50 protein-coding genes and 2 tRNA genes (1 of these 52 cut by a window edge) are annotated in these 57,671 nt (G+C 44.6%); 32 read left to right on the top strand and 20 right to left on the bottom strand.

What is annotated here, in order from left to right; all coding sequences use genetic code 11:
- The 9 genes from RTL34_RS05780 to tpiA form a co-directional block, all read right to left on the bottom strand.
- A protein-coding gene (locus RTL34_RS05780; protein ID WP_312115378.1) for an Lnb N-terminal periplasmic domain-containing protein crosses the window boundary here: on the bottom strand, positions 1–575 show its 5' portion. It extends 442 nt beyond the left edge of the window; only the first 575 of its 1,017 coding nucleotides appear in the window; its start codon is at positions 573–575; the stop codon falls past the left edge of the window.
- A 58-nt stretch (positions 576–633) separates the two neighbouring features.
- Positions 634–1,023, bottom strand: a complete 390-nt coding sequence (locus RTL34_RS05785; protein WP_007115084.1) for a ribosome-binding factor A — start codon at positions 1,021–1,023, stop codon at positions 634–636.
- 105 nt (positions 1,024–1,128) lie between these two features.
- Positions 1,129–3,858 (bottom strand): translation initiation factor IF-2, encoded by a 2,730-nt coding sequence (infB, locus tag RTL34_RS05790; protein WP_312115382.1) that lies wholly within the window; start codon positions 3,856–3,858, stop codon positions 1,129–1,131.
- A gap of 13 nt (positions 3,859–3,871) precedes the next feature.
- Positions 3,872–5,353: a transcription termination factor NusA gene (gene nusA, locus RTL34_RS05795; protein WP_007115082.1), complete on the bottom strand. Its 1,482-nt coding sequence runs from the start codon at positions 5,351–5,353 to the stop codon at positions 3,872–3,874.
- Positions 5,354–5,470: 117 nt separating this feature from the next.
- Entirely contained in the window at positions 5,471–5,980 is a 510-nt protein-coding gene (rimP, locus tag RTL34_RS05800) for a ribosome maturation factor RimP (RefSeq protein ID WP_282841714.1), read from the bottom strand.
- 225 nt (positions 5,981–6,205) lie between these two features.
- A tRNA-Met gene (locus tag RTL34_RS05805) sits at positions 6,206–6,282 on the bottom strand.
- 68 nt (positions 6,283–6,350) lie between these two features.
- Positions 6,351–6,435 (bottom strand) — tRNA-Leu (locus RTL34_RS05810).
- Between the two features lie 108 nt (positions 6,436–6,543).
- Positions 6,544–6,864, bottom strand: a complete 321-nt coding sequence (secG, locus tag RTL34_RS05815) for a preprotein translocase subunit SecG (protein WP_065253803.1) — start codon at positions 6,862–6,864, stop codon at positions 6,544–6,546.
- Positions 6,865–6,961: 97 nt separating this feature from the next.
- Positions 6,962–7,795: a triose-phosphate isomerase gene (tpiA, locus tag RTL34_RS05820; protein ID WP_312115386.1), complete on the bottom strand. Its 834-nt coding sequence runs from the start codon at positions 7,793–7,795 to the stop codon at positions 6,962–6,964.
- 422 nt (positions 7,796–8,217) lie between these two features.
- Between tpiA and pilB the strand changes: the two genes are divergently transcribed.
- The 4 genes from pilB to coaE are packed head-to-tail and all read left to right on the top strand — an operon-like array spanning position 8,218 to position 12,736.
- A complete protein-coding gene (gene pilB, locus RTL34_RS05825) occupies positions 8,218–9,924 on the top strand; it encodes a type IV-A pilus assembly ATPase PilB (protein ID WP_312115387.1) in 1,707 nt (568 codons plus the stop codon).
- Positions 9,925–9,978: 54 nt separating this feature from the next.
- Positions 9,979–11,202: a type II secretion system F family protein gene (locus tag RTL34_RS05830; RefSeq protein WP_312115389.1), complete on the top strand. Its 1,224-nt coding sequence runs from the start codon at positions 9,979–9,981 to the stop codon at positions 11,200–11,202.
- A 5-nt stretch (positions 11,203–11,207) separates the two neighbouring features.
- Positions 11,208–12,083, top strand: coding sequence for a prepilin peptidase (locus RTL34_RS05835; protein WP_312115391.1), 876 nt, complete (start codon positions 11,208–11,210; stop codon positions 12,081–12,083).
- A complete protein-coding gene (gene coaE / locus RTL34_RS05840) occupies positions 12,080–12,736 on the top strand; it encodes a dephospho-CoA kinase (protein ID WP_312115393.1) in 657 nt (218 codons plus the stop codon). Before RTL34_RS05835 ends, coaE begins: the two co-directional genes overlap by 4 nt.
- A gap of 57 nt (positions 12,737–12,793) precedes the next feature.
- Here the strand turns inward: coaE and RTL34_RS05845 are convergent, their stop codons facing one another.
- Positions 12,794–14,200, bottom strand: a complete 1,407-nt coding sequence (locus RTL34_RS05845; protein WP_095356555.1) for a nicotinate phosphoribosyltransferase — start codon at positions 14,198–14,200, stop codon at positions 12,794–12,796.
- A gap of 69 nt (positions 14,201–14,269) precedes the next feature.
- Positions 14,270–15,373 (bottom strand): bifunctional nicotinamide-nucleotide adenylyltransferase/Nudix hydroxylase, encoded by a 1,104-nt coding sequence (locus RTL34_RS05850; protein ID WP_007115072.1) that lies wholly within the window; start codon positions 15,371–15,373, stop codon positions 14,270–14,272.
- Positions 15,374–15,657: 284 nt separating this feature from the next.
- On the opposite strand from RTL34_RS05850, the gene nfuA reads away from it, so the two are divergent.
- Entirely contained in the window at positions 15,658–16,275 is a 618-nt protein-coding gene (gene nfuA / locus RTL34_RS05855; protein WP_036594945.1) for a Fe-S biogenesis protein NfuA, read from the top strand.
- A 131-nt stretch (positions 16,276–16,406) separates the two neighbouring features.
- Here nfuA and gltA read toward each other — a convergent pair whose 3' ends face one another.
- Entirely contained in the window at positions 16,407–17,693 is a 1,287-nt protein-coding gene (gene gltA / locus RTL34_RS05860) for a citrate synthase (RefSeq protein ID WP_312115397.1), read from the bottom strand.
- Positions 17,694–18,473: 780 nt separating this feature from the next.
- On the opposite strand from gltA, the gene sdhC reads away from it, so the two are divergent.
- From sdhC to RTL34_RS05970, 22 genes are all read left to right on the top strand, one after another.
- Positions 18,474–18,863 carry a succinate dehydrogenase, cytochrome b556 subunit gene (sdhC, locus tag RTL34_RS05865; RefSeq protein ID WP_071586266.1) on the top strand — a complete coding sequence of 130 codons (390 nt, stop codon included), beginning with the start codon at positions 18,474–18,476 and terminating at the stop codon, positions 18,861–18,863.
- A complete protein-coding gene (sdhD, locus tag RTL34_RS05870; protein ID WP_036594948.1) occupies positions 18,863–19,198 on the top strand; it encodes a succinate dehydrogenase, hydrophobic membrane anchor protein in 336 nt (111 codons plus the stop codon). Before sdhC ends, sdhD begins: the two co-directional genes overlap by 1 nt.
- 97 nt (positions 19,199–19,295) lie before the next feature.
- The gene (gene sdhA, locus RTL34_RS05875) at positions 19,296–21,158 is read left to right on the top strand and encodes a succinate dehydrogenase flavoprotein subunit (protein WP_219331998.1); all 1,863 of its coding nucleotides are present in this window, start codon (positions 19,296–19,298) and stop codon (positions 21,156–21,158) included.
- Between the two features lie 77 nt (positions 21,159–21,235).
- A complete protein-coding gene (locus tag RTL34_RS05880; RefSeq protein ID WP_007115066.1) occupies positions 21,236–21,946 on the top strand; it encodes a succinate dehydrogenase iron-sulfur subunit in 711 nt (236 codons plus the stop codon).
- Positions 21,947–22,373: 427 nt separating this feature from the next.
- Positions 22,374–25,316 carry a 2-oxoglutarate dehydrogenase E1 component gene (locus RTL34_RS05885; protein WP_007115065.1) on the top strand — a complete coding sequence of 981 codons (2,943 nt, stop codon included), beginning with the start codon at positions 22,374–22,376 and terminating at the stop codon, positions 25,314–25,316.
- 140 nt (positions 25,317–25,456) lie between these two features.
- On the top strand, positions 25,457–26,692 hold the full coding sequence (gene odhB / locus RTL34_RS05890; protein ID WP_065253794.1) for a 2-oxoglutarate dehydrogenase complex dihydrolipoyllysine-residue succinyltransferase: 1,236 nt from the start codon (positions 25,457–25,459) through the stop codon (positions 26,690–26,692).
- Positions 26,693–26,779: 87 nt separating this feature from the next.
- Entirely contained in the window at positions 26,780–28,228 is a 1,449-nt protein-coding gene (lpdA, locus tag RTL34_RS05895) for a dihydrolipoyl dehydrogenase (RefSeq protein ID WP_312115401.1), read from the top strand.
- A 189-nt stretch (positions 28,229–28,417) separates the two neighbouring features.
- Positions 28,418–29,593 carry an ADP-forming succinate--CoA ligase subunit beta gene (sucC, locus tag RTL34_RS05900; RefSeq protein WP_007115062.1) on the top strand — a complete coding sequence of 392 codons (1,176 nt, stop codon included), beginning with the start codon at positions 28,418–28,420 and terminating at the stop codon, positions 29,591–29,593.
- Positions 29,594–29,680: 87 nt separating this feature from the next.
- Positions 29,681–30,583, top strand: coding sequence for a succinate--CoA ligase subunit alpha (gene sucD / locus RTL34_RS05905; RefSeq protein WP_312115404.1), 903 nt, complete (start codon positions 29,681–29,683; stop codon positions 30,581–30,583).
- A gap of 213 nt (positions 30,584–30,796) precedes the next feature.
- Complete coding sequence (locus RTL34_RS05910; RefSeq protein WP_312115405.1) at positions 30,797–31,684, top strand: UTP--glucose-1-phosphate uridylyltransferase; 888 nt, start codon at positions 30,797–30,799, stop codon at positions 31,682–31,684.
- A gap of 17 nt (positions 31,685–31,701) precedes the next feature.
- On the top strand, positions 31,702–33,348 hold the full coding sequence (pgi, locus tag RTL34_RS05915) for a glucose-6-phosphate isomerase (protein WP_312115407.1): 1,647 nt from the start codon (positions 31,702–31,704) through the stop codon (positions 33,346–33,348).
- 28 nt (positions 33,349–33,376) lie between these two features.
- Positions 33,377–34,639 carry a UDP-glucose 6-dehydrogenase gene (locus RTL34_RS05920; protein ID WP_095356562.1) on the top strand — a complete coding sequence of 421 codons (1,263 nt, stop codon included), beginning with the start codon at positions 33,377–33,379 and terminating at the stop codon, positions 34,637–34,639.
- Between the two features lie 8 nt (positions 34,640–34,647).
- On the top strand, positions 34,648–35,682 hold the full coding sequence (galE, locus tag RTL34_RS05925) for a UDP-glucose 4-epimerase GalE (protein ID WP_312115409.1): 1,035 nt from the start codon (positions 34,648–34,650) through the stop codon (positions 35,680–35,682).
- Between the two features lie 242 nt (positions 35,683–35,924).
- The gene (gene rsmH, locus RTL34_RS05930) at positions 35,925–36,884 is read left to right on the top strand and encodes a 16S rRNA (cytosine(1402)-N(4))-methyltransferase RsmH (protein ID WP_312115411.1); all 960 of its coding nucleotides are present in this window, start codon (positions 35,925–35,927) and stop codon (positions 36,882–36,884) included.
- Between the two features lie 141 nt (positions 36,885–37,025).
- Entirely contained in the window at positions 37,026–37,574 is a 549-nt protein-coding gene (gene ftsL / locus RTL34_RS05935; RefSeq protein ID WP_312115413.1) for a cell division protein FtsL, read from the top strand.
- 12 nt (positions 37,575–37,586) lie between these two features.
- A complete protein-coding gene (locus RTL34_RS05940) occupies positions 37,587–39,656 on the top strand; it encodes a peptidoglycan D,D-transpeptidase FtsI family protein (protein ID WP_312115415.1) in 2,070 nt (689 codons plus the stop codon).
- A 19-nt stretch (positions 39,657–39,675) separates the two neighbouring features.
- A complete protein-coding gene (locus RTL34_RS05945; protein WP_312115416.1) occupies positions 39,676–41,238 on the top strand; it encodes a UDP-N-acetylmuramoyl-L-alanyl-D-glutamate--2,6-diaminopimelate ligase in 1,563 nt (520 codons plus the stop codon).
- Positions 41,239–41,252: 14 nt separating this feature from the next.
- A complete protein-coding gene (locus RTL34_RS05950; protein WP_007115051.1) occupies positions 41,253–41,897 on the top strand; it encodes a histidine phosphatase family protein in 645 nt (214 codons plus the stop codon).
- Between the two features lie 51 nt (positions 41,898–41,948).
- Positions 41,949–43,430, top strand: a complete 1,482-nt coding sequence (locus RTL34_RS05955) for a UDP-N-acetylmuramoyl-tripeptide--D-alanyl-D-alanine ligase (protein WP_312115417.1) — start codon at positions 41,949–41,951, stop codon at positions 43,428–43,430.
- A gap of 221 nt (positions 43,431–43,651) precedes the next feature.
- On the top strand, positions 43,652–44,770 hold the full coding sequence (gene mraY, locus RTL34_RS05960) for a phospho-N-acetylmuramoyl-pentapeptide-transferase (RefSeq protein WP_007115049.1): 1,119 nt from the start codon (positions 43,652–43,654) through the stop codon (positions 44,768–44,770).
- A 202-nt stretch (positions 44,771–44,972) separates the two neighbouring features.
- The gene (locus tag RTL34_RS05965) at positions 44,973–45,545 is read left to right on the top strand and encodes a hypothetical protein (protein WP_065253782.1); all 573 of its coding nucleotides are present in this window, start codon (positions 44,973–44,975) and stop codon (positions 45,543–45,545) included.
- 62 nt (positions 45,546–45,607) lie between these two features.
- Positions 45,608–46,504 carry a putative RNA methyltransferase gene (locus RTL34_RS05970; RefSeq protein WP_312115419.1) on the top strand — a complete coding sequence of 299 codons (897 nt, stop codon included), beginning with the start codon at positions 45,608–45,610 and terminating at the stop codon, positions 46,502–46,504.
- Positions 46,505–46,549: 45 nt separating this feature from the next.
- Here RTL34_RS05970 and xerD read toward each other — a convergent pair whose 3' ends face one another.
- The 6 genes from xerD to recN all read right to left on the bottom strand — a co-directional run bounded on the left by xerD (position 46,550) and on the right by recN (position 51,094).
- A complete protein-coding gene (gene xerD / locus RTL34_RS05975; RefSeq protein ID WP_312115422.1) occupies positions 46,550–47,494 on the bottom strand; it encodes a site-specific tyrosine recombinase XerD in 945 nt (314 codons plus the stop codon).
- A gap of 36 nt (positions 47,495–47,530) precedes the next feature.
- The gene (tusA, locus tag RTL34_RS05980; RefSeq protein WP_050324895.1) at positions 47,531–47,803 is read right to left on the bottom strand and encodes a sulfurtransferase TusA; all 273 of its coding nucleotides are present in this window, start codon (positions 47,801–47,803) and stop codon (positions 47,531–47,533) included.
- Positions 47,796–48,263: a hypothetical protein gene (locus tag RTL34_RS05985; protein WP_050324896.1), complete on the bottom strand. Its 468-nt coding sequence runs from the start codon at positions 48,261–48,263 to the stop codon at positions 47,796–47,798. The genes tusA and RTL34_RS05985 overlap by 8 nt, the downstream gene beginning before the upstream one ends.
- Positions 48,260–48,745: a Holliday junction resolvase RuvX gene (gene ruvX, locus RTL34_RS05990; RefSeq protein WP_063619555.1), complete on the bottom strand. Its 486-nt coding sequence runs from the start codon at positions 48,743–48,745 to the stop codon at positions 48,260–48,262. Before ruvX ends, RTL34_RS05985 begins: the two co-directional genes overlap by 4 nt.
- Positions 48,738–49,304 (bottom strand): YqgE/AlgH family protein, encoded by a 567-nt coding sequence (locus RTL34_RS05995; RefSeq protein WP_312115431.1) that lies wholly within the window; start codon positions 49,302–49,304, stop codon positions 48,738–48,740. Before RTL34_RS05995 ends, ruvX begins: the two co-directional genes overlap by 8 nt.
- 83 nt (positions 49,305–49,387) lie before the next feature.
- Positions 49,388–51,094: a DNA repair protein RecN gene (recN, locus tag RTL34_RS06000; RefSeq protein ID WP_312115433.1), complete on the bottom strand. Its 1,707-nt coding sequence runs from the start codon at positions 51,092–51,094 to the stop codon at positions 49,388–49,390.
- A gap of 574 nt (positions 51,095–51,668) precedes the next feature.
- On the opposite strand from recN, the gene ppnP reads away from it, so the two are divergent.
- The 5 genes from ppnP (at position 51,669) to RTL34_RS06025 (ending at position 55,904) form a co-directional block, all read left to right on the top strand.
- Entirely contained in the window at positions 51,669–52,007 is a 339-nt protein-coding gene (gene ppnP / locus RTL34_RS06005) for a pyrimidine/purine nucleoside phosphorylase (RefSeq protein ID WP_007115041.1), read from the top strand.
- A gap of 61 nt (positions 52,008–52,068) precedes the next feature.
- Entirely contained in the window at positions 52,069–52,845 is a 777-nt protein-coding gene (rlmB, locus tag RTL34_RS06010; RefSeq protein WP_312115435.1) for a 23S rRNA (guanosine(2251)-2'-O)-methyltransferase RlmB, read from the top strand.
- A gap of 75 nt (positions 52,846–52,920) precedes the next feature.
- Positions 52,921–53,580: a potassium channel family protein gene (locus RTL34_RS06015; RefSeq protein ID WP_312115436.1), complete on the top strand. Its 660-nt coding sequence runs from the start codon at positions 52,921–52,923 to the stop codon at positions 53,578–53,580.
- A 37-nt stretch (positions 53,581–53,617) separates the two neighbouring features.
- Entirely contained in the window at positions 53,618–55,015 is a 1,398-nt protein-coding gene (locus RTL34_RS06020; protein ID WP_312115438.1) for a TrkH family potassium uptake protein, read from the top strand.
- Positions 55,016–55,193: 178 nt separating this feature from the next.
- On the top strand, positions 55,194–55,904 hold the full coding sequence (locus RTL34_RS06025; RefSeq protein WP_312115440.1) for an exonuclease domain-containing protein: 711 nt from the start codon (positions 55,194–55,196) through the stop codon (positions 55,902–55,904).
- A gap of 44 nt (positions 55,905–55,948) precedes the next feature.
- Here the strand turns inward: RTL34_RS06025 and hemJ are convergent, their stop codons facing one another.
- Together hemJ and RTL34_RS06035 are read right to left on the bottom strand one after the other, a co-directional pair.
- Complete coding sequence (hemJ, locus tag RTL34_RS06030) at positions 55,949–56,392, bottom strand: protoporphyrinogen oxidase HemJ (protein ID WP_007115035.1); 444 nt, start codon at positions 56,390–56,392, stop codon at positions 55,949–55,951.
- A gap of 106 nt (positions 56,393–56,498) precedes the next feature.
- Positions 56,499–57,650, bottom strand: coding sequence for an aminotransferase class I/II-fold pyridoxal phosphate-dependent enzyme (locus RTL34_RS06035; RefSeq protein ID WP_312115442.1), 1,152 nt, complete (start codon positions 57,648–57,650; stop codon positions 56,499–56,501).
- Positions 57,651–57,671 lie beyond the last annotated feature (21 nt).

Genomic DNA, 57,671 nt, shown 5'->3' on the forward strand with positions numbered 1-57,671 from the left:
CCACCCAGCGTACTAAATTGTTCATTGACTTCTTTGCGAATCTCGATAGATAACGCAAGCTGCTTTCCATCACTAAACCCAAAACTCACTAGCGTATGGGCAATGGCATCGCCCATCCAATAAGAGGCAATAAAATCGACAGTTTGTAGTTTTGCCAAGTCGTATTGCCTAGTTTCCCATCGCGGCTGAAAATGGGTTTTATCTTGCCAATCAAAATTTCTAACATTGCTAATGGTGAGTGTGTTGCCATCACTGTCAAGCCGATAGTCTAACATTTGGGCAACTTCAGGGTTCCAATCCCGCTCATTGCTAGCTGACATCGAAAAAAAGCATGCAATGGCAATCGCCAGCACCGCAAAAAAAATCAATAATAAAGACTGATGAGAAAGTAGGGATGAAAATAGGGTCGGTTTGATGATACTGACCAAAACAGCAAGGGTGAAAAATACCCATACACTAATTAGTGCCAGACTGACATATCTGCCTAAGGGCTGATGCGTCCACACAAACACCCCGACCCACAGGCTTGAGAGAATAATGACGATAAACTTAATGATACCCCAAAGTAACTGCATTCAACATCCCTGTTAATGACTCAAAGTGACAAATAAGCTTATTATAGCCTACAACGCATCAGTCGTCTGATGGCTGACCTTCGCTACTTTGTACCGCTTTAGAAATCAGATTCATCATATAGTTAGCGTTAGCGGTCACTTCATCATAGTGAAAGCGTAGACGTGGCGTAGTGCGGGTTTTTAGCAAATGACTGAGCTCAGTACGCAAAAAACCTGATGCTTTGTTCAGCACTTCTAAGCTTTCGGTATGATAATCTTTTGCCATGGCATCATCCATCGACTTTTCCATGATGGTGACATAGATATCAGCATAACCCAAATCTGGGCTGATTTTGACACTAGAAATGGTCACAAACCCGGTCAAGCGGGGGTCGTTAATCTCGTCACGAATCAAAACCGCTAGGTCGCGCTGAATTTGATCGGCAAGACGTTGTAAACGTTGATTCATTGGTAATCCTTTTTATAGTAAAAAAAGGTCTAATTAACCTAGATTAATTAGACCCCTTGGAAGGTTGCTAATAGCAAGCTGGCAGTATTAGGTTGTCAGCTTAGCTTATAAGGTACGTTTGACTTCATGAATTTCGAAGACTTCAATCTTATCGCCTTCTTTTACTTCATAACCTTTCACCGCTAGACCACACTCCATACCAGCGCGCACCTCATTAACATCCTCTTTGAAGCGACGTAATGATTGTAATTGACCGGTGAAAATAACTTGGTCATCACGCAATACCCGAATTGGCTTGTTACGGATGATATTACCTTCTGTCACCATACAACCGGCTGCATAACCAAAGCGACTAGAGTGGAAGACTTCACGTACTTCAGCGATACCCAAGATTTGCTCACGATGTTCTGGCGCAAGTAAACCGCTCATCGCCGCTTTCACATCATCAATCAACCCATAGATAACACTATAGTAGCGAATATCTAAGCCTGCTTCATCCGCTTTGCGTTTGGCAGCGGTATCAGCACGAACGTTGAAGCCTAATAATACCGCTTCACTTGATTCGGCGAGTACCACATCCGATTCGGTAATGGGACCGACACCCGATGAGATGACTTTGACTTTAACTTCATCGGTAGATAATTCATCAAGCGCGGTTAACAAGGCTTCTAGTGAACCTCGAACGTCAGTTTTAAGAATCAAATTAACGGAAGGCAGTTTGGCATCGCTCATTTGGTCAAACAAGTTTTCTAAGCGTGATTTGGCTTGACGTTCAAGCACTTTTTCACGCTCACGATCTGCGCGATATTCTGCAACTTCGCGCGCACGTTTCTCATCTGAAACCACCATAAACTCGCTACCAGCCGCTGGTGTATCAGGCAGACCTAAGATTTCAACAGGAATCGAAGGACCCGCTGAGGTGATTTTTTGACCGTTTTCATCGGTCATAGCACGGACGCGTCCATAATATTCGCCAGCAAGTACCAAGTCACCTTGATTTAAAGTACCTTGTTTAACCAGCAAACTGACCACTGCTCCGCGACCTTTTTCAAGACGTGATTCAATTACCACACCTTGTGCTGCACCGTCAGTAGCGACTTCAAGTTCCATCACTTCTGCTTGTAGGTTAATCACTTCGAGCAATTCATCGATGCCTTGACCTGTTAACGCAGAGACTTTGACTACCGGTGTGTCACCGCCCCATTCTTCAGGAACGACTTCTTTGGTGGTTAGTTCGTTGAGGACGCGGTCTGGATCGGCGCTGTCTTTATCCATCTTGTTGATAGCCACGATAATCGGGGTACCTGCGGCACGCGCATGGTCAATCGCCTCAGCGGTCTGCGGCATCATACCATCATCGGCTGCGACCACTAACACCACGATATCCGTCGCTTTGGCACCACGAGAACGCATCGCGGTAAATGCGGCGTGACCTGGGGTGTCTAAGAAAGTAATAACGCCTTGGTCAGTCTGCACATGATAAGCACCGATATGCTGAGTAATACCACCTGCTTCGCCCGATGCCACTTTACTTGAACGGATTTTATCCAGCAGGGACGTTTTACCATGGTCAACGTGACCCATGATGGTAACCACAGGCGGACGCGCTTGGACGTTGCTACTTTTCTCGCCAACCGCTTCACGTAGTGAATCTTCAACTTGCGTTGAGCTGACAAGCACTGGGTTATGACCCATTTCTTCAACAAGTAGGGCAGCGGTTTCTTGGTCGATGGATTCGTTTTCACGGACCAACTCGCCCATTTTCATTAACATTTTGACGACTTCGCGTACTTTGATTGCCATTTTTTGGGCAAGTTCAGACACCACGATGGTCTCACCGATTTCAACGTTATGCACGATTTTCTCAACCGGTTTTTCAAATTTGTGTCTATTGGCTTGCGATGATTTTAAGCCGCGACTACGGTTCTTAATCTCTTGCTCACCTTCATCGTCACGGCGACGACGACGGTTTTTGTTGGCAGTGCTTGCGGTGCCGCGTTTAATTTCACGGCGTTCTTGTTCAAATGAGTCTTCAAGCGCTGCGCCCACCAAACCTTCTGCCAATGGTTCATCTTTTTTGACAACCATCGTAGTTTCAGTATCGGTTTCGCTATATTTACTCGCCATTTGGCGCATTTGCTCAAGGGTACGCTGCTGAGCTTCTTCAGCGGCTTTACGGCGATTTTCTGATTCGATTTGACGTAAGCGTTCTTCTTCTGCTTCACGCGCTTTGCGTTCACTATCCGATTCTTTTTTCGGCGCAGGTTTTTTGTCAGCTTTTTTGACTTCGATTGCAGCAGTTTTGTTGCCTTTTTTCACTACCACACTGGTGGTTGTGTGCTCTTTGGCAGCTTGACTACCACCACCTAAGTTAGCACGCATGGCAGCTAAAGTGGCTTGTTGACGCGCTTCAGCGGCTTGTTTGGCTTTGTCTTTTTCAGCTTGTTCTTGGGCGGCTTTTTCTTTTGCCAAACGCGCTTTTTCTTCAGCTTCTTTGGCCGCTGCTTCACGCAACGCTAGTTCTTCAGCGATTTTATTGGGATTTGGTTTATCAAATACCATTTTTTTGCGTACTTCAACATTGACACTTTTGGCTTTACCAGAAGTGCCTGTCACCCGCGCAGTAGAAGTGGTTTTGCTTTTTAAGCTAATGCGAGGTTTGTCATTTTGACCATGACTTTGTTGTAAAAAGCTGACCAGTTTTTGTTGTTCGCTATCGGTGACGATGTCATTGTCACCGCGCGCAGACAGCCCTGCCTTGACCAGTTGATTATTAATTGCTTCAACGGTCTTTTTGGTCATTGCTGCAAGTTCTTTTACGGTTTTATCTGCCATTCATACACCTTTTTTAATTAAACCATGATTCACGGGCTTTCATAATGAGCTCACCTGCGGTCTTTTCATCAAGACCTTCGATATCTTGGATATCAAAGATGGCTTGTTCGGCAAGGTCGTCGACGGTGATGACGTCACGTTCGGCAAGCTTGTAGGCCCATGCTTGAGTCATGCCTTCAAGGTTTAGAAGCTCTTGGCTTGGCTCTTTAATATTTTGTTGTTTGACCAATTCATCGGCGATCACCGCTTCTTTGGCACGTTCTTGGATTGCGTCGATGGCGTCATCATCTAGCCCATCGATGTCATAGAAAGTCTCAGCAGGGACATACGCAACTTCTTCAAGTGAGGTAAATCCAATATCCACCAAGGCTTGTGCCAAATCTTCATCGACTTCAAGACGTGTGTAGAATAGGTCGCGATACACTTTGGTTTCTGATTCTTGTTGTGCATTGTACTCGTCTTCGAGCATCATGTTAAGACGATAGCCTGTTAATTCTGATGCAAGGCGCACGTTTTGACCTTGTGAGCCAATCGCACGGGCCAGCTGATCGTTAGTGGCAAAGATGATATCTGCAGTTTTGGTATCTTCATCAAGAATAATACGATCGACATCGGCAGGTTCCAAAGCGCTAATAATGTACTGCACCGCATCATCCGACCATACCACTACGTCGATACGCTCGCCCTCAAGCTCTTGTTGTACTGCTTGGATACGGGTGCCACGCATACCAATACAAGCACCGACAGGGTCGATACGATGATCATTGGTTTTGACTGAAATCTTAGCACGTAAGCCAGGTTGACGCGCAACATCACGAATTTCAATGATTTGCTCAGCAATCTCTGGTACTTCTTTTTGCATCAGTGCTGTCAGCATTTGTGGTGAGGTACGAGACAATACGAGCTGAGCACCACGGTTATCACGATTGACTTGCTCTAAAATCGCATTGATACGACCTTTGATGCGTAGCTGCTCACGCGGCAACATTTTATCGCGGGGTAGATAGCCTTCGACATTATCGCCCAAATCAATGATATAACCATCGCGCGCCGGTTTTTTGACTTCACCCGTAATCATCTCGCCGATACGATGTTCAAACGCATCTGCCACCAGTGAACGTTCAGCTTCACGGATTTTTTGAATGATGACTTGTTTAGCTTGGGTAGCAGCAATACGACCAAATTCAATGGATTCGATTTGTTCTTCTTTGACGTCGCCGATTTTCCACTCGTTTTCATCCAAATCGCTAATTGCTAGCTGACAGGCAGGCATTTCATGATCTTCATCTGCCACTACTGTCCAATAACGGTAAGTGTCATAGTCGCCCGTTTTGCGATTAATATGCACGCGCACGGCAACTTCAGGCTGCTCACTATAAACTTTCTTTTTGGTCGATACCACCAAGGCTTGCTCAATCGCTTCAAAAATATCTTCAGGATTTAAGCCTTTTTCATTACTGACGGTTTCAACGACCGTTAAAATTTCTCGATTCATGTAATCACCTATAATTTAAGTCATTCTAGACTTTATTCTTTAAAATCTTGCTTTTAGCTAGAAAAAAGTTAGCTAGAAGACATAGCGTAAAAAAGGCGTTAACCCCAAATTTAAAAGCTAAAATTGGTAGACCAAATTGGCTTTATCAATATTATCAAGCTCGATGGTTAAAAGTTGGTCATTGGCTTGATTCTGTTCGGTTTTGACCGTCAACTGGCGCTCGTCAATATTGACCAATTCGCCTGTTACTTTACGGCGCTTATCACTACCTTGTCCAATCGCATGAATCAATCGTAAGCTGAGGGTTTGCCCCACATAGTCATGCAGCTGCTCAGCAGAAAAAAACGCGCGGTCCAAACCGGGTGAAGACACCTCAAGTAGATACTCGCCTGCAATCGGGTCGTGCAAGTCCAACACACCACCGACTTGGTGGGTGACCGCAGCACAGTCTTCAATGGTGACTTGTTTGCCTTCGGCACGGTCTTCAGGTAGGGCTTCAATATAAATACGAAGAAGAGAGCGTCGACCTTGTGGTACAAACTCAATACCCCACAAGCTCACATCACAGGCAGTTACTGCTGGCTCAATGATTTGGGTCAGTTCAGCAACTTTCGTTGATAGTTTCATGATATCCTTTAGAGTTGATTATTAACATCTTTGTTGATTTTAAAAGCTAATTTTAAAAATTGGCACATTACTAAAACGCAACCGCTAATTTAGCAAAACTTAAGTTTTTTCGAAACCAACAGATACAAAAAAACCCACAAACTAATTGGTGGGCTTTTAAATCAATAAAAGTGTGTCTAAATTGATTTTTCTAGTAATGATACCAAAGCAATGCTACTAGAAAAGTGGTAGCGGGGGCTGGATTTGAACCAACGACCTTCGGGTTATGAGCCCGACGAGCTACCAGACTGCTCCACCCCGCAACAATTTAGAGAGCGTATTATAGAGTGAGATATTAACCTTGTCAATAGTTATTTAAAATTAATTTAGTTGGTGCGAATGGAGGGACTCGAACCCTCACACCTTGCGGCACTACCACCTCAAGGTAGCGTGTCTACCAATTCCACCACAATCGCAAAAAACCAAACTACTTTAACCAAGCTGTTTTTTAAAAAACAACACTCTAAAATAGACGCTGTATTCTAGGTCAAAACTACCAATAACGCAACATTTTTTTTAATAACTTACTTGGCAGGTGTAGGCGTCGTTGGAGTAGGGCTTGCAGGCGCAGTACTAGTCGCTAGACTGGTATCAAGAGTACGACTAGATAGCGATTGCTGTTTAGCAAATACTGCCAGTGTCATACTGGTGATAAAGAAGATTGCTGTTAAAACCGCCGTCAAGCGCGTCAAAAAGTTGGCAGAGCCAGACGCACCAAATACGGTTGCCGAACCACCTGCACCAAATGAAGCGCCAGCATCGGCACCTTTACCATGTTGAACCAAAATCAGACCAATCATTGAAATCGCGACAATGATATGAACCACTAAAATTGCATTATACATACTTATCTCTACAAAACTTGATAGCACTGATGCCCAACAAGAACGCTGTCAGTGGCAAAAGTAAGAAATTTTAAATAGGTGATATTTTACCTTAAATTTAGGCAAACGCTTGAATAATTTGTGTAAAGCTCGTCGCGTCTAGTGATGCCCCGCCTACCAACACCCCATTTACATTTGGGCATTGGGCGATTTCTGCAACATTATCCGCTTTCACGCTGCCGCCATACAATATCGGTGTGGTCGTTAAAGAGGCATCGATGTCCGTTAAGGTGGTGTTGATAAAGGCATGAATGTTTTGTACTTCTTGTATGGTTGGGATTTTACCTGTACCAATTGCCCAAACGGGTTCATAAGCAATAATCAATCGCGATGCTAAGTTACCCAATTGGGCGTTTTCAGATTGAGTATTAGCAAATTCGGCGGCTAGTTGTTTGGCTACCATTAATTGCGCTGCTAGCACATCTTGGGTCTGATTTTGCTCATATTGGGCTTGTGTTTCACCGATACAAAAAACAACGGTTAAATCATGTGCAAAGGCATGGCGAATTTTTTGGATTAAACAAGCGTTGTCTTCATTAAAATATTGACGGCGTTCTGAATGTCCGACTAAAACATAATTTACCTGAGCGTCCTTGAGCTGAGCCCCCGAAACCTCCCCAGTAAATGCACCTTTATCGGCGTGTTGTGCGCATAAGTTTTGCGCAGCTAGCCCGATGTTCAATGACCCATGTTGGATGGCTTGTTGTGTAGTCGCTAAATGAATAAAACTCGGGGCGACAACCACGTTACAGCTTTGCAGTGCATCTGCAGGTATCTGCTGCTGTAAATCGGTCATGAGGGCTGTGACAGTCAGCTGTGTGCTAGGATTCATTTTCCAATTAGCAATCACCCAAGAATTCTGCCAATTTGCTACATAATCAGATGCTTTCATAATGTCCCTGTCAATTGAGGTAAATGGTTATCTATGAATTTGCAAAGTATAAATGTCAAGATAACATTAAAATATAAGTAACGCTATTTAACATATCATGATGTAAAACATCACCATTTGAAAATATCAAGATATGAAAATAGGAGTATTTAGAATACTAGGCGTAAAATGGTAGGTATTATATAAGCAATTGCCGCGATTTGCCGAATAAATTATTGGGTCACGCAAGTGAGGGGTTTAAAGAAGGCATAAAGTATAAAACAGTTTTATGAAGGTTGATGGATAGAGATAAAATTCGATAACAAATTATTTATCGTTGAATTCACGGATTTGTCGAGAATGATTTGTTAATATATAAATGAATAGTTTACACTAGCAAACATTAGCCCATTTGAATCAATATTGAGTAAACGAGAAAAACGATGGCGGCATCACTTCCTAGTTTTGGTGGCATTGCATCGCGATTAGTGCATGAAGGACTAATTAACGAAGCGTCAATGCAAAAAGTATTGGCAGAATCGCAGCAACAAAAAACAAATTTAATCGCCTATGTGGTTGACAATAAGCTTGCGCAACCTGACGCGGTAGCATGGGTGATTTCGCGAGAATTTGGCGATCCCCTCATTGATTTGGATGCCATCAATGTCAACTATATTCCAAAAGAAGCGGTTGATGAAAAAATTATTCGCGAATTTAATATTCTGCCGATTTTCCAACGAGGTAGCCGCTTATTTGTTGCTATGAGTGACCCAACAAGGGTAGATGCTTTAGATGCGCTGCGATTTGGTACAAGGTTTAACGTTGAAACAGTCGTCGCCGAGCACCACAAAATCAAATCACTCATCGAAAAAATCTTTGCTAGCTCTAATTTAGCTGATTTTGATGATATGGAAGCGGTGGAGTTTGATGAAACCCGTGCCGATGACGACAGTAGTGCCACCAGTCATTTAGATGTCAATGATGAAGCGCCTGTCGTCAAGTTCGTTAATGGGATGCTCATCAAAGCCATTACCATGGGCGCCTCAGACTTACACTTTGAACCCTATGAAAAATCTTATCGCGTGCGTTTTCGTATTGATGGGGTGTTACAAAAAATGGCAAATCCACCGACGCAGCTAGCGGGTAAAATTGCTGCCCGGCTGAAAGTCATGTCACAAATGGACATCTCTGAACGCCGCGTGCCGCAAGATGGTCGCATCAAATTAAAAATTTCCAAGGATAAGGCGATTGATTTTCGTGTCAACTCATTGCCAACCTTATTTGGTGAAAAAATCGTATTGCGTATTTTAGACCCATCATCAGCGATGCTAGGCATTGATGCACTCGGCTATGAGCCGGATCAAAAGCAGCTATTTATGGATGCGCTGGCAAAACCGCAAGGAATGTTATTGATTACCGGCCCTACTGGTTCGGGTAAAACTGTCTCCTTGTACACGGGTCTTAATATCTTAAACACAGTTGAGACCAATATATCCACCGCAGAAGATCCCGTTGAAATTAACCTTGAAGGCATCAATCAGGTCAACGTGAACAATAAAGTTGGCTTGACCTTTGCCAGTGCGCTCAAATCATTCTTGCGTCAAGACCCTGATATTGTGATGGTCGGTGAGATTCGTGACTTAGAAACGGCGGAAATTGCTGTCAAAGCTGCCCAAACAGGGCATATGGTGCTGTCAACTTTGCATACCAACTCAGCGCCAGAAACCTTAACGCGTCTGCGTAATATGGGGGTGGCATCCTTTAACATTGCCACCTCAGTCAATTTGGTAATCGCGCAGCGCTTAGCACGTCGCCTGTGTAAAGCTTGTAAGAAACCGACAGATGTGCCAAAAAATAGCTTGCTTGAAATGGGCTTTACCGAAGAAGATTTGGCAGATCCCAGCAATGTCATTTATGAGCCCGTTGGCTGCTCTGAATGCCGCGATGGCTATAAAGGACGTGTTGGTATTTATGAAGTGATGAAAGTAACACCTGAGATTGCCCGAATTATTATGGAAGACGGCAACGCTATTGAGATTAAAGACGCTGCCTTAAAGCAAGGGTTTAGGGATTTAAGGCGCTCTGGCATTTTAAAGGTCCTACAAGGCACGACCAGCATCCAAGAGATGTATCGTGTTACTAGCGAATAGGGCGTTTTTTATCCGTCTTTATTGAAGATTAGTTGAGATATTAAGGGGAAGGGTATGGCAAAAGTCCAAACAGAAATGTTATTAGACTTTGTCTATGATGGGGTCAATCGCCGTGGCGAGAAAGTCAAAGGCGAAACCACCAGCCGCAATATTGAGCTGGCAAAGGCGCAACTACGCAAGCAGGGCATCCAAGTCAAGACGATTAAGAAAAAACCTAAGCCCATTTTTCAAATGAAAAAAAGCATCAAGCCAATTGATATTGCTATCTTTGTGCGGCAGTTGGCTACGATGATGAAAGCGGGCGTCCCCCTTACTCAGTCGTTTGAAATCGTTGCAGATGCGCTTGATAACCCCTCAATGAAAGAGTTGGTGCTTAGTGTCAAATCAGAAGTGGAATCAGGTAGCACCTTTGCTGCTGCGCTGCGCAAACATCCCAGATATTTTGATGACCTGTTTTGTTCATTAGTAGAGGCAGGTGAGCAATCAGGTGCGCTTGAAACTATGCTTGAGCGTGTCGCGACGTACAAAGAAAAAAGCGAGCTACTAAAAGCAAAAATTAAAAAAGCTTTGAAATACCCGATTGCGGTTATCGTGGTTGCGATTATCGTTACCATTATTTTGCTAGTTAAAGTGGTACCGGTGTTTGCTGATTTATTCAATTCATTTGGCGCAGAGTTACCCGCGTTTACCCGGATGGTAGTCAGTATGTCGGAGTGGATGCAAAAATGGTGGTGGTTATTGCTATTTAGCATTGCAGGCGCTGTGGTTGGCTTTTCTGAAGCTAAAAAACGTAGTAAGCCCTTTAATGACTTTTTAGACCGAATTACCTTAAAATTACCAATCTTTGGCAATATTGCTTACCAAGCGGTGGTTGCCCGTTTTTCCCGCACTTTATCTACCACTTTTGCCGCAGGTGTGCCGCTGATTGATGCGTTAGATTCAACCGCTGGGGCAACCAATAATGTGGTATTTTATAATGCCACGCAAAAAATCAAAGGCGATGTTGCGACCGGTCAACAATTGCAGTTTTCGATGCGCTCTACCAATCTTTTTCCCAGTATGGCTATCCAAATGGTCGGTATTGGTGAAGAGTCAGGTAGTCTAGAGGAGATGCTTGATAAAGTGGCGACTTATTATGAAAACGAAGTGGATAACGCCGTAGACGGGTTAACAAGTCTGATGGAACCGATGATTATGGCTATTTTGGGGGTGCTGGTAGGGGGTCTGGTGATTGCCATGTATCTACCAATTTTCCAAATGGGCTCGGTGGTGGGCTAAATACGATGGGGATTTTTTCAGATTTTATTTTGTTACTACAACAGTCGCAATGGCTGACGTTGATTATGGTATCAATCTTGGGCTTGTGTGTGGGTAGTTTTCTCAATGTGGTGATTTATCGCACGCCGTTAATGATGGAGCAGCAGTGGAAGAACGAATGCCAGCTATTGCTCTATCCAGAAACCGTTATTGATAATCATGAATCCATGACCTTAAGCCGTCCTGCCTCTCGTTGCCCGCATTGTGGGCATCCAATACGTTGGTTTGAAAATATGCCTGTTATTAGCTGGCTACTGCTAAAAGGAAAATGTAGTCAGTGTCATAACGCCATTAGTTATCGCTATCCGCTTGTAGAAATCATCACCGCTATTTTGTCTGTGTTGGTGGTGATGAAATTTGGTGTTACTTGGCAAGCGCTGGCAGGATTAGCACTCACATGGACATTAGTCGCTTTAACAGGCATTGATTTTGATACCCAATTGTTGCCTGACCGATTTACATTGCCGTTAGCGGGATTAGGATTATTCGTCAATGCCTTTGGCTTGTTTGTCAGTCCCACAGCGGCTATTTTTGGCTATGTGTTTGGGTTTTTATGCTTGTGGATTGTGTATCAACTGTTTTTGCTTATCACGGGCAAGCACGGTATGGGGCATGGCGATTTTAAATTATTAGCGGCTTTGGGGGCTTGGCTAGGGCCTTTGATGCTACCGTTAATTGTGCTTTTATCTGCGTTGGTCGGCTCGGTTGTGGGTGTGATATTGATGAAGCGCTCAGGTGAAAGCAAACCTTTTGCTTTTGGACCCTATATCGCCATTGCCGGCATGATAGCACTTTTGTATGGGCAATCAATAATGTCGTGGTATCTAGGCAAAATGTCATGACGTCATTTATGGGTCAATTATCCGTGAATCAAGGAGGGGTTGCGATGTTGGTAGTGGGACTTACAGGTGGCATCGGTAGTGGTAAATCACAAGTGAGCCGTTGGTTTGCTGAGCATGGAATTGTCATTATTGATGCCGATGTATTGGCACGTGACGTCGTTGCCAAAGGTACGCCAACGCTAAAAAAAATTGTCGCCAAATTTGGTGATTGGGTGATTGATGAGGCAGGTGAACTTAATCGCCGTGCCATGCGAGAGCATGTATTTGGTAGCGCGCAAGCGTTAATGGATTTGGAACAAATTACCCATCCTGCCATTCGCAGCCGTGCCAAAGAATTACTAGCAACTGCCCAGTCGCCCTATGTAATTTTGGTAGCACCCTTACTGCTAGAAGCCTCTGAAGCAGGGCTGGCCAATCTGTGTGAGCGAGTATTGGTGGTCGATAGTCATGAGTCCTTGCAGATTGAGCGCGCCAGTCAACGTGATGGTCAAACGCCTGAACGTATTCAAAATATCATGGCAAATCAACTGTCGCGTCATGACAGGCTCAGACAAGCCGATGACATTGTTGACAACAATGGTAGCTTAGACGATTTGTATCTAAAACTTGAACAGTTGCATCAAAAATATTTGGCAATGGCAGGGGTTAATTAGCTCTCAAGATAAAAAGCCGTCTGATTAAGACGGCTGTTAAGATTGCGACAAGTTAAATTATGATTTTACCGACGAGCGTTGACGAATCGCGGTTAGCGTATCATCAACTAATAAATCACCGTTCAAAAATACATCCTGCAACAAATTATTTTGCTCAGCAAGCTCATCTTCACGCAGCGTCATATAACTACCCTGACGTTTGACCAAGGCTAAACGCCCGCGTTTGCTGCGTTTGCTCACACTGGTAATCGGGTCTTTATACACGTCTCGCCAAAAACCGTCCACCCGTGCGCTGCTGGTTTTCATGGCAAAATTCAAGGTATCGCGGTTGACTTGTTGCAGTAGCCCGCCACCCATCCCAAAGGTAATATTGTCACTACTAAAACCGGCTTTAATCACCGCATCAATTATTTTACCCATGCTGGTGGGATTAATACCATCCCCTTGGATGAGTCGCACGTAGCTTGGCAGTAATTTGTAGCCTTTTGAGTTGGTGGTAGTGCCAAATTTTGCTGCAAGGCGCTGCAGGGCTTCACGCACCACTTTAATCGGATCGCCACTATCAGGGCGAATGACCAACGTGCCGCCTGTTTGCGCCACTTTTTCTTTTAGCTCACCGCCCCAGATATTATCGATGGCATTCCATAAATCGTAGCTATCACTCACCACCGCAAAGGTTTTACCTTCACCGCCAAATTTGGCAATCATATTGGCATAGGCATCCGCTTCATGCTCACGACCCCAAGTGGTCATGGTGCTATGCTCTGCTGCAGGAATGGAAAAAGCCGTCATGTCATTTTGCATACCATACCAACGATTGGCAGCCACAATCGCGCTTAAGGTATCCGTACCGGAAAAATTCACGAGGTGCGCAAGAGCACCAAGTGCAGCTGATTCAAGGCTAGAGACACCACGGGCGCCAAAATCATGCAATTTAAACGGTAGATTATTTAAGTTATCAGCCGATTTTTCCAAGCCTGCTTTGATGATTTGCTTACAATAATAAGAAAGGCTTGCCACAGTGCTAGGATACCAAATAGCGCGTAATAGTGTGGTCTCGATATAGCTCGTCAACCAGAAAAACTCAGGGTCGGTATTAACTACCTGACACAATACTTGACCCGTTGGTACCACCATGCCTTCTGGTATCGCTTGAATGCGAAGCGGCAATAGACCGCCATGTTTGGCGACTAATTGTCGCCAGCCTGCTTCATTAAACGGTACGCCATGAGCAGCAAGTAGCACTTTGGCTTCGTCTATATCAGCGTGAGTAATGGGTTTGGTAAGATACTGTTTTAAAAAAGCTTGTAGACCAAAAAATAGCACATTTTCAAAGTTGCTATTGCCGCCACGCGCTTCAATATAGCTAGATACGTACTCGGTATTTGGCGGGTATTGCAGCCAATGCGACGTCTTATAACTATCGGTATTTAAAATAAAATTGTCAAAATTTTGACTAAACATCACAGAACTCCTCTGGTGATTGCTTGCGCAGGTTAAAACCAAACCGTCTATCAGTTTGGCAGGAAAAAATCAGAGACCGACCATTTTACAAATAATGGCATAATGGTCTTCAAACAGTTTATCGGCTTTTAATTCAGCCAAGGGTAGCCAAAACGCTTTTTTGGCATCATCGCCACCTTTCACCGATGGTAAGCCTTTGGGGTCGTTTTTGAGCACAAAGTAAAACGCTTGGGTGATGGTGCGACCACGAGCTGAGCGATACGGGTCATCAAAGGTATGTTGACTATGGCGCGAACCGCGCAGAACCGCTTCAGGTACTTTTAACCGGGTCTCTTCACGTAGCTCACGAATACAGGCGTCAAATAGTGTCTCTTTAGGGTCAATAAAGCCACCAGGCAATGCCCATAGCCCTTGACCTGGCATACCACGACGCTCCACCAATAAGATGTGTCCTGATTGAATGACCACGGCATCAACGGTCATAAAGGTGGGTGGGTAGGGGCTTGATTCCCATTGTTTTTTGTATTTATCAATGAAGCCAGCCTCTTCGTGTAGGCGTTTATATGCTTCGGTCTTTTTAAATGCCTTCATGACATCGGCTGTCGATTGCGGTACCGTATCGGTTAACGGATCGGCACCCAGCAAAAAGCCTTCGCGGATTGGCGTGGCAGACAACTCATGAAAATTCGGCACCGCCACCGACTGCCAATTTGGAAAAAGTGACAAGTAATACGATGAGCTGTCTTTTGAATGTCCAATTAGACCAATATTGGCGTTTAAATCGCCGGTAACCGACTTCACGCACTGCTGCACGTATTGAAGCCATTTTGTGTCATTGTATAAGGCATCATCCAAACCGACACAATGTATGCGTTTGGCATCTTTTTTGTCAAAGGCGCCCAAAATCATTTGGCTACGCGCTTCGACGCTAAAGCTATTGCGGATACTACTTGGCAAATTGGCAGAGCCAATGAGCATAATCACATTTTCAGCAAGCTTTAATGCTTCATCGACAACCGATTTATGACCTAAGTGAAACGGCTGAAAACGCCCGATAAATACCAAATAATCATATTGATAACCTTTTTTATTTTTGGGTGTGCTAAAACGCCCTTTATCCTCGTTAAAGTCGTTTTTAGTAACCGTGATAGTGTCAGTCGTGTTATTTGGCATGACGCAAACTCCTTGCGAATGATAACGCCCTCGGTCTATCCAATAGCGTTTTGGTGATAAAGTTCGGTGATAAAGCATGTTTTTTTAACTATCTTGCCTAAACTTTCAACCAATGCCAAGTTATTTTTGGTTAAAGATAAGGACTAGATTGAAGTTTTAGCTTACCTAAAAAATATTGTGACGACCCTTGATAAGCCAAAAAACCACCCCCAATAAAATCCGAGTAAATTACTCAAGTTTATGCTAAAATATGGGTAAAAATTGATGACAAGCTAGGGTGACATATGAGCGATACAGAAAAAACCACAAATATCAAAATTACTGATTCAGCGCAAGGGTATCTGACTGAGTTGTTGGCAAAACAAAATACTGACGGCATCGGCGTACGTATTTTTGTCGAACATCCCGGCACGCCGCGAGCAGAATGTTGTATGTCATATAGCCAGCCAGATGAACACAATCCTGATGATTTAAAATTGGATTATGAGACATTCACCGCTTATATAGATACCCCGTCTATTCCTTATCTTGAAGATGCGGTGATTGATTACAATAAAGACCGTTTTGGCGGTCAATTGACATTCCGTGCGCCCAACTCAAAAGTGCCAAAATTGGGTGAAAACGCGAGCCTAGAGGAGCGTATCAATTACGTGCTGTCTTCAGAAATCAATCCAAATCTAGCGGCGCATGGGGGTAACGTGCAATTGGTGGATTTGGTACATGAAGAAGGGGTTGGTATCACCGCCGTGCTCAAATTTGGCGGCGGCTGTCAAGGCTGCTCTGCAGTTGATATGACGCTAAAACAAGGGGTTGAAGTCTCGCTAAAGCAGCAAATACCAGAATTAACCCAAGTGATTGATGAGACCGACCATACCTATACTGCCAATGCGTTTTATAAGTAAGGTGAAGTCATTAGCAAGTTATAATTAACTGAAAAAAGGGCGTTGCAGAACGTCCTTTTTTGTTAAATTTTAACAATAAAAAACCCAGTGTTACACTGGGTTTTGTTTTGAAGCATCTTTGAAGCATTGGCTTAGTCGCGGTCTTCAACTGCCACAAAATCACGCTGGGTGTAGCCAGTATATAATTGACGTGGACGACCGATTTTGTAAGGTGCAGCGTGCATTTCTAACCAGTGGCTGATCCAACCAGAAGTACGTGCTAACGCAAAGATTACGGTAAACATAGAGGTTGGAATACCGATGGCTTTTAGAATGATACCTGAGTAGAAGTCAACATTTGGATATAGGTTACGCTCTTTAAAGTACGGGTCATTCAAGGCGATTTGTTCAAGCTTCATCGCAAGTTCAAGTTGTGGATCTTTGATACCAAGCTCGCCCAATACTTCGTCACAAGTTTCTTTCATCACTTTGGCGCGTGGGTCAAAGTTTTTATAAACACGGTGACCAAAGCCCATTAATTTCACTTCTTTACGTTTGACTTTTTCCATGAATTCGTCAACGTTGTCTACGCTGCCGATTTCATCAAGCATTTTAAGTACAGCTTCGTTGGCGCCACCGTGTGCAGGTCCCCAAAGAGCCGCAATACCCGCTGCGATACAAGCGTATGGGTTAGCGCCCGTAGAACCTGCTAGACGTACAGTTGAGGTAGAGGCATTTTGTTCGTGGTCAGCATGTAAGGTAAAGATTTTATCCATCGCTTTTGCCAGGATTGGATTGACTTGATAGTTGACATCCGCTGGGGTTGCAAACATCATGTGTAAGAAGTTTTCAGCGTAGTTTAAATCATTACGCGGATACATAAATGGTTGACCATTGCTATATTTGTAGCACATGGCGGCGATGGTAGGGACTTTTGCAATCAAGCGAATCGCGGTGATTTCACGATGGTCTTGTTTGCTGACATCAAGATTGTTGTGGTAGAACGCAGATAATGCACCCATCACACCAACCATAATCGCCATCGGATGAGCGTCACGGCGGAAACCTTCAAAGAAACGACGTAATTGGTCATTCACCATTGAATGTTTACGAACTTTTTCGTAGAAGTCAGCTTTTTGCTCAGCATTGGGTAGTTCACCATGAATGAGTGCATACGCAACTTCTAAGTATTCTGCTTTATCAGCTAATTGGTCAATTGGGTAACCACGGTGTAATAAGATACCTTTGTCACCATCAATGAAGGTGATTTTTGATTCAGTGGAAGCGGTTGACATGAAACCTGGATCGTATGTCCAAAAACCAGCTTGGGGTACGGCCTTAATATCGAGTACAGGATCGCCTAATGTTCCTTCAATGATAGGAAGCTCATAGTCCTGGCCATTGACGTGCAAGGTTGCAATATTGTCTTTCTCTGACATAAAATCCTCTCAGACGTGTAAAAAAAAGAAGACCTATACTTGCTCAAATGCATTGGCGCAATGACAAGGATAGGTGAATGCCTAGCTACACAGAGACGTGCAGGGCGACTTTATTAATAGCGAAAAAATAGCGAAAACCCAAAACTAAAACATATCTATATTAACAGTATTTTTGCCAAAAATGAAAGTAAATTTACGCCTTACGCTTACAAACAGTTAGTTATAATTAACAGAAGTTAGCTAAAACTATGCTCTCTGCTACTGACATTCTATCAACCCTTGATGCAGTTAAATATCTAGATAGGTAAGTAGCAAAACGCTGAATTTTATCTAATTATTTCTGAATTTTAATAGTGCGCTACAGTGGTTTGATAAAAGATGGTTTTTTTTCTGTTTTTGTTTGTATTTGTAATCAAAGACTCTTATAATTATAAAAATTTTACTGGTGGCTAGCTTTGTATTATTAATATTTGCTAAACATAATTTACTTTTTAGCTTTGTGATTTAACAAAATTAAAAAGTAAATTGTGTGTGGCTTTTTGTCGATTATTAGTTTGTAATTTATTAGTTTTTAATTGTGAGATACGATTAGGTTTGCGGCTAATAACTATTTATTATGTGAATAATCCAAAGTACGCTAGCTATTCCTTATCTTCGATTTACCTGTTTTTTGACAGGCTATGTGATTCATCAAACCCTGCAAGTGATTTGAAGTTCGTGCTTGATATTTTGGATATTGGCATAGCAATAACACAGGTAAGTTATAACTGCGAATAAAGGATGCCCGCTGTGAAAAGCAACCGACCGATTGACCTTCCTTTAAGCCAAGTAATTAATGTTAATTCAAAAAACCCAATTGCTTTGGCTTCAATTACCCACCGTGTTTCTGGTGTGGTGCTATTTCTCCTAATTCCTGTGATGTTATGGATTTTTCAAACGTCGCTTGCCAGTGCTGAAGGCTTTGCAGATATTTTCACCAACCCATTGGTGAAGTTTTTGGCTTGGATCTTTGTGGCTGCATTAGGCTACCATTTTGTGATGGGTTTCAAACATTTATTTGCCGACATGGGCATGAATGAAGAATTAAACAGTGGTCGCACTGCGACATTCATTGGCTTTGTACTTGCAGCCCTTTGGGTTGTGGGTTCATTTGTATGGGTGATGTTCTAATGAAAAGTGCAACAGGTTTAACAGGCTCAGGCTCTCGCGATTGGGTGGTACAACGTATTAGTGCGGTTGTATTGGCAGTTTATTCATTGGTAATGTTGGGGTGGTTCTTAACCCACCAACCAACGTTTGAATTATGGCAAGGCTTTATGCTAAGCCTACCGATGCGCTTATTTACGCTATTGATGATACTAGCATTAGTGGGTCATGCGTGGGTAGGGATGTGGACTGTATTAACAGACTACGTTAAGTCAAATGGTTTACGTTTTGTGCTGCAATCTGCCATGATTCTTGCAGTCTTGGTTTATTTATTTTGGGGCGTGATGATTTTCTTCTAAACATCCTGTTAGATAAATTTTGTTAACGTATTTATCGATTTTAACTTCATCGCTTTTTAAGCATTTATGTGGATAAAATCGAACCATCATTTAGGAAATTAAAGCAATGGCAACAAAACAAGACAACACCATTAGCAATATTCAAACCTTAACCTTCGATGCGGTTATCGTTGGCGGCGGTGGCTCTGGTATGCGTGCGTCGCTACAATTGGCGCGTGGCGGTATGAATGTTGCGGTATTAACCAAAGTGTTCCCAACGCGTTCTCACACGGTTGCTGCACAAGGTGGAATTGGCGCAAGTTTGGGTAACATGAGTGATGATAACTGGCATTTTCACTTTTATGACACCATCAAAGGGTCTGACTGGTTAGGTGACCAAGACGCCATCGAGTATATGTGCCGTGAAGCACCAAAAGTGGTATATGAACTTGAGCATATGGGTATGCCATTTGACCGTAACGCGGACGGTACGATTTATCAGCGTCCATTTGGCGGTCATACTGCCAACTACGGTGAAAAAGCGGTGCAACGTGCGTGTGCGGCAGCTGACCGTACAGGGCATGCGTTATTGCATACCTTGTATCAAAAAAATCTTGAGCAAGGCACAGAGTTTTTTATTGAGTGGATTGCGCTAGATTTGGTCAAAGATAGCAAGGGCGACATTAACGGTGTTATCGCACTAGAGCAAGAAACAGGTCGTGTCGCGGTATTTCAAGCGAAAACAACTGTCCTAGCAACGGGTGGTGCAGGTCGTATTTTCGCTGCGTCTACTAATGCCTTTATTAACACCGGTGACGGCCTAGGTATGGCAGTGCGTGCCGGTATTCCACTCCAAGATATGGAATTTTGGCAATTTCACCCAACAGGCGTTGCAGGTGCGGGCGTATTATTGACCGAAGGTTGTCGTGGTGAAGGTGCGTTACTTCGTAATAAAGATGGCGAAGCCTTTATGGAGCGTTATGCGCCAACCCTAAAAGACTTGGCACCGCGTGACTTTGTATCACGCTCAATGGACCAAGAGATCAAAGAAGGCCGTGGTTGTGGTCCACAGGGTGATTATGTGGTACTTGATATGACGCACTTAGGTGTGGATACCATCATGAAGCGTTTACCATCGGTTTATGAAATTGGTAAAAACTTCGCGAACGTTGACATTACCAAAGAGCCAATCCCAGTTGTACCGACTATCCATTACCAAATGGGCGGTATCCCAACCAATATTCATGGTCAGGTTGTCATGCCAGATCTTGAGGCAGGTACGGATGCGGAAGGTTTATACGCCGAGCAAAAAATCGTGAAAGGCTTATATGCGATTGGTGAATGTTCATGTGTATCCGTTCACGGCGCCAACCGTCTAGGTACTAACTCATTACTTGACTTGGTAGTATTTGGTCGTGCAGCGGGTCAACATATCATTGATGAGTTCCACGCCGCTGACCGTCATGACTATGAGCCCTTATCACCGCGTGTTCTTGACAAAACCTTGGCGCGTTTGAATGTGTTACAGCAATCTACTCAAGGGCTAAATGCGCAAGATGTGGCTGATGAAATCCGCCGTACCATGCAGCAACACGCAGGTGTATTCCGTACCCAAGCGTCAATGAATGAAGGCGTAAAAAAAATCTTGGCACTTGAAAGCCAGGTCAATAGTCTTCACCTAGCTGATAAATCGCAAGTGTTTAATACCGCACGTATTGAAGCGCTTGAAGTGGCGAATCTCTATGAAGTTGCCAAAGCGACAATGATTTCAGCTTCCCTGCGTCAAGAATGTCGTGGCGCGCACACCGTCGTTGACTACGAACGTGCGGCAGATGATGCGTATGCCCCGCTTGGTCGTAATGACCATGAATGGATGAAACATACCCTTTGGTTCTCTGAAGGTAACCGTGTTATCTACAAACCTGTTCGTAAGAGCCCACTGACTGTAGACTATGTTGAGCCAAAAGTGCGTACATTCTAATTAATATTTTTTTGGTCTTTGCAAACTATTGTGAAGACCCTATCAACCAATATCATAAACGTGTGGAGTTTAGCATTATGAGCAGAGGTACTCGCACCATCGAGATTTTCCGCTACGATCCAGATAAAGACGCAGCACCCCGTATGCAGACATACCAAATTGAGCTTTTAGACTCTGACCGTATGTTATTAGACGTACTTGTCCGTTTGAAAAAAATGGACGAAACCATCAGTTTCCGCCGTTCGTGTCGCGAAGGTATTTGTGGCTCTGACGGTATGAACATCAATGGTAAAAACGGTCTATCATGTCTTATTAACATGAACACGCTACCACAAAAAATTACTTTACGCCCGCTACCTGGTTTACCTGTGGTGCGCGACTTAGTGGTAGATATGAACCAATTCTATGAGCAATATGAAAAAGTTCATCCTTACTTGATCAATGACCAGCCAGCACCACCGACTGAACGTCTACAATCACCTGAAGACCGCGAAAAGTTAAACGGTCTATATGAATGTATTTTATGTGCGTGTTGTTCAACCAGCTGTCCATCATTCTGGTGGAACCCAGATAAGTTCTTAGGTCCATCAGCCTTGTTGAATGGCTACCGCTTTGTGGCAGATAGCCGTGATACTAGCACACAGGAGCGTTTAGCACGTTTAGACGACCCATTTAGCTTGTTCCGTTGCCGTGGTATCATGAACTGTGTGTCGGTTTGTCCAAAAGGCTTGAATCCTACCAAAGCGATTGGTCACTTACGTAACATGCTGTTAGACCAAGCAGGTTAGTACCACAGTTTGGTGACAAAAAAGCTCTGTATCGACAGGGCTTTTTTTATTGGGATGTGATAAATTCATAGTAATTGGCTATCTATTAATTAAAGTAATAAATCATATCCCAATATCATAATATTTTTTATACCTTTTCAGCCTAATGAATGAGATAAATTATCATGAATTTTGTATAATATACGATAGGTATCTATAGGGAATATTCATTTAGATTTTCTAAGGAAGGAGAAAACTAACTTTCACATTACTCTTCTTTTACTACCATTTGATAGCTATTTCTCCACACGCCAAGCGGCGTGAGTTGCTATATTTAGTAAATGAATGGTAACTATTACCTTAACAAAATTTTTTGTTAATTATAAAAATGCTAGGCTATTCCCTAAAATTTTTATTTCCACCTTTAAATACTACAGTAGAAAGAATCATGGCTAACCAAAACCAAACTTCTGTCTCATCTGCTCAGTTTACCGAACTGTCAGCAGATAACGCAGTCTATCTTGAATCACTCTATGAACAGTATCTTCAAGATCCACAAAGCGTTGATGAAAAATACATTCCTTACTTTGCGCAGTTTGCCAAAGATGATGATAAAAACGCCCTTCACCATACTATCCAAGACCAATTTTTGCTATTAGCTCGCAATACCACTGCCCACAAAGTTACTGGTCAATCAGCTGCAGGCGCTGTCAGCCCTTCTGAAATTCGCGAATTTGCGGACAACCAAATGGGCGTGCAAAAACTGATTACCAGTTACCGCCGTCGTGGTCATCGTATTGCTAATCTAGATCCTTTAGGACTGATGCCACGTCCAGAAGTTGAAGAATTGACTTTGGCGTATTATGGTCTTTCTGAAGCGGATTTAGACACGGTATACCCTGTCAGTGACCTAAATATCGGTAAAGACAAAGCCACACTGCGTGAAATCATCCAAGTGTTAGAGCGAGTTTATTGTAGCAGCATTGGTGCAGAATATTTCCATGTGACCACTGCCAAAGAAAAACGCTGGATTGAAAAATACCTAGAGCAAAATCTTGGCTATGTCAAATTTGACAATGAAAAACGTAAATCTATCCTTGAGCGTTTGACAGCAGCGGAAGGATTAGAAAAATACTTAGCGCGTAAATATACCGGTGTGAAACGTTTTGGTCTTGAGGGTGGTGAAAGCTTTATCCCGATGGTCAATGAGATAATTCAGCGTGCGGGTGAAAACGGTACCAAAGAAATGGTTATCGGTATGGCACACCGTGGGCGTTTAAATTTATTAGTGAATATCTTAGGTAAAAACCCTAAAGATTTGTTTGATGAGTTTGATGGTAAAAAACAACCGACCGTGGGTTCAGGTGACGTAAAATACCACAATGGTTATTCATCTAACGTAATGACACCGGGCGGCGAAGCACACTTAGCCTTGGCATTTAACCCCTCGCATCTTGAGATTGTATCGCCTGTATTGATTGGTTCAGTGCGTGCCCGCCAAGTACGCCGTCAAGATAAGACGGGTGATGCCGTTTTGCCAATCGTGGTACACGGTGACGCCGCGTTCGCCGGTCAAGGTGTCAACCAAGAAACCTTCCAAATGTCACAAACCCGTGCCTACTCAACAGGTGGTACGCTGCATATTATTATCAATAACCAAGTGGGTTTTACCACCAGCCGCTTAGAAGATGCGCGTTCAACTGAATACTGTACCGACATCGCCAAGATGGTACACGCACCGATTTTTCATGTAAACGGTGACGATCCAGAAGCCGTGGTATTTATGGCACAGCTTGCCCATGACTATCGCCAAACTTTCCATAAAGATATCGTGATTGATATGTACTGTTATCGTCGTAACGGTCACAATGAAGCGGATGAGCCTTCCGCCACTCAGCCACTTATGTATTCGGTCATCAAAAAACTGCCAAGTACTCGTGAGCTATTTGCCAATAAATTGGTTGCCGAAGGCGTTATTAGCAAAGCTGAAAGTGTGGCATTTGAAGATGACTACCGTGAGTCACTCGATAAAGGCGAATATGTTGCTAGCGCACTCGTGCGTGAGCCAAATAAAACGCTGTATGTAGATTGGACACCCTATATTGGTCATAAGCTTGAAGACAATTGGGATACGAGCGTTGATATCAATCAATTAAAAGCTTATGGTGAAAAAATGGCGCAAATGCCGGAAGGCTATGAGCTACAACGCCAAGTGCAAAAAGTGGTTGAGCAGCGCAAAGCCATGCAAACCGGTCAAGAGCCATTGAACTGGGGTGCAGCAGAAACCTTGGCTTATGCGTCACTGGTCGAAGAAGGCTACCCTGTGCGTATCACGGGTGAAGACGTGGGTCGTGGTACTTTCTCACATCGCCATTCAGAAATTTTCAACATGAAAGACGGCAGCATGTATGTCCCACTTGCCAACATGAGCCCTAACCAAGCACGCTTTGATACCTTTAACTCATTGTTGTCAGAAGAAGCAGTGTTGGCGTTTGAATATGGTTACGCAACGACAGTACCTAATGCGCTAGTGATCTGGGAGGCGCAGTTTGGTGACTTTGTCAATGGGGCACAAGTGGTCATTGACCAATTTATTTCTTCAGGTGAAACCAAATGGCAACGTCTATGTGGTTTGACCATGCTATTACCACACGGCTATGAAGGTCAAGGTCCTGAGCACTCATCAGCGCGCCTAGAGCGTTTTTTGCAGCTATGTGCCGAAGACAACATGCAAGTAATTACGCCCACAACTCCGGCACAGATTTTCCATGCCCTGCGTCGACAAGTGGTTCGCCCAGCGCGTAAACCGCTGATTGTGATGTCACCAAAATCACTGCTACGTCATAAATTGGCAGTGTCAACGCTTGAAGAGCTTGCGCAAGGTCAGTTCCAAACCGTGATTCCAGAGATTGACCAACTTGATAATAACCAAGTGACGCGTTTAGTGTTGTGTGGCGGTAAAGTATATTATGACTTGCTTGAAAAACGTCGTGAATTGGGTCTCAACCATGTGGCGATTGTACGTATCGAGCAGCTTTATCCATTACCTGAAGCGCGTATTTTGGAAGAAGTGGCAAAATATCCAAACCTTGAAGGCATTGTCTGGACACAAGAAGAGCCACGTAACCAAGGTGCTTGGTACTATCTAGCACCGCACTTATTCCGTTTGATTGCACCGCCAAAACCAGCGACTCGTCCGACCAAAGCCTACTTGCTTGAGCCAGTGGCTCGTCCTTCATCGGCAGCACCTGCGGCAGGTTCGATGCAAATGCACGTTGCCCAGCAACAAAAAGTTATCAACGAAGCATTGGGTTTGCCAAAGAATGAAGATTCGACCGAAGATAAGCTAGAAGCTAAAGCGGAAATCGCAGAAAAACAAGCGACTGACTAAGCGTTTTAAAGGATTAGTACTTAATAGATGCGTACTAATCCTTCTTGGTTTTTGGTATAGGCAATTGCGCCGAGTGCTAAGACAACAATGAATTTAACCCATTAAAAATGAAAGAATGTGAAATTAACTAGGAGTTTTCCATGAGTGAGATTAAAGTCCCCGTTTTCCCCGAATCCGTTGCTGACGGTACAATTGTTGCTTGGAATTTTAATGAAGGCGATCAAGTAAGCCGTGACGCTGTATTGTGTGAAATCGAAACCGATAAAGTTGTGATGGAAGTGGTAGCACAAGCTGACGGCGTGCTTAGCAAAATTCTTAAACAAGTTGATGACACAGTACTTTCTGCTGAAGTCATCGGTGAGCTGACTGAAGGCGCAACCGCGGCTGCACCAGCAAGCCAACCTGCCGAAACCCAAGCACCGGCTACCCAAGCTGAAGCTGCGCCTGCAGCTGCACAACAAGCGCCTACCGCTCAAGCGACTGCTGAAGCAGATTATAAAGACCAAAGTCCAGCGGTTCGTAAAGCAGCGAATACCACAGGCGTCAATCCTGCAGACGTTGAAGGTTCAGGTCGTGGCGGTCGTGTGACCAAAGAAGACATGGCAAACCCAACCTTAAAAGCCAACAATGCAATTAAAGCAGACAACGGTCAAGTGGTTGCCAATGCCGTTGGTCAACGGGCAGACAAACGTGTGCCAATGACACGTTTACGCGCCCGTGTTGCTGAGCGTCTGTTAGCCGCTACCCAAGAAACTGCGATGTTGACGACGTTTAACGAAGTGAACATGAAACCTATCATGGACTTACGTAGTGAGTTCAAAGAGCGTTTTGAAAAACGTCACGGTGTAAAACTAGGTTTTATGTCATTGTTTGTAAAAGCTGCTACTGAAGCGTTAAAACGTTTTCCAGCGGTAAATGCCTCTATTGATGGCAGCGATATCGTTTATCATGGCTATTATGATGTGGGTGTTGCAGTATCGAGCGACCGTGGTCTTGTGGTGCCGGTATTACGTGACACTGATCAACTGGGTATGGCAGATATCGAACGTGCGATTGGTAACTATGCGTCAAAAGCGCGTGAAGGTAAATTAGGTATTGAAGACATGACGGGTGGTACTTTCACCATTACCAATGGTGGGGTATTTGGCTCATTGATGTCAACCCCAATCATCAATCCACCACAAACAGCGATTTTGGGTATGCATGCTACAAAAGAACGCCCAATGGCAGTGAACGGTGAAGTGGTAATTCTACCAATGATGTACCTAGCACTTTCATATGACCATCGCCTAATTGACGGTAAAGAAGCGGTACAATTCTTGGTCACTATCAAAGAATTGGTTGAAAACCCAGCGATGCTACTTCTCGATTTATAATGAAAAAAGCCTGTATTGGCAAAGGTTGATACAGGCTTTTTTGTTTAACAACTTTAACAATAACAATTCAAATTTTTGGTGAAGATTATGAAAGAAAGCTATGATTTGGTAATTATCGGTGGCGGCCCTGGTGGCTACGAAGCAGCTATCCGTGCAGGCCAATTAGGTATGAGCGTGGCTTGTATTGAAAAACGTATTAATAAAGGTGAGCCAGCGTTAGGCGGTACCTGTTTGAACGTCGGTTGTATTCCTTCAAAAGCATTGTTAGACAGCTCACATCGCTATGAAGCAACCAAACATGACTTAGCTGACCACGGTATCACCACAGGTGAGGTGGCGATTGACATCAGCAAAATGTTAAGTCGTAAAGACGCTATCGTTAAACAATTAACCGGTGGTGTGGCTGCTTTATTAAAAGGTAACGGTGCTGACTGGCTACAAGGTACAGGTAAATTACTTGATGGTAAAGGTGCGGATAAACACGTTGAATTTACCCCATTAGATGGTTCTGCGCCTACCACCATTACCGCTAAAAATGTGATTTTAGCCTCTGGTTCTGTGCCCATTGATATCCCTGTTGCCCCGATTGATAACGAATATATTGTTGATTCAACCGGTGCGTTAGACTTTACCGAAGTGCCTGCGCGTTTAGGCGTCATTGGTGGTGGTGTGATTGGTCTTGAACTAGGTTCGGTATGGCGTCGTTTGGGTAGTGAAGTCGTAGTATTTGAAGCCATGCCAGAATTTTTAGCAGCGGCGGACAAAGCCGTGAGCAAAGAAGCGGCAAAACTACTAAAAGCCCAAGGCATGGATATCCGTATTGATACCAAAGTCACTCAAGCTCAAGTAGAAAATGGTCAGGTACTTGTATCGTTTGACGCAAAAGGTCAAGCAGGACAAGAAACCTTCGATAAACTCATCGTTTGTGTGGGTCGCCGTGCTTATAAAGAAAACCTACTTGGCGAAAATTCAGGGGTAGAGCTTACTGAACGCGGTTTGGTAGCGGTAAATGACTTCTGTCAAACCAACCTTGATGGCGTATATGCAATCGGTGACTTGGTGCGTGGTCCAATGCTGGCACACAAAGCGATGGAAGAAGGCATGATGGCAGTTGAACGTATTCATGGTGAAAAAGTTCAAGTCAATTATGACACCATTATTAGCGTGATTTACACACACCCAGAAATTGCATGGGTAGGCTTGACTGAAGAACAAGCCAAAGAGCAAGGTCATGAAGTCAAAACAGGTCAATTCAGCCTAGCCGCCAATGGCCGTGCGTTAGCTGCTGGTGAAGGCCAAGGCTTTATCAAAGTGGTTGCCGATGCCAAAACTGACCGTTTACTGGGTATGCATGTCGTGTCAGCGGGCGCAGGCGATATCGTTCATCAAGGCATGATTGCGATGGAATTCGTATCAAGTATTGAAGACTTACAATTGATGACGTTTGCTCACCCAACCATTTCTGAAGCGGTACACGAGGCGGTGCTATCAGCGGATGGTCGTGCGATTCATGCGATTCAACGTAAGCGCAAGTAACGTAGTTCACAAGTAACTTGGCTCACAAGTAACTTAGTTCATAAGTAACTTGGCTAATTAGCTTATGCATCAATAGTTTGAATAAGGCAAGTGAGCTAACCTCATTATCAACTAGGTTAGCTTACTGTTGACCACAATATTCAAAAATAATTTTAAAACAATGTAAACCAAAACCGAGAGGATAAATTCATGAATTTACATGAGTATCAAGCCAAAGAATTATTAAAAAGCTATGGATTGCCAGTACAAGAAGGTATCATCGCTAAAAATGGCGACGAAGCCGCAGCAGCGTTTGACAAAATGGCAGGCAACGCCGGTGCTGTGGTTGTTAAAGCCCAAGTACATGCCGGTGGCCGTGGTAAAGCGGGCGGCGTAAAAATCGCTAAAACGCGTGAAGAAGCCAAACAAATTGCTGAAGAATTAATTGGTAAAAACTTGGTAACTTACCAAACTGACGCCAACGGTCAACCTGTTAACAGCGTACTTATCGCCGAAGACATGTACCCAATCGCAACTGAATTGTACTTAGGTGCAGTAGTAGACCGTTCAGCCCGTCGTGTGGTATTCATGGCGTCAACTGAAGGCGGTGTTGAAATTGAAAAAGTTGCCGAAGAGACCCCAGAAAAAATCTTGAAAGTAGAAGTTGACCCACTGGTGGGCTTACAACCTAGCCAAGCTCGTGAAGTGGCTTTTAAACTGGGTCTAAAAGACAAACAAATCAACGAATTTGCCAAATTGATGACAGGGGCTTATAAAGCCTTTACGGAAAATGACTTCGCGTTATTTGAAATCAATCCATTAGCGGTTCGTAAATCTGGCGAATTAGCCTGTGTTGACGCCAAAATCGGCATCGACTCAAATGCCCTTTATCGCCTACCAAAAGTCGCTGAACAACGCGATAAATCACAAGAAAATGAGCGTGAATTAAAAGCCTCAGAATTTGACCTAAACTATGTTGCGCTTGAAGGTAACATCGGCTGTATGGTGAATGGTGCCGGTCTTGCGATGGCAACCATGGACATCATCAAACTATACGGCGGTCAACCCGCTAACTTCCTAGACGTAGGCGGTGGTGCGACCAAAGAACGTGTGGTTGAAGCATTCAAATTAATTCTTGAAGACAAATCAGTCCAAGGCGTACTCATCAACATCTTTGGTGGTATCGTACGTTGTGACATGATTGCCGAAGCGATTATCGAAGCGGTGAAAGAAGTCAACGTCACCGTGCCTGTGGTTGTGCGTCTTGAAGGTAATAACGCTGAAAAAGGTGCGCAAATCCTACGTGATTCAGGTCTTAAATTAATTCCTGCTGAAGGTCTTTCTGAAGCCGGTCAAAAAATTGTTGATGCGGTTAATAATGCCTAATGAAGAAAGTATAGGTATGAGCGAGTAGGGCTATGTGCCCTACTGGTTAATCGTTTAAATCAAACATAAAAAGTAAAAGGAAAAACAATGAGCGTATTAGTTGGAAAAGACACTAAAGTATTAGTGCAAGGTTTCACAGGTAAAAACGGTACTCTACACTCAGAGCAATCAATTGCTTATGGTACCAACATCGTTGGCGGTGTGACCCCAGGTAAAGGCGGTACAACCCACCTTGACCGTCCAGTATTTGATACCATGGATGAGGCAGTAACAGAAACGGGTGCTAATGCCTCTGTTATCTTTGTACCAGCACCATTTGTATTGGACTCAATCGTTGAAGCGATTAACTCTGGCGTAAAATTGATTGTGGTCATCACCGAAGGCGTACCTACCCTAGATATGCTAAAAGCCAAACGTTACCTAGAAAATGTCAACGCTGACCTACAAGCCAAGGGCGAAGAAATCATCCGTATGGTGGGTCCAAACTGTCCAGGCGTCATCAGCCCAGGTAAATGCAAAATCGGTATCATGCCAGGTCATATCCACCAAGAAGGTAAAGTCGGTATCATCTCACGTTCTGGTACATTGACTTATGAAGCGGTTGCCCAAACCACTAAACTTGGCTTTGGTCAATCAACCTGTATCGGTATCGGTGGTGACCCAATCCCAGGTATGAACCAAATCGACGCATTGAAATTGCTTCAAGACGACCCACAAACCGAAGCGATTGTATTGATCGGTGAAATCGGTGGTACGGCTGAAGAAGAAGCGGCTGCATATGTCAAAGACCACGTGACTAAACCCGTCATTGGTTATATCGCAGGTGTCACAGCACCAAAAGGTAAACGTATGGGCCATGCCGGTGCGATTATCTCAGGTGGTAAAGGTACAGCGGAAGAAAAATTCAAAGCCTTTGAAGAAGCTGGTATTGCTTATACCCGTGACCCTTCAAAAATCGGTGAAAAAGTAAAAGAAGTTACTGGTTGGTAATCATCCGCTATTTTGACTAATCAAGAGCAGATAATCATTGGGTTATCTGCTTTTTTATTATCCGCTGGTGTTAGCAAACGCTGGTGTTAGCAAAATACCCTCAATCAATTTTAATAATGCCTTTAAAATATTTGGGCAGATAAAATATTTGCCATAAAAATATGTTAAGCTTGATGTAAACTATTTGAAAAACTTGTCTTATTAAGAGTCACTATGTCGAAAAAAATCACTCACGCTGTTATCCCTGTGGCAGGGTTCGGCACGCGTATGTTACCACTATCAAAAGCCGTGCCAAAAGAGTTACTACCACTTGGCAATAAACCAGCCATTCAATACGTCGTTGAAGAAGCGATTGCCGCAGGTTTAACCAATATTGTCTTGGTCAATCATGCGCAAAAAACCGCCATTGAAAACTATTTTGACATCAATAGCGAGCTTGATACCCAGTTACGCGGTAAAGGCAAAGCGGCGCTAGCCGATAGTTTAAACTGGCTACCTGCAGGGGTCACAGTTACCAGTGTGCGCCAAGGCAAACCGTTAGGATTAGGGCATGCCGTCTTGCAAGCCCGTGCCATTGTAGGTGATGAACCGTTTGCTGTGCTGTTACCCGATGTGATTTTGAACCCTTATAACACTGACTATACTCAGCAGAATTTAGCCTACATGCTACAGCAGTTTGCCAAGCAGCAACATTCACAGATATTGGTTGATCCTGTCAAAGAAAGTGATATTCATAAATATGGCATTGCCAAGCTAGCCAGCACACAAATGGTAGCGAAGTCTGAACAAAACCAATCGTTTGCTGTGACGGGGTTTGTGGAAAAGCCCAAAGCTGAGGACGCGCCCTCTAACTTGGCTGTCGTTGGGCGCTATGTGTTTAATAATGCTATTTTTGATTATCTAGCCAACACGCAGCCAAGTGTGGGTGGGGAAATTCAGCTGACCGATGCCATTGACGCGCTTATTAGCACGCAAGGGGTAGACGTGGTTAGCATGGTGGGTAATAGCTTTGATGCAGGTGACATGAATAGCTATTTACAAGCCGTGGGTTACTTTGCCACCCAATTGGGTGTTGAAGCGTTTCAACATACAGCAAATTAATATAGGGTCATAGACGAATGTCAACTGATACAAGTGCGAATCGTACATGGCAAACACTGTCTACCCAGGCAGATAGTATGGCCACGCTTAATCAATTGTTTAGCCAACAATCCAATCGCGGCTCACAGTACCGCGTTGCTGCGTGCGACATGATCATGGATTTTAGTAAACAAAAAATTGATGAGGCTGTGCTCAGTAATTTAATTACACTGGCAAATGAGCGTGAGTTAGCGCAAGAAATCCATCGCTTGATGACAGGCGAAATCGTGAATGATACTGAGCATCGCCCTGCATTGCATACCGCGTTAAGACAGCCGCAAGGTGAGCAAGTTTGGGTCGAAGGTGTCAATGTCATTGAGCAAGTGCATACAAGCTTACAAAAAGCGGAAAAGTTGGTGGAGCGGATTCGTAATGGGGTCTGGCGTGGTTATTCTGGGCAGGCAATCACCGATGTGGTGAATATCGGGGTCGGCGGCTCAGATCTAGGGCCAGTGATGGCAACAACGGCACTAAAAGAATGGACAGATACTGCTATCAATGTGCATTTTGTCTCCAATATGGATGGCACCCAGCTCGATAGTTTGCTTAAGGTATTAAATCCGCAAACCACGCTGTTTATTATCTCGTCAAAATCATTTTCCACCATTGATACGCTGTCCAATGCCAAGACGGCGATGTCATGGTTGTTAGCCAGTCATGATAACAAAGCCACTATTTTGCGTCGTCATTTTATTGGGATTTCTACCAAAGCCGATAAGATGTCAGAATGGGGTATCCATGTCGATAACCAACTAATGCTCTGGGATTGGGTTGGGGGTCGATTCTCCATGTGGTCGGTGATTGGACTGGCAATTGCCATAAAAATTGGCATGCACAATTTTTATGAATTGCTAGCAGGTGCCTATGAGATGGATCGGCATTTTGCCACCGCCGATTTTACTCAAAACATGCCTGTGTTGTTAGGGCTACTCGGTGTTTGGAACAGTACGTTTTTGCACATTAATGCCCATACGGTGTTACCTTATGATGGTCGGTTATCTTTTTTCCCCAACTACTTAACCCAGCTTGAGATGGAGAGTAACGGTAAATCCGTCAATCGCCAAGGTGAGGCAGTGGCTTACAGTACTTGTCCGATTTTGTGGGGTGATATTGGCTCCAATGCCCAGCATGCGTTTTATCAGTTGCTGCATCAAGGCACACAGGCAGTCAGTTGTGATTTTATTGCGCCCATCAAACGCTACGCAGATGCCCAAACAATCAATAAAAACTTGCTTGAGCAGCATGGACTTTCGCTTGCCAACTGCTTAGCGCAAAGCCAAGTGTTGGCGTTTGGTAATGCCGCCATCAAAGACAGCAATAATGGTATGGATAAATTCAAGCATTATCGCGGCAATCAGCCGTCAACGACCATCCTACTCAAACAGCTGACCCCAAGAACGTTAGGGTCATTGATTGCGCTGTATGAGCACAAAGTATTTGTTATGTCAGTCATTTGGCAGATTAACCCATTTGACCAGTGGGGGGTTGAAGTGGGTAAAGTGATGGCTAATGCCGTCTTTGATGCCTTGGTATCAACGCAAGAATTATCGCCGCAACAAGCGCAGCCATTTGATAGCTCAACCAATCAGTTGCTAAATACCATTAAAACAACCTTTGCAAGCTGATGATAGATAGGGATAAAAGAAGAAAACAATGACAAAAACTGTATATGTAATTGGCAGTACCAATGAATCAATCAATGCCTGTATTTTGCTTGCCACCCTTCAATACCAAGTCAGGCTATTGACCGATGATGATAGCCTTCAGCAGGTCATGAATGATTACCAGTTTGATCGGCAGATGGTGCTACTGTGGCAGTTGTACCAATCTCAAGGCAACATCGTTACCCAGCCTTTGCCAACCCATGATTTTTCAGCCTATGTCAGCGCAGATGATATTTGGTTGTTTGTCGATGGTGTATCAGCGCAGGCGCTTGCGCAATTTGGCTCATTTCACTTTAACCCCACCACCCAGATTATCATCAGCGGTGTCAAAGCCATTGGTGAGATTGAACAATTCGCGCGCAAATTGACGACTACTTGGGTGTATTATCTTCCCTTTATTTTTATGAAAGACGGGGCGAATTTTAGTTCTTTTTTCCAAGCCGATTTGGCACTGATTGGTGAAAAATCGCAAGGCAGTAGCGCGTACAACAACATTTTGCTGTTTTTTATTGAAAAAAGTGACAAGCACTTTATTACTGATATCAAAACGGCAGAATTTGCGCGCAGTAGTATCATGGGAATGCTGGCAACACGCTTGTCTTTCATGAATGAAATGGCGCGTCTTGCCGCCAGTGAACAGGTCAATATCAAACAAGTTGAGCAAATCCTTGGGCTTGATAAACGCATTGGTAAAGATTATCTCAAAGCAGGTTGGGGATTTGGTGGCAAGTCATTACCGCTAGAATTGGATTTTTTGATTGATGGTTTTAAGCACAATCAAGTAGAGACGTCGTTGTTAGAGGCGGTAAAATCCATTAATGAAGACCAAAAAGAACTGATTTTCCGTGAATTTTGGCAATATTTTGATGGCTTTATCGAAAATAAAACGGTGATGATTTGGGGCTCAGGCTATCGTAATGGTACAGGACGCACCACCCATTCAGCGTTTCACCCACTGATCAAATTGTTATGGTCATATAATATCAAGACGATTGTGTATGCCAACAATACCAAAGAAGAATTGTTAGAGTTATACGGTAATCATCCGCTGTTTTCATTAACCGACGATGCCTATGCGCCGCTTACGCAAGTGCAAGCGTTGTTTATTGTCAATTGGTCGCTACCAATCAAGCCGGATATCAATCGTTTAAATAACATTGCATTACCCATTTTTGATGCAAAAAATACGTTAACCGAACCACAAATTCAGCAGCTCGTTGGTTTTTATACCGGTATAGGCTGTAAAAAATAGGCAAAACAATGATAAATCAAAGCAAAAAAATCTTAGTGACTGGCGGTGCAGGCTATATCGGCTCACATACGTTAATTGAGCTAATTGCCGCAGGATTCACCCCTGTGGTATATGATAATTTATCCAATAGTAGTCCCACATCGCTGGCGCGCGTTCAGCAAATTGTGGGGCAGTCTATTGAATTTATCGAAGGCGATATTTTGGACACACAGCTGCTTGCCAAAACCTTTGCCGCGCATGACTTCACTGCGGTGATTCATTTTGCAGGGTTAAAGGCGGTCGGTGAATCGGTTGCCAAGCCACTTTGGTATTATCAAAACAATGTCGCAGGCACGCTCAATCTACTCGATGCGATGACCAACGCCCAAGTAAAAAACTTGATTTTCTCGTCATCAGCAACCGTGTATGGCGACCCAGAAGCCTTGCCGATTGTCGAATCCTCACCGCGTTCTGCGACCAATCCGTATGGGCAAAGCAAGCTGATGATTGAACATATGCTTGAAGATTTGGCAAAATCAGATAACCACTGGCAATTAATTTCACTGCGCTATTTTAATCCCATTGGTGCCTACCATACCGGAACCATAGGTGAAAATCCAAATGGCATTCCAAACAATTTGATGCCCTATGTTAGCCAAGTGGCAGTGGGTAAGCTGCCGCAGTTAAGCGTGTTTGGCAATGATTATGATACTGTGGATGGGACAGGCGTGCGAGATTACATCCATGTGGTTGATTTGGCAAAAGGGCATGTCGCCGCTTTACAGTATTTGGAACAGCAAACCCAGCTCGGATTTGAGCCGATTAACTTGGGTACAGGTAAAGGGACATCTGTATTACAATTGGTCAATGCCTTTATCAAAACTACCGGTCAACCCGTGCCTTATAGCATAGCGCCAAGACGCCCTGGCGACATTGCCAGTTGTTATGCCAGTAGTGACAAAGCCAAGCATCTGTTGGGTTGGCAAGCCGAGTTTGATATCGAGCGTATGTGTACCGACACTTGGCGTTGGCAAAGCCAAAACCCTAATGGCTATGACGATTAGGCGCTCCTTTAATACTGGCGATGGCGAGTATTAACGACGGTTTTATAACCGTCTTTTTTATGGCTAGGTTTTATCAAAGATAAGCATTTTTATCATAAAACTTAGCCAAGGTTATGATTTTACTTGACCCTAGGCTTGCTTCAGCGATAATAGGAGATTAGATAAAGTATGATTTTTAGTTGTTTTCATTCTAGCGATTGTTTCGCGAATTTGTTTTTTCTTATTGCCCCATTGAGCCTGTTATGACCATTAGCGCACCTGAATTTATCCATGAAACTGTTTTGCTAAAAGAAACGGTGGCAAGTGTGCTCAATGTAACTGTAGCGGAGCTAGAGACAGAAACCGTCAAAAAAACGGGCACCTTTGTCGATGCGACATTTGGGCGCGGTGGGCACAGCCGATTGCTGTTAACTTATTTGGATAAAGACAGTCGTCTGCTCGTATTTGATAAAGACCCCCAAGCCATACAAACGGCGCAAGCATTGGCAGCCAGTGATAAGCGCGTGCTAGTAATTCATGATAGTTTTGCCAAACTGCAGGACAATCTGCAGCGATTAGGCATTGAACAGGTCGATGGGATTATGGCAGATTTGGGCGTGTCCTCACCGCAGCTTGATGACGGTAGCCGCGGCTTTAGCTTTATGCGCGATGGGGCGGTGGATATGCGTATGGATACCACCCGTGGCGAGTCGGTCGCCCAATGGTTAAAACGTGTCGATGAAACCGTGCTTGCAGATGTGCTGTATAACTATGGCGAAGAACGACACAGCCGCCGTATTGCAAGGGCAATCAAACAAATGGAACACTACGATTCTACCCTAGCGCTGGCAGAAACCATCAAGCAGGCACATCCCAATTGGCAAAAAGGCAAGCACCCTGCTACCCAAAGTTTTCAAGCCATGCGTATTTTTATCAATAATGAACTCGGTGATATCGATAGTTTCTTGGATCAATCGCTCATGGCGCTTAACGTAGGGGGACGCTTGGCGGTGATTAGTTTTCATTCGCTAGAAGACCGCATCATCAAGCAGTTTTTGCAAAAACACAGTAAAGGTCAATATCCTGAAGATGCCAATTTGCCGATGCCACCCAAACGCCCAAAACTGCTATCTAAACCTGAGCGTGTCGCCCCGTTGGATACGGAAATAAAAACCAACCCGCGCGCCAGAAGTGCTTGGCTTCGGTCAGCAACCCGACTGTAGAAATAGCCGTTTTTGTAACATGATATTTATAACAAACAATAAAAAGCGATTGCATTAACCAAACTTAGACGGGTTGCGTTATAATAACTTGTTTTATCTTGATACCCTGCTCTTTGATATAAAAAGCTCTTTGATATAAAAATGCCAAAATCTCAGCCCCTGCCTCCCTTGACGAGTAACCCCATGCCGAATGGCCGCGATAACCAAAATTCGCCGAAAAAAACGCGTCTTTTCTCCGCCAAAAATAACGACACAACGGTAAAAAATAACACGACGATGAAGAAAAGCAGTGAAGGCTTAGGTACCAGCATTAGCGAGATGCTCGATACCGAGTATCGCGGCGTTAGTATCTATACGGTTGCGATGATGCTATTAGTGATTGCGATTTTGTGGACAGGGGTGAGCGTCGTCGAGCAAATCCAAACTTATCACCAACAATATGGCGAGCTTCAAAAACTCAAAAAACAATTTCGCCAGCTGCAAATGGAACACCAACGTATGCTGATTGAGCAGCAAACTTTCAGCGCTACCCCGCAAGTGACCAATCGCGCGGTAACTGAACTCAATATGTTTTACCCTAACTTGTCCGATCGTATGATTATTCACGACAACAAAGTCACGGTATTTACTAGTGACGCCAGCAGCAACGAGTCTAACACTCCAGCTATCAATCCAGAAACGCAGCATTGATGAGGCAACCGCGTGACTATTCGTAATAAAAAATCGATACCCACCAAAGTTGCCAATGCCATGTCAGGGCGACCCACCAAAGTGCCTGTGCTCAAAGTCACTGCCCCTAAAATTAATGCGTCAAAGCGTCGTAGTGGTGCATCACGCCAAGGCAGCATTGAAGAAGATGCCATTCGCTTTAAGTCCATTTGGATAGCGATGGGGCTGGTGTTTGTGGCGATTTTTGGACGATTGGCATACATTCAAGTCATTAATAAATCCTACTATCAAGGTAAAGGTAATTCGCTCATTACCACCGTCAAAAAAGAGCCGTCTTACCGGGGCATGATCACCGACCGCAATAACATGCCGCTTGCGATTTCTGCCCCGTTAACCTCGGCGTACTTTAGTCCGCATGATTATGCGGTTGAATACTATGAGCTCAAAGCGCGCCAGCAAGACCTGCAAAAGTCTAAACCGAGTAAATCAGTCAGTCGTGAGCTTGAGCGCGTTGCAAAACGCTTGCAGAATATGGATTTAGCCAAACTTTCGGCATTGACAGGCATTAGCGTCAGCGAATTTAAAAATGCGGTACGTATTAATGACAACATCAATCTTGCTGATAAAGAAGCGGTAAAAGCTGTATTGCCCACGGGCGCAGGGTCGCATTATTTTCCATTAATGAAAAATGTGCAACCTGAAGCAGCACAGCCGCTCATTGATGCCAACTTTGCTGGGGTCAGTACCGACACGTTTTATCAGCGCTACTATCCACAGCCACAGCCCAATGCCCAATTATTAGGCTTTATGGCGCGTACTAACATGACAGATGGCACGCATTACCAAGGGCAAGCTGGGGTAGAGCGCGTATTTAATGACATGCTATCGGGCAAAGATGGCGAAGTCATGGTCATGCGTGATGCCAAAAACAACAGCATTAAAGAAATCGAACAAGTCAAACCTGAAGTCGCTGGCAAGGACTTACAACTAACCGTTGACTCACGGCTACAATATATCTTGTACCAAGAGCTTGAAAAAGTCGGAAGAGTACAGCAGGCGCGCTGGGCAGCGGGCATGATTGTCGATGTCAACTCGGGCGAAGTGATGGCGATGTCCAACTGGCCGTCGTTTAACGCCAATGACTTAAATAGTTTATCCAATGAAAACCAGCGTAACCATGCCTTGATGGATGTATTTGAACCAGGTTCGGTGATGAAACCCATCACCGTTGCCACGGGCTTAAAGTCAGGACAATACAATGCCAACTCACTGGTTAATACCAGTCCAGGGAGCATGGTGGTGCAAGGGCATACTATTCGTGACCATGGCAATTTAGGTACCATTAGTCTGCGTACCCTACTGCAAAAATCGAGTAATATTGGCTCAGCAAAAATTGCCCTTTCTTTGCCTGCCACCACGATGAGTGATACGCAAAAAGCCTTTGGCTTTGGCGCAAAAACCAACCTAAAATTACCCGGTGAATCTGCTGGACTAGTGCCAACGCCTGAGCAAAATGAAATCGCACGCCGCGCAACTGTGTCGTACGGTTATGGTCTCCAAGTCACGCTAGCGCAGCTTGCACAAGCTTACAGTGTGCTAGGTGCAGGGGGCGTGATGCATCCGTTGACGCTGCTTAAAAGTACCCGTGATAACGCGCTCAATAGCAGTAGTACCAATAATGTCTCCGTCCCTTTTGCCAAACCTGCCGCCAAGCAAGTCATCAAAACCAGCGATGCACTTACCATTGTCGATATGATGACGTCAGTCACTGAGCCTGGCGGTACGGCAACCTTAGCCGCTATCGATGGCTATCGTGTGGCGGGTAAAACCGGTACGGCAAGACGTACCAACCCTAAAGGCGGTTATTACAATGACCAATATCGTACCGCATTTGTCGGTATTGCCCCTGCTTCCAACCCACGTTTTGTGGTCGCCATCATGGTTGAAGACCCGCGTATTAACAAATTTGGTGGTTTGGTTGCAGCACCCGTGTTCCGCAGTGTGATGAAAGAAGCCTTGCGTTTGTACAATGTGCCGTTTGACAAGCCGCTATCGGGTAAAGAAACCACTACCACCAGCATCGAAAGTGTCAATGACTTATAACAACCCTATGGAAAAAGCTATGATTACGTTGCAACCGATGATGTCTGCGCTATCGCTACCAGAAAGCGTGCGACAACTGTTAAACCCTGTCATGAATCAACCATTTGGGCAGTTTGTGGTCGATAGCCGTCAAGTGGGTCAGGGCGATGTATTTGTATTGCTAAAGAGTCAAAACGCGACCGACAGCCTTGATTTGGAAAAAGTTACAGGTTATCTTGCTCAAGTCTCAGACAAAGCGGCGTTTGTGTTGTCAGAAATTGATGTATCCGCGATCCAGTCGCAGTTTATGTTGCCGATTATTTATTTGCCCACCATTCGTGATTTTTTAGGTTCTCTGATTCAAACCAGTTTGCAACAGCAACATCCCACCCAGTTGCCTGCGGTCATCGCGGTGACAGGCACCAATGGCAAGACCACCGTAAGCCAACTGGTCGCCCAACTCATCAGTCAATCGGGCATCAAAACTGCGGTGATGGGCACGGCAGGTAATGGGGTTTTGCCAAATTTAACCCCAAGTACCCACACCACCTTAGAAGTCTTTAATCTGCAACATGCGATTGATGATTTTGCCAAGCAAGGCGTACAAGCCTTAGCCATTGAAGCCAGCTCTCACGGGTTACACCAACAGCGGCTGCAAGGCGTACCCATCAACGTGGCGATGTTTACCAATTTAAGCCGTGATCATCTCGACTATCATACTGACATGGACGATTATGCGCAGGCGAAAGCGCGACTGTTTGATAAAGCACATTTTCCCACCCTCACTCACGCGATTATTAATTTAGATGATGAATTTAGTGAATTGATGATTGAGGCGGCTAACGCATCCCATTTAACCGTGTGGACGTATAGCTTGACCAATGACCAAGCCGATTTTTTTGCCAAAACCATCCTGCCTAGTTTGCAAGGGGGTGATTTGACCATTGCTCTTTCAAAAGCTGTCACGCCACAAGGTGAATTAACGGTGAACAGTCCACTGTTAGGGCGATTTAATGTGGCCAATTTGTTGGCGAGTATCGCAGGCGCCTTCGCGTTATCACAAAGTGCCGCGATGGGATTGAGTGTGGCGCAAATCCAAGCGGCAGTGCCAACGCTTCGCGGTGCCACAGGTCGTATGGATCGGGTGCCATCGACCAGTAGCTGTTTTATCGTGGATTATGCGCATACGCCAGATGCGCTAGAGCAGGTGTTGACCAGTTTAAAATCGCACTGTACAGGTGAGCTGTGGGCGGTATTTGGCTGTGGTGGCGACCGTGATAAGGGTAAACGTCCACTGATGGCACAAGCAGGACTTCGCCTAGCTGACAAAGTGATTTTGACTGCCGATAACCCACGCAGTGAAGACCCCAACGCGATTTTGAACGATATGCAAGCGGGCATGACTTGCCAGCAGCACTATCAAGCCATTATCGAGCCAGACCGTCAAAAGGCGATTGAATATGCGGTGCAGCATGCCAAGCCTAGTGATATCGTGGTGATTGCAGGCAAAGGGCATGAAACCTATCAAGAAATCAAAGGGGTGCGCCACGATTTTGATGATAAAGTGGTGGTAAAAAACGCCATTGAAAAATTCGGCAAATAACTTAGCCTAGCATCATGAAAAAAATCTACCTAATCCGTCATGCCCAAAGCGAGTCCAATGCAGGGCAAGCAGTGCGCCCCAATCATGCCATTAATCTTACTGACGTTGGCAAGACGCAAGCGCAAGCATTGGCGGATTGGCTTACTGACCATATCAGCGAGCCAGTCACCGAGATTTTTGTATCCCAGTATCTTCGCACCCAGCAAACGGCTCAGCCTTATCTTCAAAGCACTAAGCGCACAGCCACTGTCATCGAAGAATTGCACGAATTTAACTTTTTGGATTTTGACACCATCAAGGATTTGTCATTTGATGACATCCGTGTGATTGCCGATGATTTTTGGCAACAGCATTCTGCGCACCGAGCCAGTGAGGTGACGGACAGTTTTGAGCATTTCGTAGCGCGGGTACAAAAAGTGCGTGCGTATTTTGATGCCTTGCCCGATGGCACCTATCTAGTATTTACCCACGGCATGTGGATTGGCATGCTTATCTGGCAACTGCTACTTGGCGATAGCCCGCGTCTATATAACATGAAAAAATTCCGTGAGTTTGAACTGGCAATGCGCCCCAAAAATTGCGAAGTGTTGTTGCTCGCTCCTGCAGGAATCAAGAAAGTATGGGTGCGCAATGATGGGCAAGATGACGAGATTCGCTAGTAATAAACTATAAAGAGACCCGAATAAAGAGACCCCAACAAAGAGACCAAAATGACTGCATATATTTGGCAATCTGCCAACTTAACCGAAGCGCTAAAAGATCTAAACCCAACCTTTCACAGTGATTTTACCCAGACATCCAAAAAAATTATCACCGACACCCGCAAAATCGAACAAGGCGATATCTTTTTAGCCATCCAAGGCGATAACTTTGACGGCCATGATTATGTAAAAACTGCCAAAGATAAAGGCGCGGTCTTAGCGATTGTCAGCCGTGCAGTCGAAAGTGACTTGCCGCAACTCGTAGTGACTGACACAAAATTGGCACTCGGCAAATTAGGTGCTTACCGCCGTGACCAACATCCCAATCTAAAAGTCGTCGCGATTACAGGCTCTAGTGGTAAAACCACCGCCAAAGAAATGCTTGGCAGTATTTTAAACCGTATTGCGCCGACACTAATCACCCGCGGCAATCTCAACAATGATTTGGGCGTGCCGATGATGCTACTAGAGCTGACCGACGCGCATCGTTACGCCGTCATGGAGCTTGGTGCTAATCATGTCGGAGAGATTGCTTATACCACGCAGCTTGTCAAACCCGATGTCGCTTGTGTGCTCAATATCGGCACGGCACATTTGGGGGAGTTTGGCGGGCGTGATAATATCGCTAAGACCAAATCTGAGATTTATCAAGGATTAAGTAACACAGGTACAGCGATTGTGCCATTTGGTGATGATTATTTTGATACGCTACTCAATAATGCCCAACAATTTACCCAAAATATTCTCACCTTTGGCGAGCGTGACGTGTCCTTGGCAGATGCTGGCGTGGATATGCAACAAGCCAAAGAAATTGGCTTAACAGATGAAGATACGGTGCTACTGATGGGCGATGTGTTTGCCGATGATGTGGAAGTCGGTAATACCAGCACCTTTAGCCTAAATTTCAATTTTGAAATTGATGAAATCGAGACTCAAAACGTCACTTTAAACTTTGCAGGTGAACACAACATCAGCAATGCCTTAGCCGCCGCGGCCTGTGCGCAAGCCTTGGGGCTGTCGATTGATGATATTGCCAAAGGACTCGATACCGCCAAACCTGCCAAAGGTCGACTCAATTTCATTGAGTTTGGTAAACATACGTTAATTGATGACACTTATAATGCCAATCCCAGTGCCGTCGTTGCTGCCACGCAAGTTTTGGTGAGTCAAGGTGCGCCCACCATGTTGGTGTTGGGCGATATTGGTGAGTTGGGTGACGCCGCGCAAGAGGAGCATCGCAAGCTCGGTGAGGCTATTGCCGCCTCTGGCGTGACTGTGCTGTATACGGTGGGGGAGTTAACGCCTGTTACCGTCGCGCAAGCGCAAGCATCCGGCATGCAAGCACAGGCATATCCAGACAAAGCCTCCCTACTTGCGGCGATCAAAGATAAGCTGGCGAGTAGTGATGACGCCTGGCATATCTTGTTTAAAGGCTCACGCTATATGATGATGGAGCAGGTAATGGACGAGTTAACCGGTCAGCCATCCTAACTAAAAACAGCGCTTTCATCAGCCATTTGATAAAAATTGGCTGATTTTTTGTAAATTTTTACTTAAAATAGTCAACTTTTCATGATGGGTTTTTGATGATGAGTCAACGTGAGACAGTTTTTATAGATAGTTTTCACAGCAAATTTTTATTTATCTTATCATGATAATGACAGGGACCTTAAGCCCCTGTTTTTACCCAGAACCCCCTAAGGAGTCCACTCGTGCTATTGTGGTTATTTGAATGGCTAAGCCAATTTTATTCCCCATTTTCGGCTGTGTCATCGCTGACCTTACGTGTTTTATTGGCAGTGCTGACTGCGCTGGGTATCAGTATGGTGTTTGGTGGCCGCGTCATCGAACGGCTGCGGGCGCTCAAATATGGACAAGCCATTCGTAACGATGGTCCACAGAGTCACCTTGCTAAAACAGGCACACCCACCATGGGCGGGATTTTAATTTTAGGCAGTATTTTGGTGACCACGCTACTGTGGGCGAATCTAACCAACCCCTACGTATGGATTTTGCTGGTGGTCTTGGTGATTTTTGGTGCGGTGGGCTGGGCAGATGACTGGCTAAAAATCAAATATAAAGACCCAAAAGGCTTGATTGCACGCAAAAAATATTTTTGGTTGTCGGTTGGTGCTTTATTTGTGGGTGTGTCCTTGTACTGGATTGCCAGTCAGCAGCCGCATGTGGCGACAGCTCACGCCATGCAAGATTTACTGATTCCGTTATTTAAAAACGTGTCAATTCCTTTCTCCGCTGTACCATTGGGTTTGGCGTTTATTATCTTTACTTATTTTGTGATTAACGGCACCTCAAATGCGGTCAACTTAACCGATGGTTTGGATGGTCTCGCCATTTTTCCTGTGGTGTTGGTCGCGGCAGGCTTAGGGGTGTTTGCTTATGTGTCAGGGGATTTTCGCTTTGCTGAATATCTCCACGTGCCCTATATTGCTTATAATAGCGATGTCACAGTCGTGTGTGGTGCCATGGTTGGCGCAGGGCTTGGGTTTTTATGGTTTAACGCGCATCCCGCCCAAGTGTTTATGGGTGATGTGGGTGCATTAGCGTTAGGCGCAATGCTCGGCACCATTGCTGTGATGACGCGCCAAGAGATTGTACTGTTCATCATGGGTGGTCTATTTGTGGCAGAAGCGGTATCGGTCATGCTACAAGTAGGCTCTTACAAACTGCGTAAAAAACGCATCTTTCGCATGGCGCCCCTGCATCACCATTTTGAAGAAGGCGGCTGGAAAGAAACCCAAGTGGTCACCCGTTTTTGGATTATTACCATTGTCTTGGTTATTTTAGGGCTGATGACGTTGAAACTTCGCTAACTTTGCTAACTTTGCTACGCTCGCTAACGGCGCTTTGCATCAAATGGCATCTTTGGATGTCATTTTTTTTGTCTGTATTTATTTGCGCATGTGCAAAAAATTAAATATGTTATAATTTTTCTATGGTGATGACTAAATTATATGCAGGAATTTTGATGACAAGCCACTGATATAGCAGAGCACTGTCACAATAAGGAGGTGTGTGTTGAAAGTAACTATCAATGAAATCCCTGTTACACTAGCTTGTAGTGAGGCAGGCAAACAAGCGCTTAACACGGTTGAAATGACGCTTAGACAACGCCAGTTTATCTTATTGATTAAAGAAAATACTAGCTTGGGCGAGCAAGCGGTGAGCAATTTATTGTCTAAGTTAGATTTACAACAACTGATTGAAAAAGGCTGGATTAGTTGCGATGTGCCGCTAGGGCAAATTTTCAAACAACCTAGCACCCCTGTTGCAGCGTTGGCAAGCGCTATTGCCACTACAGACGCACCATCCGCTGAAACTGTATTAAGCAAAAAATGCTGTGATAAAAAAACGGGCACGAAAAATTTACAGTCATTCCTAAATACTTATACCAATGCTAAGCTAGCAGCTCCTACCATCCCTGATGTGTCAAACATTGAATTGCCATCGCTGCGAGCAACGGACACATCACAGCAGCATCCGATGGCAGATTCAGCACTGGCATTAAAAATACCTGAGGCATTGCAACCAAAAATGGCTCAAGTGCATGAAGATATTATGATTTTGCAAAGTCTGATAGACGACTGATTTTGCGCAGTTACAGCGGGTTACACGCTTTGGGTTTTTAAAAGCTTTTTTGAGATATTTTTATGGTGGCATTGCCTTCGACATTTTCTGCAAATTTTCGCTGCCCGATCTGCCAAAGTCCGCTAAAGGTGGGTGAAAAAGTTTGGCAATGCAGCGGTGAAAATCCGCAGCAGCGGCAACATGACTTTGATGTCGCTAAACAAGGGTATGTGAATCTACTGCCGGTGCAAAATAAGCATAGCAAAAACCCTGGCGATAGTGATGAGTCGATTATGGCGCGTCGTCGTTTTCTGCAAGCGGGGTTTTATCAGTCGCTGCAAGATGGGCTGTATGACTTTTGCAAAGGGCTATTATCCTCCCAAACATCGGTAAATTGGCTAGACATTGGCTGTGGCGAAGGATATTACACTGAGCGATTTTTACAGCTTAACCCAAGCAAGTTAGTCGCGCTTGATATCAGCAAACCTGCCGTACTTGCTACGGCCAAACGACTTAAACCAATTAGCACGACCACGCAAAAATATTGCTTAGTGGCATCTGCTTCACAAGTACCATTGGCCAGTCAGGCGGTGAGTATGTTGACCAGTATTTTTAGCCCGATTTTGGCGGATGAATTTCATCGGTTGGTCAGCGATCAGGGTTTTGTAGTGATTGCCAAGCCTGCCGTCAATCACTTGATTGAGATGCGTGATGGGCTATTTGAACAAATCGTGGCGCACGACTCAGACAAATTTATCGATGAATTAGCACCGTATTTTGAGTTGGTTAAGCAAACGCGGGTGGAAACCACGATTTCGCTTACCGCTATGCAGTTACAAGATTTATTGACGATGACGCCCTATGCGTTTCGGGCGCAGCCAGCCAGACGTGAAGCATTAATCGACCGCTGCCAGCAAGCAGGGTCAATGCGCTTTACGACCGATTTTATGATTTATGGGTTTCAAAAAATTTGTCTGTAAAAAAAGCGCCCGTCAGTGGGCTATTTTTTTACCTTATAAACAGCCTTAAGCGCGCGGATGATGATGCTGATGTAGCTGTTGCAGTCTTGCCGTAGCCACATGGGTATAGATTTGGGTGGTTGATAAATCGCTGTGACCCAATAACATCTGTACACTGCGCAAGTCAGCACCGTGATTGAGCAAATGAGTAGCAAAGGCATGACGTAAGGTATGCGGAGAAATTTCGCTTTCGATGCCGGCTTGCTTGGCGTAGCGCTTAATGACATACCAAAAGTTTTGGCGGGTCATGTAGCCGCCTTGTTGGGTCAAAAATACCGCTTGGCAGCGACTTTCTCGGCCATTTTTCATGATACATAATTGCGGTCGCGCTACGCTCAAATAATCGGTCAATACATCAATCGCCACTTCGCCAAGGGGTACCAGCCGAGTCTTATCACCTTTACCGGTAACCTGTAACCAGCCTGCATTGAGATTGACTTCACTTAACGATAAATGAATAAGCTCAGAGACACGCAGCCCGCACGCATAGAGCACTTCAAACATGGCTTGGTCACGCATGCCCAATGGGGTCGATGTGTCTGGGCTGGCGAGTAGGGCATCGACATCACTTTCGGATAAATCTTTGGGTAGCGCGCGCCCAAGTTTTGGGGTCTTGATATGCTCACACGGGTTGTCATCACGCTGATTAGCGTTGATTTGCCATAAAAAAAACTGTTTGAGCGATGATAAGGCACGCGCTTGGCTGCGCGCTGTTTTGCCTTGTTTATAGAGCGCCGCTAGGCAAGCTAACACGTCACTGGCATCCCAACGGGTGATGGCTTTGCTACAGGTGGCTTCACACAGTATCAAGTCACGAATATAAGCATTGCGCGTATTGGTGGCAAGTCCCCGCGTCAGCAATTCTTGGCGAAACTGCTGAATATAACTGGGCTCATCATCAAGGTGTAAGGCTTTGACTTGGCGAGGTTGGCGCGCGGCGACTTGGGACATAAATGACTTGAAATCTCGGGATAAGGGGGCGTTTTTTTAACCAGCTTTTTTCTTAATCCAGTAATGATACACATTGGCATACGGATCAGGATTTTGGTGTTGTTGGGGGTTGATGATGTCTTGCTGCTCGATAAGTTCATGCCCCAGATGACGACAAAAATTGGGGATATCGCGCGTGGTCGCAGGGTCAGTGGCGATGACATGAATCACCTCTCCCGACTGCGCTTTACGAACGGTTTTATGCAGTAGCATAATCGGCTCTGGACAAATCAGCCCTTGGGTATCGAGTTGGTAATTGGCATCAGGCATGTTGAGTCTCTGTTTTTTGAGTTTCTGTTTGTCGACTTTCTTGGATAAAATTAAAAAAACGGGTTAAATTGGCTTTAAACATAAACGCCACCCCAATCCAGGCGGCTAGCGCGACATAGCTACTGATAACAAACAAGCCAAATCCCATACCGATACACAGCGCAAGCATGCTCGGCTGGCTTAAACGGTAACGGTATAAAATAAACGCCACATAGCAGGATAGCGGTATGGTCAGTCCAACAAGTCCGTAAGGCACCCAATGAAACAAAGTATAAATCGTTTGACTGTCCTTAAACTGTGACAAGCTCTTTAGGGTACCAAATAATAAAAATAGCGCAATTGCTAAATAAACCAGATAAATTGACCATTTGTTGAGTCGCTGTGCGTGCTCAATCAAACCAAGAACAGGGGCAGAAAAGCCTTTGGTCGTTGGCGTAGTAGGTGCATTTAATTGAGTCATGATAACAGCGCTCCTTCGCCACTTCTAAGCCAACTGCCGAGCATAATCGCTGAGGCGATACTATCAATCGGCTCTTTGTCACTTTTGATTAACCCATATTCCCAAGCCAAATTTTTGGCTTCACGGCTAGTTAAGCGCTCATCCGCCAAAATAATCGGCCGTGGTCGATGCGCTTCCTCAAGCTGGTGCTTAAGCCTACGAGCAAATTTTTTGGCACGATTGCCAAGCTCTGATGCAGTACCATCCATATTCAGCGGCAAACCGATGATGATGGTGCTTACTTGCCATGACTCGATAATTTTTAGCAATTCATCCCAATTGGGTTTGCCATTATCCATTTTAAACTGCATCAACGGGCTTGCGGTTTGGGTTAAGGTATTGCCCAAGGCGATACCCATTTTTGCGATGCCAAAATCAAGCCCCATCACCGTTTCGATAGTGTGGGTGTGATGGGTATCTTGTGCCATAGTCAGGTTAAGCATGCCCGATATCCGTACTCAGTTTGTTAAAATCAACGCCCAACTGCTGAGCGGCGACTTGCCAGCGAGTCTGATGGTCGATATCAAACAATAGCCCCATTGATGCCGGCAAAACAAACCAATCGCCTTGGTTGATTTCTTCTTCTAGCTGCCCTTTTCCCCAGCTGGCATGACCCAAACAAAGCTCAAAATGCTCAACGCCTTGACCACCCGCGATACTTTGTAAAATATCCTTGCTAGTGGTGATACAGACGTTTTCGGTGATGGCAAACGAAGATACCCAATCGGGCTGTCCCGTATGGAGCACAAACCCAACTTCCGGGTTCATAGGACCCCCATCTAAGGGTAATTTTCGGTGCAAGTCGGTGATGGTCACATCAATATTTAATTCTTCAAACAGTTTGGCAACGTTGCTGGTTTCGATGGGTTTGTTAATGACTAGCCCTAACGTGCCTTGTTGGTCTTGACGGCAAATATACACCAAAGATTGATAGAAAATCCCGCCGTCAATATTGGGCGAGGCTATCAAAAAATGGTTGGTAAGATTTTGGTTTTTTGACATTCAGTGGCATACCTAATTAAAAGCGACTTAAAAGCGGCAAACATTAAAAACAATAAACATTAAAAGCGACAAGCGATATTAAATTAACTGACACGGCGACTTGCTAGCAAGCTACGCGCGTGTTTGAGCGTGTCTTCGGTGATATTGACCCCGCCCGACATGCGCGCTAATTCCTGCACTTGGTCATCGCCCGACAGGATTTTTAAGTGAGACTGGGCTTTCTCTTGCTGGGTTTTGTACACCAAAATATGCTGATGGGCTTGTGCCGCGACTTGCGATTGGTGAGTGATAGCAATGATTTGTTGTTCTTCACCCAGTTCACGCAGTAACTCGCCCACCACTTGCGCCGTGCCACCACTGATACCCACATCCACTTCATCAAATACCAATAGCTGACGGGTGGTGGTTGCCATATCGGTCGTCGTATTACGGCAAACTCCTTGTGCATCAATGACTTGCATGATAAGGGCTAGTCGTGATAATTCACCACCTGAGGCGATTTTGTGAATCGGTTGCATTGGCATACCGACATTGGCACTAAATAGCAGTTCAATTTGCGATAACCCGATACTTTGCGGTTTATCAAGTGGGGTAAATTCAAATGCCGCTTGCACATTGGGCAATGCCAACGCTTTTAACCGTGCGACTAGCGCTTCAGCTAATGTCTTAGCATTGGCTTGGCGACTGTCATCCAACGCTTGGGCTTTTTGCAGGTAGGCTTGATAAGCTTCTTCAATTTGCTCTGCCATCGCTTCAGGCGACATCACTGATTGCAAATCATCTAATTGCTGTTGCCAGGCTTGGCTATCTTCAACAAGGCTTTCAGGCGTGGTGTGATATTTACGCGCGAGTCGGTGGAACGTCGATAACTGCTCATCAAGTAACGCTAACCGCTTGGGGTCAAGGCTTTGTCCTTCGGCATAATTGCTCAAAGTGCTAGCCACTTCAGCGATTTGGGTATGTGCTGAGTACAACTGTTCAACGCAATCCGCATAGGTTTGGCTAAGCTCGGTTTGCGCTTCACACAGTTTAATCGCCCGATTAAGCAGGCTTACCACATCGGGCTCATCACTGTCATTATCCAGTAATTGCACCGACAAGGCGGCTTGCTGCATGAGGTTTTCAAGGTTAGATAATTCATCGTATTCAGCTTCAAGTTCACTGTATAAGACAGTGGCAATTGGCTCAATATCGGCTAATTGATTGCTCAATAGCTGAATTTGCTGCTGGCGCAATTGCTCATCTTTGGCGTGCTGGGCGGCTTGTGATTTAAGGCGTTCGTACTGCAAAAAAGCCTGTTTTACGTCGTTTGCTTGGCTATTTAAGCCCGTGGCGCTATCAAGCCATTCCATCACAAACTGCGGACGCAGCAAACTTTGCTGGGCATGTTGGCTGTGAATATTGACCAGTAACCCACCCAAGGTTTTAAGCTCATTCATACTAATGGGCATGCCATTGAGCCAAGCTTTACTACGAAGCGCACCGTTTTGGTTAGCAAGTTGCCGGCGAATCAGCAGCGTATCGTCTTCAAATGGGTAATTTTGCTCACTAAGCCATGCCATGACTTCGGGTAATTGACCGATATTAAATTCTGCAAAAGCGTCTGCCGTGGTCTGTCCATGCCGAATCAAACCTGCGTCACTACGACCACCCACGCACAAGGTCAAGGCGTCAAGCAACAGTGATTTACCAGCACCTGTCTCGCCAGTGATAATGTTAAATCCAGCATTCATCTCAATCTCAGCATTGGTGACGAGTGCTAAATTTTGTAAGGTTAACTGTGTCAGCATATCAATCCTATCATTGACGTTAAGAGTGGCACATTGGCGGTCAAATTTGCAAAAACTTTATTGTAACCTTGTCATGAAAAGCTCACAATAATCCTAGACAAGTCTTCAAAAATCAGTAAAAATTCCATCTAGCTGTTTCACACTAAACAATAGCATAATTGGGACAATTACAAAATAAGCAACGCAAAAATCCAAATTTCCGTCAGCTGGCTATCTTTGATGGGTATCTGTGTCTAGCAATCTTCGCCTAGTCAAGTTGAGGGCGGTTTCATCGATTGTCATAAAACATAGATTGTCATAAAAGTTGACTAAATTTGATGATATTCTATTGGTCTAAACAACGTCTGCACAAGGATAACGGAACATAATTTTTTATCAACCGTTAACAATCTATCGGCAATACCATTGGCTGATTGCGACAAGTCACGGACTGCGTTTGATTATAAAACCCATTTGTCGATTAAAAAAAGCGGGTTGCCGCAAAACGACTTGCCCATCTTTATAATTCTTTATAATTTTTTATAACAAGGCAGCGTTATCAAGTCAACTGACTGTGTATTTTAAGGAGAATCTCATGACGTCACCTAATCGTTTCGACCATGTATCGGTAGAAAAAATAGCGAATGTTTACTATGAAGGTCGTACTTTTAGTCGGACCGTTTGGTTTGAAGATGGACGCAAAAAAATGCTAGGAATCGTGCTACCTTGTGATGCCGATGTGCCAGCCTATGAATTTAAAACCGACTCATCTGAACGTATCGAAATTTTGGCAGGCGAGTGCGAAGTCAAACTGGCAGGCGAGGAAGAATTTACTTATTACCGTGCCGGTCAAGCGTTTTTAGTCGAAGGGCATAGCAGTTATGAGCTACGTAATGAAGCAGTCGTGCAGTACATTTGCCACCTAGAAGGCTAGCGAATAATATACAAGGCTAGGGGCAAGGCAAATATAAAATTGAAGAAAAGGGTCATCAATCATGGCAAAACCGAGTTATTTTTATGGCATTCATGCCGTGCAATCCATCTTGCAACACCGCGGTATCGATGGGTTGACACTCTTTATTCAAGACGGTAAAAAACAAGATGATGCCACGGTAGCCAACATCACCGAGCTTGCCCAAACCTACGGGATTGCGATACAAATCAGCGCCAAAGACAAACTCACCAAGCTTGCAGAAAGTCCGCAGCATCAAGGCGTGGTATTGCAAGCCCGCTTTGCTGAACTCCAAGATGAGGCAGATCTCAAATACCTCGTTGACAAACACCAAACCGAGCGAAAACCGCTATTGCTACTGGTGCTTGATCAAATCACCGACCCGAATAACCTTGGCGCGTGTTTGCGTACCGCTGTGGCAATGGGCGTCTCAGCCGTCATTATTCCCAAAAATCATAGCTCAAGCATCACCCCAGCCGTGGCAAAAGTCGCCGTCGGTGCGGTGGAATTAATGCCTTTTATCCAAGTCACTAATCTTGCGCGTACGCTCACTGACATCAAAAAACAAGGGGTGTTTGTGTTTGGTACGGCACTCGATGACACGGCAAAGCCCGTGCAAGACTGTGATTTGACAGGTGATGTGGCGATTGTGATGGGCTCAGAAGGTGACGGTATTCGCCGTTTGACCGCAGATACCTGCGACCAGCTGGTTTATATCCCGATGCCCGGCAATGAACATGGGCAAATCCAAAGCTTAAATGTCAGTGTCGCCACTGGCATGGTGTTGTATGAAGCCAGTCGTCAGCGCGCTAAAAAATAATGAGAAAATATGTTATCTGTATTGATGATTTAAAAAAAATTGCTCAGGAAGTGGGCTAAGAAAGGAAAAATCAAAATGCAATTTGCCATTATCGGACTGGGTGTTTTTGGTATTACCTGCGCTAGAGAGCTTGAAAAATTGGGCAACCAAGTCCTAGCGATTGATATTGATGAAAAACTGGTCGATGACATCAGTGAACATGTCACCCGTGCCGTGATTGCTGATGCCACCGACAAAGACACCATAGAAGAGCTTGACCTTGCAAGTTTCGACGGCGTGCTCGTGAGCATTGGTGATAACCTTGAAGCCAGCTTGCTATGTACACTCAACCTACTAAGCCTAAACGTACAAAACCTATGGGTGAAAGCCAAAACCGACTCCCATCACCAAATCCTAAAAAGCTTAGGCGTGAATAATATTATTCACCCCGAACAAGACATGGGGATTCGTATTGCCCAAAAAATGAACTATCCGATGGTCAAACAATACATGGCATTGGGTGACGAGCAGTTTTTGGTTCGTCTAGACCCGCCTGAGCAGTGGCGAGGGCACCCGTGGTCGGATGTACAACACAGCCATCCTGATATTACTTTTATCATGCTAAAACGCAACCAGCAAATCTTTAACCAATTACCCGATGGCTTTTTCTTTCAAGGTGGGGATAAATTGGTGGTGGGTGGTGATACCCAAGCGCTGCGTCGCCTTGCCAAAGCCATTCGCCAAACGGCTATTTAGCTCACCACTCACGCAAAAAAGGTAATTAGGTGTAGATATGCCGTTTCGTGAAGTCAAAAAAGGCGAAAAACCAAAGATTGTTGATAAATCAAAACCCAGCACTCACGACCTAGAGCCGCCTACCAAACAGGGACTGCAGTTGTCCTCGCCTGCGATTTTGTCCTTGGGGTTTTTAGCGTTAATTGTGATGGGGACGGTTTTGCTGTCATTGCCAATCGCAACAATTCAACCGATTAGTATCCTAGCGGCAGCCTTTACCGCGACGTCTGCGGTGACCGTCACGGGGCTAAATGTCGTAGATACCGCTAACTATACCACGTTTGGACAACTGGTGATTGCCGCGCTGATTCAATTTGGCGGTCTAGGCTTTATGACCTTTGCAATTTTGGTATTGACCAGTCTGCAAGGTAAAATGGGATTATCCGGCTCAATCACGGCGCAAGAAGCGTTGGGTACTCATAGCAACCAAATTGGCAGTACCGCCAAAGCGGTAATCAAAATTGCCTTTATCACCGAGAGCTTGGGTTTTTTAGGGTTAACGCTATTGTTAGCACCGCTAAAAGGGCTAAAAGATGCGATGTATGAAGCGTTTTTTCTGTGTATCTCAGCGTTTAACAATGCAGGTTTTGCGCTAAATGGCAACAATATGACTGCCTATGTGCACCAGCCGATGATTAGTTTTATCATAAGTCTGCTGATTATCACGGGCGGTATCGGGTTTTTGGTGATTTTAGATATCATCAAACACAAGCGCTGGCAAAAATTTACCCTGCACACCAAGGTCATGGTTTTGGGTACACTAGCGCTCAATATCATTGGTTGTATGGGGTATTGGTTACTTGAGCGTCATAACGCCAAAACGATTGGCGGATTGAGCGAAGCTGGGCAGTGGTTTGCGTCTTGGTTTATGGCGGTGACGTCACGTACTGCAGGCTTTAATAATATTGATTATAGCCAAGTGACAGATGCCAGTACGTTATTGACTTTTATATTGATGTTTATTGGCGCAGGCTCAATGTCCACAGGTGGCGGTATCAAAATCGGCACGTTTGTGGTTATCCTAGCATCGACTAGGGCATATTTGCGTCAGCACCCGCAAGTGACGATTTTCCATCGTGCTATCTCTGATCACTTGGTAAAAAAATCGTTTGCGGTGATGAGCACCTCGATTTTGATGATTGCTTTAGCGGCGTTTATTTTAACCATATGTGAGCCAGAAGGGCATTTGACTGATATTTTATTTGAAGTGATATCGGCATCGTCAACCGTCGGTTTATCGCGAAATTTCACCCCGACCTTGAGTGAGCCCGGGCAATGGGTGATTATGTTTATGATGTATATGGGGCGTCTTGGACCGTTAACCTTGGCGTATTTTATCGCCACCCCTAAACCGACCCGTATTCGTTATCCTGAGACCCATACCCTTGTTGGTTGAGTTGGCTAATTTAACAGGGTTAGCGAAGTGGCAAATACCAAGCAAAACCTTTAGGCAGCGATTGATGTACCCAAGATACTGAGAATAAGATACTTAAAACCTAACGAAGCTATCGCCAAATCGTGTATGATGATTGTCTACAACGGGTGAATTGAGCGATTTAGTAAGTTTTAAGGTTATGAGTAGTTATATTTTAGATACAGAAGCGCATGGATTAGTTGAGCCACATGCAACCGAAATTGCCTACATTGGCGTGGTGTTTAGTCCAGCAGGCGAGCTGATATTACAGACCCACAACGCCTTTGAGCAGCGCTTTAACCCACACAAAAAAATTACTTTGGGCAGCCAAGCCATCACAGGGATTTTTGACGACGATGTGGCAGACAAGCCGCCGCATACTGATTTTCAGTTACCAGAAGACTGCGAGTATCTTATTGGGCACAATATTGACTTTGATGCTGACGTACTGACCAATGCCAAATGTGATTTATCAAACATTAAGCGTATTTGCACTTTGGCACTGGCACGGCATTTTTTCCCGCAGTTAGATAGCCATAGTTTGGGTGCGTTACTGTGTTTTTTTGAGCCGCAGGTTGCCAAAAAAAATATCAAATTCGCGCATGGTGCCAAATACGATATTTGGTTTACCTTTTTGGTCTTAAAAGCTATCTGCTATCAGCATCACATCACCGATATGGCACAGCTGTATCAAGCCAGTGAACATGCCCGAAAACCCACGGTAATGCGCTTTGGTAAACATAAAGGGGTTGCCATTAAAGACTTGCCGGCTGATTATGTCGATTGGCTGCTCAAACAAGCTGACCTTGACCCGTATTTACACCTTGCGCTCACCGAACATAGCGCAGGCAATCATGGCAACCTTCTATGATTGAACCCTTGCGCTATGATTTGATCCCTGAAGTGCTAAAATGATTACGCGCCAAATTGCGGTTTAACAATCACCAAAATCACCACAGCGACTAAAATAAACACCGGCACCTCATTAAACCACCGCCAAAAAACATGGGTTTTATAGTTAGGGTTGTCAATCAGTTTTAAGCGAAATCGACCACAAGCTACATGATATACCGTCAACGCAATGACGCAGGCTAGCTTAATATGTAGCCAAACTTGGGTTTTATAACTGTCCCAATTGGGTAGTAGCATACACAAGCCAAAAATCCAAGTGGCAATCATCGCAGGTGTCATGATGCCGCGATACAGTTTACGCTCCATCAATGCAAATCGCTCTTGACTGATTTTATCGGCACTCATGGCATGATACACAAACAAGCGTGGTAGATAAAAAATCGCGGCAAACCAACACACCAATGAAATCACGTGCCAAGCTTTAAACCATAAAAAATATTCTGTCATTGCTTACCCCAATGATGATGCAACTCAACAAGCTTGCTCTAAATAAGCTTATTCTAAATCAGCTTACTCTAAATAAACTTGCCCTAAAAAAGTCTGCAAATAGCCGTTATTTTAAAGTCTGCATGACAGCAAGTAAATCCGAGATTTGTTGTTCACTATGGCGAGCGCTTACGCAAAAGCGTAGCCGTGCTGTGCCTACCGGCACTGTAGGTGGGCGGATGGCCGACACCCAAAAACCGCGAGATTTTAACGCGTTGGCAAGCTGCAGGGTTCTGTCATTATTGCCAATGACCACAGGAATAATGGCTGTGGTCGGTATTTGATTATCAATAGCTACTTGCCAATTTTGCTGCAATAGCCCTTGACTCAGCTGTTTGATATTGGCAAGTAATTGGTCACTGCGCAAAGTATCGGTGTGCGACATGGCAATGCTAGTTTCAGTCACGCTGGCAAGCACAGGGGGCATCGCCGTGGTATAAATAAATGAACGGGCAAAATTGGTCACATAGTCAATCAGCTCACTCGAACCTGCGACAAATGCGCCACTGGTACCTATCGCTTTACCAAAGGTGCCGATATAGATATCCGCTTGCGGTTGGGCTTTTTTATAAGCCTGATAGGGCAAACCAAAACCGTGGGCATCATCGACCATCAAGGCGCATTCATAGCGAACCGCTAACGCATGCAGCGCAGCCAAATCCGCAATAGTACCATCCATACTAAAAATATGATCCGTTACAATCAGTTTTTGCTTAGCGCTACTTTGCGACAGCAGCTGCTCTAATTGGCTATAATTGCGATGCCCAAAACGCATGACTTTGGCACGGCTAAGGATTGCCCCATCGACAATGGAGGCATGATTGAGCTTATCACTGAAAATCACGCTGTCTTTACCACACAACGCTTGAATCACACCGACATTCGCCATATACCCTGTACTAAAAGTTAATGCACGTTCATAGCCTGTCACTTGGGCAAGGGTGATATCCAACTGTTCATGCCAAAGCGTATGCCCCGTAATCAGGTGCGACGCGCCACTACCCACTTGCTGGATGGTTTTTGCAGCTTGGCTAAATGCTTGTATGAGTTGCGGGTCGGTGGCAAGTCCCAAATAATCATTGCTGGCAAAGTTGACGTAGGTTTTGCCATCTATGTCAATGGTGGGCGTGACGCCATGACTAATGGGCGTCAGTTGACGATACAGGTCTTTTTGGCGCTGTTCATCAAGGGCTGATTGAAGGGAAAAATTGACTAACATACTGTTTAACTCTGTTAAAGC

Source organism: Moraxella sp. CTOTU47915 (assembly GCF_031986685.1).
In the GTDB taxonomy this organism is placed as follows: domain Bacteria; phylum Pseudomonadota; class Gammaproteobacteria; order Pseudomonadales; family Moraxellaceae; genus Faucicola; species Faucicola tetraodonis.

What these genes read in the sequence shown, in the direction of transcription:
- pilB (WP_312115387.1), top strand. Translation starts at nt 8,218, where the DNA reads ATGGCGGCATCACTTCCTAGTTTTGGTGGCATTGCATCGCGATTAGTG.
- nfuA (WP_036594945.1), top strand. Translation starts at nt 15,658, where the DNA reads ATGAGCGATACAGAAAAAACCACAAATATCAAAATTACTGATTCAGCG.
- secG (WP_065253803.1), bottom strand. Translation starts at nt 6,864, where the DNA reads ATGTATAATGCAATTTTAGTGGTTCATATCATTGTCGCGATTTCAATG.
- sdhC (WP_071586266.1), top strand. Translation starts at nt 18,474, where the DNA reads ATGCCCGCTGTGAAAAGCAACCGACCGATTGACCTTCCTTTAAGCCAA.
- RTL34_RS05785 (WP_007115084.1), bottom strand. Translation starts at nt 1,023, where the DNA reads ATGAATCAACGTTTACAACGTCTTGCCGATCAAATTCAGCGCGACCTA.
- RTL34_RS05845 (WP_095356555.1), bottom strand. Translation starts at nt 14,200, where the DNA reads ATGTTTAGTCAAAATTTTGACAATTTTATTTTAAATACCGATAGTTAT.
- hemJ (WP_007115035.1), bottom strand. Translation starts at nt 56,392, where the DNA reads ATGACAGAATATTTTTTATGGTTTAAAGCTTGGCACGTGATTTCATTG.
- RTL34_RS05985 (WP_050324896.1), bottom strand. Translation starts at nt 48,263, where the DNA reads ATGACTCAATTAAATGCACCTACTACGCCAACGACCAAAGGCTTTTCT.
- nusA (WP_007115082.1), bottom strand. Translation starts at nt 5,353, where the DNA reads ATGAATCGAGAAATTTTAACGGTCGTTGAAACCGTCAGTAATGAAAAA.
- lpdA (WP_312115401.1), top strand. Translation starts at nt 26,780, where the DNA reads ATGAAAGAAAGCTATGATTTGGTAATTATCGGTGGCGGCCCTGGTGGC.
- xerD (WP_312115422.1), bottom strand. Translation starts at nt 47,494, where the DNA reads ATGTCCCAAGTCGCCGCGCGCCAACCTCGCCAAGTCAAAGCCTTACAC.
- sucC (WP_007115062.1), top strand. Translation starts at nt 28,418, where the DNA reads ATGAATTTACATGAGTATCAAGCCAAAGAATTATTAAAAAGCTATGGA.
- RTL34_RS06035 (WP_312115442.1), bottom strand. Translation starts at nt 57,650, where the DNA reads ATGTTAGTCAATTTTTCCCTTCAATCAGCCCTTGATGAACAGCGCCAA.
- RTL34_RS05910 (WP_312115405.1), top strand. Translation starts at nt 30,797, where the DNA reads ATGTCGAAAAAAATCACTCACGCTGTTATCCCTGTGGCAGGGTTCGGC.
- tpiA (WP_312115386.1), bottom strand. Translation starts at nt 7,795, where the DNA reads ATGAAAGCATCTGATTATGTAGCAAATTGGCAGAATTCTTGGGTGATT.
- ppnP (WP_007115041.1), top strand. Translation starts at nt 51,669, where the DNA reads ATGACGTCACCTAATCGTTTCGACCATGTATCGGTAGAAAAAATAGCG.
- infB (WP_312115382.1), bottom strand. Translation starts at nt 3,858, where the DNA reads ATGGCAGATAAAACCGTAAAAGAACTTGCAGCAATGACCAAAAAGACC.
- RTL34_RS05945 (WP_312115416.1), top strand. Translation starts at nt 39,676, where the DNA reads ATGATTACGTTGCAACCGATGATGTCTGCGCTATCGCTACCAGAAAGC.
- sucD (WP_312115404.1), top strand. Translation starts at nt 29,681, where the DNA reads ATGAGCGTATTAGTTGGAAAAGACACTAAAGTATTAGTGCAAGGTTTC.
- coaE (WP_312115393.1), top strand. Translation starts at nt 12,080, where the DNA reads ATGACGTCATTTATGGGTCAATTATCCGTGAATCAAGGAGGGGTTGCG.
- rlmB (WP_312115435.1), top strand. Translation starts at nt 52,069, where the DNA reads ATGGCAAAACCGAGTTATTTTTATGGCATTCATGCCGTGCAATCCATC.
- RTL34_RS05995 (WP_312115431.1), bottom strand. Translation starts at nt 49,304, where the DNA reads ATGTCAAAAAACCAAAATCTTACCAACCATTTTTTGATAGCCTCGCCC.
- RTL34_RS06015 (WP_312115436.1), top strand. Translation starts at nt 52,921, where the DNA reads ATGCAATTTGCCATTATCGGACTGGGTGTTTTTGGTATTACCTGCGCT.
- RTL34_RS05830 (WP_312115389.1), top strand. Translation starts at nt 9,979, where the DNA reads ATGGCAAAAGTCCAAACAGAAATGTTATTAGACTTTGTCTATGATGGG.
- sdhD (WP_036594948.1), top strand. Translation starts at nt 18,863, where the DNA reads ATGAAAAGTGCAACAGGTTTAACAGGCTCAGGCTCTCGCGATTGGGTG.
- RTL34_RS05970 (WP_312115419.1), top strand. Translation starts at nt 45,608, where the DNA reads ATGGTGGCATTGCCTTCGACATTTTCTGCAAATTTTCGCTGCCCGATC.
- odhB (WP_065253794.1), top strand. Translation starts at nt 25,457, where the DNA reads ATGAGTGAGATTAAAGTCCCCGTTTTCCCCGAATCCGTTGCTGACGGT.
- RTL34_RS06020 (WP_312115438.1), top strand. Translation starts at nt 53,618, where the DNA reads ATGCCGTTTCGTGAAGTCAAAAAAGGCGAAAAACCAAAGATTGTTGAT.
- gltA (WP_312115397.1), bottom strand. Translation starts at nt 17,693, where the DNA reads ATGTCAGAGAAAGACAATATTGCAACCTTGCACGTCAATGGCCAGGAC.
- RTL34_RS05955 (WP_312115417.1), top strand. Translation starts at nt 41,949, where the DNA reads ATGACTGCATATATTTGGCAATCTGCCAACTTAACCGAAGCGCTAAAA.
- recN (WP_312115433.1), bottom strand. Translation starts at nt 51,094, where the DNA reads ATGCTGACACAGTTAACCTTACAAAATTTAGCACTCGTCACCAATGCT.
- ftsL (WP_312115413.1), top strand. Translation starts at nt 37,026, where the DNA reads ATGCCAAAATCTCAGCCCCTGCCTCCCTTGACGAGTAACCCCATGCCG.
- galE (WP_312115409.1), top strand. Translation starts at nt 34,648, where the DNA reads ATGATAAATCAAAGCAAAAAAATCTTAGTGACTGGCGGTGCAGGCTAT.
- RTL34_RS05850 (WP_007115072.1), bottom strand. Translation starts at nt 15,373, where the DNA reads ATGCCAAATAACACGACTGACACTATCACGGTTACTAAAAACGACTTT.
- RTL34_RS05835 (WP_312115391.1), top strand. Translation starts at nt 11,208, where the DNA reads ATGGGGATTTTTTCAGATTTTATTTTGTTACTACAACAGTCGCAATGG.
- rimP (WP_282841714.1), bottom strand. Translation starts at nt 5,980, where the DNA reads ATGAAACTATCAACGAAAGTTGCTGAACTGACCCAAATCATTGAGCCA.
- tusA (WP_050324895.1), bottom strand. Translation starts at nt 47,803, where the DNA reads ATGCCTGATGCCAATTACCAACTCGATACCCAAGGGCTGATTTGTCCA.
- RTL34_RS05920 (WP_095356562.1), top strand. Translation starts at nt 33,377, where the DNA reads ATGACAAAAACTGTATATGTAATTGGCAGTACCAATGAATCAATCAAT.
- RTL34_RS05885 (WP_007115065.1), top strand. Translation starts at nt 22,374, where the DNA reads ATGGCTAACCAAAACCAAACTTCTGTCTCATCTGCTCAGTTTACCGAA.
- RTL34_RS05880 (WP_007115066.1), top strand. Translation starts at nt 21,236, where the DNA reads ATGAGCAGAGGTACTCGCACCATCGAGATTTTCCGCTACGATCCAGAT.
- ruvX (WP_063619555.1), bottom strand. Translation starts at nt 48,745, where the DNA reads ATGCTTAACCTGACTATGGCACAAGATACCCATCACACCCACACTATC.
- RTL34_RS06025 (WP_312115440.1), top strand. Translation starts at nt 55,194, where the DNA reads ATGAGTAGTTATATTTTAGATACAGAAGCGCATGGATTAGTTGAGCCA.
- pgi (WP_312115407.1), top strand. Translation starts at nt 31,702, where the DNA reads ATGTCAACTGATACAAGTGCGAATCGTACATGGCAAACACTGTCTACC.
- rsmH (WP_312115411.1), top strand. Translation starts at nt 35,925, where the DNA reads ATGACCATTAGCGCACCTGAATTTATCCATGAAACTGTTTTGCTAAAA.
- RTL34_RS05950 (WP_007115051.1), top strand. Translation starts at nt 41,253, where the DNA reads ATGAAAAAAATCTACCTAATCCGTCATGCCCAAAGCGAGTCCAATGCA.